This is a genomic window from Achromobacter xylosoxidans, assembly GCF_002192695.1.
Taxonomy (GTDB): Bacteria; Pseudomonadota; Gammaproteobacteria; order Burkholderiales; family Burkholderiaceae_B; genus Achromobacter; species Achromobacter xylosoxidans_C.
The window spans coordinates 1-54710 of sequence record NZ_MTLG01000088.1 but is presented as its reverse complement, the minus strand read 5'-3'; the positions used below and the strand labels follow the sequence as shown (position 1 = coordinate 54710).

The 54710-nt window shown below is 66.5% G+C and carries 56 protein-coding genes (1 of these 56 running past the window's edge); 22 read left to right on the top strand and 34 right to left on the bottom strand.

Features of this window, described 5'->3' with window-relative positions; all coding sequences use genetic code 11:
• The 4 genes in view from BRO63_RS23315 to BRO63_RS23300 are tightly spaced (at most 8 nt apart) and all read right to left on the bottom strand, a layout consistent with a single transcriptional unit that may run on beyond the window.
• Window positions 1-848 carry the 5' portion of an ABC transporter ATP-binding protein gene (locus BRO63_RS23315; protein ID WP_373557791.1) on the bottom strand. Its footprint begins 175 nt before the window's first position, so only the first 848 of its 1023 coding nucleotides appear in the window; it begins with the start codon at window positions 846-848; its stop codon lies beyond the left edge, outside the window.
• A complete protein-coding gene (locus BRO63_RS23310; protein WP_088142086.1) occupies window positions 845-1828 on the bottom strand; it encodes an ABC transporter ATP-binding protein in 984 nt (327 codons plus the stop codon). Before BRO63_RS23310 ends, BRO63_RS23315 begins: the two co-directional genes overlap by 4 nt.
• Before the next feature lie 8 nt (window positions 1829-1836).
• Window positions 1837-2736, bottom strand: a complete 900-nt coding sequence (locus tag BRO63_RS23305) for an ABC transporter permease (protein WP_088142085.1) — start codon at window positions 2734-2736, stop codon at window positions 1837-1839.
• Window positions 2733-3707 carry an ABC transporter permease gene (locus BRO63_RS23300; protein WP_059379556.1) on the bottom strand — a complete coding sequence of 325 codons (975 nt, stop codon included), beginning with the start codon at window positions 3705-3707 and terminating at the stop codon, window positions 2733-2735. The genes BRO63_RS23305 and BRO63_RS23300 overlap by 4 nt, the downstream gene beginning before the upstream one ends.
• A 248-nt stretch (window positions 3708-3955) precedes the next feature.
• Here BRO63_RS23300 and BRO63_RS23295 point away from each other — a divergent pair, with 248 nt between their 5' ends.
• A complete protein-coding gene (locus tag BRO63_RS23295; protein ID WP_088142084.1) occupies window positions 3956-4879 on the top strand; it encodes a LysR family transcriptional regulator in 924 nt (307 codons plus the stop codon).
• Window positions 4880-4977: 98 nt separating this feature from the next.
• Here the strand turns inward: BRO63_RS23295 and BRO63_RS23290 are convergent, their stop codons facing one another.
• On the bottom strand, window positions 4978-5202 hold the full coding sequence (locus BRO63_RS23290) for a YdcH family protein (protein ID WP_013395499.1): 225 nt from the start codon (window positions 5200-5202) through the stop codon (window positions 4978-4980).
• A 256-nt stretch (window positions 5203-5458) separates the two neighbouring features.
• Between BRO63_RS23290 and BRO63_RS23285 the strand changes: the two genes are divergently transcribed.
• Window positions 5459-6607, top strand: coding sequence for a sterol desaturase family protein (locus tag BRO63_RS23285; protein ID WP_088142083.1), 1149 nt, complete (start codon window positions 5459-5461; stop codon window positions 6605-6607).
• 79 nt (window positions 6608-6686) lie between these two features.
• Here BRO63_RS23285 and ycaC read toward each other — a convergent pair whose 3' ends face one another.
• The 3 genes from ycaC to BRO63_RS23270 form a co-directional block, all read right to left on the bottom strand.
• Window positions 6687-7313 (bottom strand): isochorismate family cysteine hydrolase YcaC, encoded by a 627-nt coding sequence (gene ycaC, locus BRO63_RS23280; protein WP_088142082.1) that lies wholly within the window; start codon window positions 7311-7313, stop codon window positions 6687-6689.
• Between the two features lie 63 nt (window positions 7314-7376).
• Window positions 7377-8054, bottom strand: coding sequence for a hydrolase (locus BRO63_RS23275; protein WP_088142081.1), 678 nt, complete (start codon window positions 8052-8054; stop codon window positions 7377-7379).
• Window positions 8055-8167: 113 nt separating this feature from the next.
• A complete protein-coding gene (locus BRO63_RS23270; protein ID WP_088142080.1) occupies window positions 8168-9115 on the bottom strand; it encodes a LysR substrate-binding domain-containing protein in 948 nt (315 codons plus the stop codon).
• Between the two features lie 108 nt (window positions 9116-9223).
• Here BRO63_RS23270 and BRO63_RS23265 point away from each other — a divergent pair, with 108 nt between their 5' ends.
• A complete protein-coding gene (locus BRO63_RS23265) occupies window positions 9224-10042 on the top strand; it encodes a 2-keto-4-pentenoate hydratase (RefSeq protein ID WP_088142079.1) in 819 nt (272 codons plus the stop codon).
• A gap of 40 nt (window positions 10043-10082) precedes the next feature.
• On the opposite strand, the gene BRO63_RS23260 is transcribed toward BRO63_RS23265, so the two are convergent.
• From BRO63_RS23260 to BRO63_RS23220, 9 genes are all read right to left on the bottom strand, one after another.
• Complete coding sequence (locus BRO63_RS23260; RefSeq protein WP_088142078.1) at window positions 10083-11171, bottom strand: LacI family DNA-binding transcriptional regulator; 1089 nt, start codon at window positions 11169-11171, stop codon at window positions 10083-10085.
• Between the two features lie 25 nt (window positions 11172-11196).
• Complete coding sequence (locus BRO63_RS23255; protein WP_088142077.1) at window positions 11197-12231, bottom strand: succinylglutamate desuccinylase/aspartoacylase domain-containing protein; 1035 nt, start codon at window positions 12229-12231, stop codon at window positions 11197-11199.
• A gap of 66 nt (window positions 12232-12297) precedes the next feature.
• Window positions 12298-12645: a RidA family protein gene (locus tag BRO63_RS23250; RefSeq protein ID WP_013395491.1), complete on the bottom strand. Its 348-nt coding sequence runs from the start codon at window positions 12643-12645 to the stop codon at window positions 12298-12300.
• 24 nt (window positions 12646-12669) lie between these two features.
• Window positions 12670-13455 carry a transporter substrate-binding domain-containing protein gene (locus BRO63_RS23245; RefSeq protein WP_088142076.1) on the bottom strand — a complete coding sequence of 262 codons (786 nt, stop codon included), beginning with the start codon at window positions 13453-13455 and terminating at the stop codon, window positions 12670-12672.
• 25 nt (window positions 13456-13480) lie between these two features.
• Entirely contained in the window at window positions 13481-14221 is a 741-nt protein-coding gene (locus tag BRO63_RS23240) for an amino acid ABC transporter ATP-binding protein (protein ID WP_088142075.1), read from the bottom strand.
• Window positions 14208-14858 carry an amino acid ABC transporter permease gene (locus BRO63_RS23235; RefSeq protein WP_088142074.1) on the bottom strand — a complete coding sequence of 217 codons (651 nt, stop codon included), beginning with the start codon at window positions 14856-14858 and terminating at the stop codon, window positions 14208-14210. Before BRO63_RS23235 ends, BRO63_RS23240 begins: the two co-directional genes overlap by 14 nt.
• A gap of 11 nt (window positions 14859-14869) precedes the next feature.
• A complete protein-coding gene (locus BRO63_RS23230) occupies window positions 14870-15538 on the bottom strand; it encodes an amino acid ABC transporter permease (RefSeq protein ID WP_088142073.1) in 669 nt (222 codons plus the stop codon).
• A gap of 3 nt (window positions 15539-15541) precedes the next feature.
• A complete protein-coding gene (locus BRO63_RS23225) occupies window positions 15542-16843 on the bottom strand; it encodes an alanine racemase (RefSeq protein ID WP_088142072.1) in 1302 nt (433 codons plus the stop codon).
• 118 nt (window positions 16844-16961) lie between these two features.
• A complete protein-coding gene (locus tag BRO63_RS23220) occupies window positions 16962-17924 on the bottom strand; it encodes an AraC family transcriptional regulator (protein ID WP_088142071.1) in 963 nt (320 codons plus the stop codon).
• Window positions 17925-18241: 317 nt separating this feature from the next.
• Between BRO63_RS23220 and BRO63_RS23215 the strand changes: the two genes are divergently transcribed.
• On the top strand, window positions 18242-19288 hold the full coding sequence (locus BRO63_RS23215) for an aldo/keto reductase (RefSeq protein WP_088142070.1): 1047 nt from the start codon (window positions 18242-18244) through the stop codon (window positions 19286-19288).
• A 134-nt stretch (window positions 19289-19422) separates the two neighbouring features.
• Window positions 19423-20082 carry a thiopurine S-methyltransferase gene (locus tag BRO63_RS23210; RefSeq protein ID WP_088142069.1) on the top strand — a complete coding sequence of 220 codons (660 nt, stop codon included), beginning with the start codon at window positions 19423-19425 and terminating at the stop codon, window positions 20080-20082.
• 45 nt (window positions 20083-20127) lie between these two features.
• On the opposite strand, the gene BRO63_RS23205 is transcribed toward BRO63_RS23210, so the two are convergent.
• The 6 genes from BRO63_RS23205 to BRO63_RS23180 all read right to left on the bottom strand — a co-directional run bounded on the left by BRO63_RS23205 (window position 20128) and on the right by BRO63_RS23180 (window position 26591).
• The gene (locus BRO63_RS23205; protein WP_088142068.1) at window positions 20128-20895 is read right to left on the bottom strand and encodes an SDR family oxidoreductase; all 768 of its coding nucleotides are present in this window, start codon (window positions 20893-20895) and stop codon (window positions 20128-20130) included.
• The gene (locus BRO63_RS23200; RefSeq protein ID WP_088142067.1) at window positions 20892-21887 is read right to left on the bottom strand and encodes an NAD(P)H-quinone oxidoreductase; all 996 of its coding nucleotides are present in this window, start codon (window positions 21885-21887) and stop codon (window positions 20892-20894) included. The genes BRO63_RS23205 and BRO63_RS23200 overlap by 4 nt, the downstream gene beginning before the upstream one ends.
• A gap of 18 nt (window positions 21888-21905) precedes the next feature.
• On the bottom strand, window positions 21906-22610 hold the full coding sequence (locus tag BRO63_RS23195) for an ABC transporter ATP-binding protein (protein WP_013395480.1): 705 nt from the start codon (window positions 22608-22610) through the stop codon (window positions 21906-21908).
• Complete coding sequence (locus tag BRO63_RS23190; RefSeq protein WP_088142066.1) at window positions 22603-24384, bottom strand: branched-chain amino acid ABC transporter ATP-binding protein/permease; 1782 nt, start codon at window positions 24382-24384, stop codon at window positions 22603-22605. Before BRO63_RS23190 ends, BRO63_RS23195 begins: the two co-directional genes overlap by 8 nt.
• 22 nt (window positions 24385-24406) lie before the next feature.
• The gene (locus tag BRO63_RS23185; RefSeq protein WP_013395478.1) at window positions 24407-25273 is read right to left on the bottom strand and encodes a branched-chain amino acid ABC transporter permease; all 867 of its coding nucleotides are present in this window, start codon (window positions 25271-25273) and stop codon (window positions 24407-24409) included.
• Window positions 25274-25391: 118 nt separating this feature from the next.
• Window positions 25392-26591: an ABC transporter substrate-binding protein gene (locus tag BRO63_RS23180; protein ID WP_088142065.1), complete on the bottom strand. Its 1200-nt coding sequence runs from the start codon at window positions 26589-26591 to the stop codon at window positions 25392-25394.
• A gap of 326 nt (window positions 26592-26917) precedes the next feature.
• Between BRO63_RS23180 and BRO63_RS23175 the strand changes: the two genes are divergently transcribed.
• From BRO63_RS23175 to BRO63_RS23165, 3 genes are read left to right on the top strand one after another with little or no spacing between them, the layout of a single operon-like run.
• Entirely contained in the window at window positions 26918-27700 is a 783-nt protein-coding gene (locus BRO63_RS23175; RefSeq protein WP_088142064.1) for an SDR family oxidoreductase, read from the top strand.
• A complete protein-coding gene (locus tag BRO63_RS23170; RefSeq protein WP_088142063.1) occupies window positions 27700-28656 on the top strand; it encodes a 3-hydroxyacyl-CoA dehydrogenase in 957 nt (318 codons plus the stop codon). The genes BRO63_RS23175 and BRO63_RS23170 overlap by 1 nt, the downstream gene beginning before the upstream one ends.
• Window positions 28649-29584, top strand: a complete 936-nt coding sequence (locus BRO63_RS23165; RefSeq protein ID WP_013395474.1) for a 3-keto-5-aminohexanoate cleavage protein — start codon at window positions 28649-28651, stop codon at window positions 29582-29584. Before BRO63_RS23170 ends, BRO63_RS23165 begins: the two co-directional genes overlap by 8 nt.
• A 35-nt stretch (window positions 29585-29619) precedes the next feature.
• Here BRO63_RS23165 and BRO63_RS23160 read toward each other — a convergent pair whose 3' ends face one another.
• Window positions 29620-30690: a glycerol dehydrogenase gene (locus BRO63_RS23160; protein ID WP_088142062.1), complete on the bottom strand. Its 1071-nt coding sequence runs from the start codon at window positions 30688-30690 to the stop codon at window positions 29620-29622.
• A 9-nt stretch (window positions 30691-30699) separates the two neighbouring features.
• Window positions 30700-31404, bottom strand: coding sequence for a GntR family transcriptional regulator (locus BRO63_RS23155; protein ID WP_013395472.1), 705 nt, complete (start codon window positions 31402-31404; stop codon window positions 30700-30702).
• A 128-nt stretch (window positions 31405-31532) separates the two neighbouring features.
• Here BRO63_RS23155 and BRO63_RS23150 point away from each other — a divergent pair, with 128 nt between their 5' ends.
• From BRO63_RS23150 to BRO63_RS23135, 4 genes are read left to right on the top strand one after another with little or no spacing between them, the layout of a single operon-like run.
• Complete coding sequence (locus BRO63_RS23150) at window positions 31533-32390, top strand: transketolase (protein ID WP_088142061.1); 858 nt, start codon at window positions 31533-31535, stop codon at window positions 32388-32390.
• Entirely contained in the window at window positions 32391-33377 is a 987-nt protein-coding gene (locus tag BRO63_RS23145) for a transketolase family protein (RefSeq protein WP_088142060.1), read from the top strand. It begins immediately after the preceding gene.
• Window positions 33378-33392: 15 nt separating this feature from the next.
• Window positions 33393-34214: a shikimate dehydrogenase family protein gene (locus BRO63_RS23140; RefSeq protein WP_088142059.1), complete on the top strand. Its 822-nt coding sequence runs from the start codon at window positions 33393-33395 to the stop codon at window positions 34212-34214.
• Window positions 34215-34219: 5 nt separating this feature from the next.
• Complete coding sequence (locus BRO63_RS23135) at window positions 34220-35818, top strand: GMC family oxidoreductase (protein ID WP_088142058.1); 1599 nt, start codon at window positions 34220-34222, stop codon at window positions 35816-35818.
• Between the two features lie 57 nt (window positions 35819-35875).
• On the opposite strand, the gene BRO63_RS23130 is transcribed toward BRO63_RS23135, so the two are convergent.
• The 5 genes from BRO63_RS23130 to BRO63_RS23110 are packed head-to-tail and all read right to left on the bottom strand — an operon-like array spanning window position 35876 to window position 40671.
• Window positions 35876-36889, bottom strand: a complete 1014-nt coding sequence (locus tag BRO63_RS23130; RefSeq protein WP_088142057.1) for a proline racemase family protein — start codon at window positions 36887-36889, stop codon at window positions 35876-35878.
• Between the two features lie 34 nt (window positions 36890-36923).
• Window positions 36924-37715, bottom strand: a complete 792-nt coding sequence (locus BRO63_RS23125; RefSeq protein WP_013395466.1) for an ABC transporter permease — start codon at window positions 37713-37715, stop codon at window positions 36924-36926.
• Window positions 37712-38560: an ABC transporter permease gene (locus BRO63_RS23120; RefSeq protein ID WP_088142056.1), complete on the bottom strand. Its 849-nt coding sequence runs from the start codon at window positions 38558-38560 to the stop codon at window positions 37712-37714. Before BRO63_RS23120 ends, BRO63_RS23125 begins: the two co-directional genes overlap by 4 nt.
• Entirely contained in the window at window positions 38557-39609 is a 1053-nt protein-coding gene (locus tag BRO63_RS23115) for an ABC transporter ATP-binding protein (protein ID WP_088142055.1), read from the bottom strand. Before BRO63_RS23115 ends, BRO63_RS23120 begins: the two co-directional genes overlap by 4 nt.
• Before the next feature lie 9 nt (window positions 39610-39618).
• Window positions 39619-40671 carry an ABC transporter substrate-binding protein gene (locus BRO63_RS23110; protein ID WP_013395463.1) on the bottom strand — a complete coding sequence of 351 codons (1053 nt, stop codon included), beginning with the start codon at window positions 40669-40671 and terminating at the stop codon, window positions 39619-39621.
• 139 nt (window positions 40672-40810) lie between these two features.
• Here BRO63_RS23110 and BRO63_RS23105 point away from each other — a divergent pair, with 139 nt between their 5' ends.
• The 6 genes from BRO63_RS23105 (at window position 40811) to BRO63_RS23080 (ending at window position 45590) form a co-directional block, all read left to right on the top strand.
• Window positions 40811-41878, top strand: a complete 1068-nt coding sequence (locus tag BRO63_RS23105) for a GlxA family transcriptional regulator (RefSeq protein WP_088142054.1) — start codon at window positions 40811-40813, stop codon at window positions 41876-41878.
• 62 nt (window positions 41879-41940) lie between these two features.
• Window positions 41941-42651, top strand: coding sequence for a glutathione S-transferase (locus BRO63_RS23100; RefSeq protein ID WP_088142053.1), 711 nt, complete (start codon window positions 41941-41943; stop codon window positions 42649-42651).
• A gap of 183 nt (window positions 42652-42834) precedes the next feature.
• Window positions 42835-44271: a methyl-accepting chemotaxis protein gene (locus BRO63_RS23095; RefSeq protein WP_088142052.1), complete on the top strand. Its 1437-nt coding sequence runs from the start codon at window positions 42835-42837 to the stop codon at window positions 44269-44271.
• Window positions 44272-44375: 104 nt separating this feature from the next.
• Window positions 44376-44600, top strand: a complete 225-nt coding sequence (locus tag BRO63_RS23090) for a DUF1653 domain-containing protein (RefSeq protein ID WP_013395459.1) — start codon at window positions 44376-44378, stop codon at window positions 44598-44600.
• A gap of 85 nt (window positions 44601-44685) precedes the next feature.
• The gene (locus tag BRO63_RS23085; protein WP_319946456.1) at window positions 44686-45228 is read left to right on the top strand and encodes a 3'-5' exonuclease; all 543 of its coding nucleotides are present in this window, start codon (window positions 44686-44688) and stop codon (window positions 45226-45228) included.
• Window positions 45229-45230: 2 nt separating this feature from the next.
• On the top strand, window positions 45231-45590 hold the full coding sequence (locus BRO63_RS23080; RefSeq protein ID WP_088142050.1) for a nucleotide pyrophosphohydrolase: 360 nt from the start codon (window positions 45231-45233) through the stop codon (window positions 45588-45590).
• A 30-nt stretch (window positions 45591-45620) separates the two neighbouring features.
• Here BRO63_RS23080 and BRO63_RS23075 read toward each other — a convergent pair whose 3' ends face one another.
• Window positions 45621-45911: an antibiotic biosynthesis monooxygenase family protein gene (locus BRO63_RS23075; protein ID WP_013395456.1), complete on the bottom strand. Its 291-nt coding sequence runs from the start codon at window positions 45909-45911 to the stop codon at window positions 45621-45623.
• Between the two features lie 454 nt (window positions 45912-46365).
• Here BRO63_RS23075 and BRO63_RS23070 point away from each other — a divergent pair, with 454 nt between their 5' ends.
• A complete protein-coding gene (locus tag BRO63_RS23070; protein WP_088142049.1) occupies window positions 46366-46830 on the top strand; it encodes a hypothetical protein in 465 nt (154 codons plus the stop codon).
• Between the two features lie 44 nt (window positions 46831-46874).
• The gene (locus BRO63_RS23065; RefSeq protein ID WP_088142048.1) at window positions 46875-47549 is read left to right on the top strand and encodes a hypothetical protein; all 675 of its coding nucleotides are present in this window, start codon (window positions 46875-46877) and stop codon (window positions 47547-47549) included.
• A gap of 49 nt (window positions 47550-47598) precedes the next feature.
• Here the strand turns inward: BRO63_RS23065 and BRO63_RS23060 are convergent, their stop codons facing one another.
• Both BRO63_RS23060 and BRO63_RS23055 read right to left on the bottom strand, forming a co-directional pair.
• Window positions 47599-50007 carry a DUF3772 domain-containing protein gene (locus BRO63_RS23060; RefSeq protein ID WP_088142047.1) on the bottom strand — a complete coding sequence of 803 codons (2409 nt, stop codon included), beginning with the start codon at window positions 50005-50007 and terminating at the stop codon, window positions 47599-47601.
• Between the two features lie 233 nt (window positions 50008-50240).
• Window positions 50241-51161: a LysR family transcriptional regulator gene (locus BRO63_RS23055; RefSeq protein WP_088142046.1), complete on the bottom strand. Its 921-nt coding sequence runs from the start codon at window positions 51159-51161 to the stop codon at window positions 50241-50243.
• A 240-nt stretch (window positions 51162-51401) separates the two neighbouring features.
• On the opposite strand from BRO63_RS23055, the gene BRO63_RS23050 reads away from it, so the two are divergent.
• Window positions 51402-52919, top strand: coding sequence for an acetyl-CoA hydrolase/transferase family protein (locus tag BRO63_RS23050; RefSeq protein ID WP_088142045.1), 1518 nt, complete (start codon window positions 51402-51404; stop codon window positions 52917-52919).
• Window positions 52920-53050: 131 nt separating this feature from the next.
• Here the strand turns inward: BRO63_RS23050 and BRO63_RS23045 are convergent, their stop codons facing one another.
• Window positions 53051-53995 (bottom strand): LysR substrate-binding domain-containing protein, encoded by a 945-nt coding sequence (locus tag BRO63_RS23045; protein ID WP_088142044.1) that lies wholly within the window; start codon window positions 53993-53995, stop codon window positions 53051-53053.
• Window positions 53996-54116: 121 nt separating this feature from the next.
• On the opposite strand from BRO63_RS23045, the gene BRO63_RS34555 reads away from it, so the two are divergent.
• On the top strand, window positions 54117-54425 hold the full coding sequence (locus BRO63_RS34555; RefSeq protein WP_256943394.1) for a hypothetical protein: 309 nt from the start codon (window positions 54117-54119) through the stop codon (window positions 54423-54425).
• The last annotated feature ends 285 nt before the right edge of the window (window positions 54426-54710 follow it).

Sequence of the window (54710 nt, the reverse complement as noted above, 5' to 3'; positions counted from 1 at the left end):
TTGATGGCGTGAAAGCGCCGCTTGCGGTTGCTCAGCCGCGGGACCTCTTCCAGCAGGGCCTGGGTGTAGGGATGCAGCGGCGTCTTGAAGATCTCGGCGGTGGGGCCGGATTCGACGACGCGGCCCAGGTACATGATGACGGTACGGCCGCTGATGCGCTGCACCACGCCCAGGTCATGGCTGATGAAGAGATAGGTCAGGCCCAGCGTCTCGCGCAGGTCCATGAAGAGATTCAGGATCTGCGCCTGGATCGAAACGTCGAGCGCGGCGATGGATTCGTCGCAGATGAGAAAGCGCGGCTTGACCGCCAGCGCGCGGCCGATGCCCACGCGCTGGCGTTGGCCGCCCGAAAACTGGTGCGGAAAGCGGTTGCGGAAATCCGGGTTCAGGCCCACTTGCCGCATGACCTCGACCACGTAGTCGTCGTAGTCGGCGCGCGCCACGATGCCATGGGCCAGCGGCGCCTCGCCGATGATGTCGCGCACGCGCTTGCGCGGATTGAGCGAGGACATCGGGTCCTGGAAGATCATCTGGGTGGACATGCGTTGGGCATGCGCGGCCTGTCCGGTCAGGGAAGACAGCTCGCCGGCCGGCGTCAGCAGGCTGCCGGAGGTGGGCGGCAGGATGCCGGCCAGCACACGGCCCAGCGTGGACTTGCCGCAGCCGGACTCGCCCACCAGGCCCACGACCTCGCCTTCATGGATAGACAGGTCCACGCGGTCCACCGCGTGGACCGTATGCGACGCCACGCGCGCGCCCAGCAGCCCGGCCAGCCTTTCGGCATAGTCGGGCCGCTTCACGAACAGGCGCGAAACCTGCTGGGCCTGCATCAGGATGGGCGTGTTCAAGAGAGGACTCCTGTCTGGGGATGGAAGCAGCGCAGCGTGCGCTCCTGCTCGGCCGCGATCTGCGGCTGCTCTTCGCGGCAACGCAGCGTGGCGTGCGCGCAGCGCGGGCTGAAGGCACAGCCCTGCGGCAGGGCGAGCGGCGACGGCGCCATGCCGGGAATCTGGTAGAGGCGCGCGCCGCCCTGGTCGTTGCTGGGCACCGAGCCGATGAGACCGACCGTGTAGGGATGGCGAGGGTGGTCGAGGATGTCTGCGGTGGGGCCGGATTCCACCACGCGGCCCGCATACATCACGCAGACGCGGTCGGCCAGGCCGGCGACCACGGCCAGGTCGTGGCTGACCCAGACCATGGCGGTGCCGGTATCGGCGCAGAGCTTCTGCATCTCGGCCAGGATCTGCGCCTGGATGGTGACGTCCAGCGCGGTGGTGGGCTCGTCGGCGATGATGAGGTCGGGCTTGTGCAGCATGGCGATGGCGATGGCCACGCGCTGGCGCATGCCGCCCGAGAGCTGGTGCGGGTAGGCCTGCAGGCGCTCTTCGGGCGCGGGGATGCCGACCGCCGCCAGCGTGTCGCGGGCGCGCGCCCAGGCGGCCTTGCGGCTGCAGCGCTCGTGCGCCCGCACCGTTTCCACCATCTGCGTTTCGATGCGGAACACCGGGTTCAGGGTCATCATCGGGTCCTGGAACACCATGGCGATGCGGTTGCCGCGCAGTTCGCGCAGTTCCTCGGCCGACAGGGCGGCGAGGTCGCGGCCTTTGAACAGGATCTGGCCGCCGTCGATGCGTCCGGGCGGGTCGATGAGGCCCAGCACGGAGAAGCCCGTGATGGACTTGCCCGAACCGGACTCGCCGACCAGGCCCAGGATCTCGCCCGGGTGGACGTCGAAGCTCACGTCGTCGACCGCGCGCACCACACCCGCTCGGGTGTGGAACCAGGTGCGCAGGTTCCTGACGGAAAGCGTGGGAATTGCCGGATTCATGGGACTTCCTATTTCTGCAGGCGGGGATTGAGCGCTTCGCGGATGCGGTCGCCCACGATGTTCATGGTGAAGACCACCGTCAGCAGCAGGACGCCCGGGTAGACGCTGATCCAGTACAGGCCGGCCAGCATTTGCTGGTAGCCGTTGGCGATCAGCAGGCCCAGCGAGGGCTCGGTGACGGGCAGGCCGATGCCCAGGAAGCTGAGCGTGGCTTCCGCCGCGATGGCGTTGGCCGTCTGGATCATGGCGATCACGATGACCGGCGGCACGCAGTTGGGCAGCAGTTGGCTGAAGAGCGCGCGCCGGTGGCTCAGGCCCAGGCAGAGCGCGGCTTCCATGTATTCCTTGCGCCGTTCGACCACGGCGGTGGCGCGCACCGCCCGCGCGAAGTACGCCCACTGCACCACGACCAGGGCGAGGATGACCTTGTCCAGGCCTTGCCCCAGGATGGCCAGCATCATGAGCGCGACCAGGATGGTGGGAAAGCCCAGCATCAGGTCGACCAGGCGCATGATCAGGGTGTCCACGCGGCCGCCGAAGTAGGCGGCGGCCAGTCCCAGCACCGTGCCCACCACCATGGCGAACAGGCCGCTGAGCACGCCCACGCCCAGGCTGGTGCGCAGTCCATACATCATGGCCGACAGCATGTCGCGCCCTTGCGCATCCGTGCCCAGCCAGTAGGTGTCGCCGTAGACCCCGACGCTGCCTGGCGGCAGGCGGCCGTCCAGGATGGTGATGGCCGCGAGGTCATAGGGATTCTGCGGCGCGATCCAGGTGGCGAACAGCGCGGCCAGCACCAGTACGCCGAGGATCGCGGCCGCGATGCTGGCTGCGCGGCTGTCGAGCACGCCGTACAGGGCCTGGCCCAGCGTCGTTTCGCGGTTGAGTTTCATGACGGCGGATTTCATTCGGCGGCTCCCACGCGGACACGGGGATCCAGGACGGAGTAGATGATGTCCACCAGCAGATTGAGCAGGATGAACATGGTCACCACGATGAGCAGATAGGCGACCACGACGGGGCGGTCCAGCTTCATGATGCTGTCGATGATGAGTTTGCCCACGCCAGGCCAGGCGAAGATGGTCTCGGTGACCGTGGCGAACGCGATCATCGAGCCGAACTCCATGCCGACCACGGTCACGATGGGGATCATGATGTTCTTGAGCACGTGCATGTAGATCACGCGCGATTCGCGCAGGCCCTTGGCGCGCGCGAACTTGACATAGTCCAGCGGCATGGTCTCGCGCACGCCGCTGCGCGTCAGGCGCACGATCAGGGCGATCTTGAACAGCGCCAGGTTCAGCGCCGGCAGGATCAGGTGGCGTATGCCGTCCCAGGACGCCAGGCTGGTCTGGATGCCCAGCAGTTCGCCGGTGGGGCCGCGTCCGGTCGACGGCAGCCAGCCCAGCGTCACCGAGAAGATCAGCACCAGCATGATGCCCTGCCAGAAATTGGGCAGGGAGAAACCCAGGATGGAGCCGGTCATGATGCCGCGGTCCAGCGCCGAATCGGGCTTCAGGCCCGCGACCAGGCCCAGCGGCAGGCCGATGGCGAGAGCCAGCAGCAGCGCGACGAAAGCCAGTTCCAGCGTGGCGGGCAGCCGCTGCAGGATCAGCTGGATGGCGGGCTGGTTGTAGACGAAGGACGTGCCCAGGTCTCCATGCAGCGCATTGCCGACGAATTTCAGGTACTGCTGATAGAGCGGCAGGTCCAGGCCCAGCGACGCCACGGCCTGGGCGATTTCTGCTTGCGAGGCGTCGGCCGGCACCAGGATCTCGATGGGGTCGCCGATGGCATAGACGCCGGCGAACACGATGAGCGAGGTCAGGGCGAGGATCACGACGCTCTGGCAGAGCCGGCGGATGATGAACGCGGTCATGGCGCGGCGCGGCGACAGGAGGGGCGTGGGACAACAGCGCGCATTTGGACTCCTTGCGATTCGGCGCTAATACGGATTGATTACGGAATCCTGTATGGGCAGAATCCGCGGTTGCCGGCATGTTCTAGCCAACGCGGGGGCTTGGCAACCGTATGCTGGGCCGGCATGCGTCTATGTGAATTCCGCCAAATTTGGTGCTAACCCTAGGTATTGGGCAAAGCGTCGCCGCCGGCGCGCCCGCGACAACAATGAATTTCAAGCAGCTAGAGGCCTTTGTGGCCTTCATGACCACCGGGTCGACCATCGAGGCCGCGCAGCGGCTGGGCGCGTCCCAGCCGGCGGTCAGCCGCCTGCTCAGCCAGTTCGAGTCCGATCTGGGCCTGCGATTGTTCCTGCGGCGCAAAGGCCGTCTGCATCCGAGCAGCGAGGCCGAAGCCCTGCTGCCGGACGTGCAGAACATGATTCTCGATGCCAAGTCGCTGCAGCGGCACGTCAATCAGCTGCGGCTGGGCGGGCTGCGGCGCACGCTCATGCGCGTGCAATTGCCCAGTTCGGTCGCCCAGACCGTCATGCCGGCCGTGGCGGAGTCCTTTCTTGACGATCATCCAGAGGTGGCGCTGGAGGTCTTGGTGGGCACCTATGAGACCAGCGAGGCCGCGGTGCTGGGCCGCGAGGCCGACCTGGCGCTGGTCCGTTCGCCCACGCTGAATTCCGGGCTGGAAACGGTGGCGCGCCTGAGCACGGACGCCGTGTGCATCGTGCCGTCCGGGCATGCGCTGCATGCCCTGCCCGAGGTCGGGCCGGCCGACCTCATCGGGGTCGACATGGTGCTGCTGGGACGCCAGCGCCTGCTGCGCCAGCAGATCGACCATGTGTTCCGGCAAGGCGGCATGGTGCCGCAGATCCGGGCAGAAGTGCATTCGGTGGAAATGGCCTGCCGGCTGGTGGCGCGGGGCATAGGCGTGTCGGTGGTCAACGGCCTGTTCGCGCGCCTGTGCCGGGAGGGCGGGGTGGTCTGCAAGCCCTTTGCGCCGCGCATCGGCTACAGCCTGGGCATGGTCATGATTGCGGGCGAACCGCGCAGCCCGTTGGTGCTGGAACTGTCGCGCCGCATCATCGACGAGATGTCGCGCATGGCGGGCAGCGATGCCTTCGCGCTCATCGATCCCTGAGGCGGGCGGCTTGCGCTGCGGCCTTGCGCCGACGGCTGCGGGAATTCAGGATAATCCGGGCGCCTGCACGGGCAGGCGCCATCCACGGTGCGGTACCTTCAGCTGCCGCCCTGGTCGGCAGCGCGCAGGATGCCGTACAGCTTGTCCTTCAGGTGCAGTTTTTCTTTCTTGAGCACTTCGACCTCGTTGCCCGACGCCGGCTGGATGCCGGCCTCCATGTTCTTGATTTCCTGGTCCAGGTCATTGTGACGCTGGAACAGCGCGGAGAAATGCGCGTTTTCGGATTTCAGTTGGGTAATGAGGTGGCGGTATTCAGGGAACATAGGGGCCTCTTTAAAGAACCGGTTGATGGGCACTGCGGGAAACCGGGGAACCTGATGATCCATAAAGCTTTCGATTCCATGACACGCCAACCCCGGGCCGTTGTCAACCATCCGGGTGCATGCCGTCCGTCCGAGAATTGATGTCGCGCAAAGCGGGGGCGAGGGCGTCATTCTGTCGCGCCTGATCACGTTTTATTACATGAAGATCCGTCCCCGGCGATACACTCGCTTCCCCGTGGTCTGCCATAAACATGAAATGAATCAGCGCGCGTCCATCCTTCGCCAGGTCTTACAGCTTTTCAAGCAGGACGGCAGGATCCGCCCGGGCACGGGCATGATCAGCGGCGTGATCGCGCTGTTCCTGGCCATCCTGTCGGTGCTGGGCGTGCTGGCGTTCCATTTCCCGGCCTACCTGACCACGCCGGAGCTGCGCAGCTTCTACAACGTGGACGCGATGCGCGCGCTGCTGTTCGGGGCGCTGCTGGTGTCCGGCACCATTGCCCTGACCAATACCGTGCTCGGCCGCCAGCGCTGGCTGAACATTGCGGCCTTCCTGCTGGTGTGCGGCGCGGTCGCGGCGGGTGGCAGCAACGTGGTGGTGACCACGTCCAATACGGGCAATCACCCCTATCTGGGCCTGGATTGGTTCATCCTGGACCTGCTGGCGTCCAGCACCGTGTTCATCATCTTCGAGAAACTGTTCCCCCTGTACCCGGGCCAACCGGTGTTCCGCGGCGAATGGCAGGTGGACATGAAGCACTTCCTGTTCAACCACCTGTCGGTGGGGGCGGTGCTGCTGTGCATCAACTTCTTCGTGCATCGGCTGTTTTCCTGGGCGGCCTACGAGCCCCTGCAACAGGCGATCGTGTCGCTGCCGTATCTGGTGGAATTGTTCCTGGCCGTGCTGGTGGCGGATCTGGTGCAGTATGCGGCGCACCGCGCCTACCACGAGGTGCCGTTCCTGTGGCGCATCCACGCGGTGCACCACAGCACCCGCACGCTGGACTGGCTGGCCGGTTCGCGCCTGCACATCGTCGAATTGCTGATCACCCGGGTCGCGGTGCTGGGCGTGCTGTTCGCGCTGGGTTTCTCCAAGCCGGTGCTGGACGCCTACATCATCATCGTCGGCTTCCAGGCGGTGCTGATCCATTCCAACGTGAAGGTGCCCTGGGGCTGGCTGCGCTACATCATCGTGACGCCGGACTCCCACCACTGGCACCACTCGTCGGATACCGAGGCCATCGACCGGAACTACGCCGCGCACTTTTCGTTCATCGACTACGCGTTCGGCACGGCGGTGCGCGGCGTGAGCAAGCGCCTGCCCGAGAATTACGGGATCCTGGACAACGACATGCCCAGCACCTTCCTGGCGCAGCAGGCCTACCCGTTCGCCCGCAAGAAATGAAACGGCGGCGCGCAAAGTGCGCGCCGCCGTGGCAGTCCAGGCCTGCCGGCTCAGCGTCTGGACGCGGCCGGCGGGGGCTTTACCGGCTGCCCTTGACGGTGGAGTAGGCCGCCATCAGGTTGCGGTAGTCGGGGATGTGGTTGGAGAACAGCGTCCCCAGGCCCTCGATGTCGTTGCGCCAGTCGCGGTGCAGCTCGCAAGCCACGCCAAACCAGCTCAGCAGTTGCGCGCCGGCCTGTTCCATGCGGCTCCAGGCGGCGTTGCGGGTCACTTCATTGAAGGTGCCGGACGCGTCGGTGACGACGAACACGTCAAAGCCTTCCTCCAGGGCCGACAGCGCCGGGAAGGCCACGCAGACTTCGGTGACGACGCCGGCGATGATCAACTGCTTCTTGCCGGTGGCCTTGACGGCCTTGACGAAGTCCTCGTTGTCCCAGGCGTTGATGTTGCCCGGGCGGGCGATGTAGGGCGCCTTGGGGAATTTGTCTTTCAGCTCCTGGACCAGCGGGCCGTTGGGGCCGTCCTCGAAGCTGGTGGTCAGGATGGTGGGCAGCTTGAAGTATTCGGCCAGGTCGGCCAGCGCCAGGACGTTGTTCTTGAACTGGTCGGGCTGGAAGTCCCGGACCAGGGACAGCAGGCCCACCTGGTGGTCGACCAGCAGCACTGCGGCCTGGGTCTTGTCGAGTTTCACATAGGGCTTGGACATTGCGTGCTCCATAAGGGGGAGGTTGCGCGCCTGGCGGCGCGCGGGGAAAAATCCGGCGCAGGCTCAGCGCTGGGAGTCGAGCGTTTCGCCCTTCTTGATGACTTCCTGAGCCCGGTTGTAGCTTTCGATCAGCAGTTGATAGGGCGGGAAGATCTTGGTGTAGACCTCGGCCCATTTGGCGGCGTCTTCGCGGTGCCAGGTCTTTTGCAGCTCGGCGGCCACGGCGCCCGTGTCCATGGGCACGGCGCCGGCCTGCACCACGCGCGCCAGGGTGATTTCCTGGGCCATCTTGCTGTAGGTGCCCGAGGCGTCGACCACCACGAAGACCTTGTAGCCCTCGGCCACCGCGCTGATGGCGGGGAACGCCATGCAGACGCTGGTGATGGTGCCGGCGATGATCAGGGTCTTGCGGCCTGTCGCCTTGACCGCGGCGACGAATTCAGGATTGTCCCAGGCATTGATTTCGCCCTTGCGCGCGACATATTTCGCGTGCGGGGCGTTCTCGTGGATTTCCGGAATCAAGGGGCCGTTGGGACCTTGCGGCACGGAAGCCGTGGTGATGACAGGCAGCTTCGCCAGGGTGGCCATGGAGGCGAGGGCGCCGGCAAGCGAGCGCAGCTCGGTCATCGGCATGTCCGCGACCGTCTGGAACAGGCCGCTCTGATGGTCGATCAGCAACATGACGGCATCGTTGGGATCGATGACGGGACGCTGGCCATTGAAGTTGGCGGGGACGCTCATGGTGTGCTCCTGATGACGTGGGGCTAATCATCCTAGGAGCAACTCGGGCGGCTGGGTAGGCAGGAAAAATGGGTTTCTGCGTCCCACTCGTCGAACGCTGCGCGAGCCTGCTGCTACTTCAAGGTGGGCAGCTTGTGGCGCACCTGGGTGTCGTGTTCGCGTTTGGCCACGTCCTGATACTCCGAGCTCAGGAAATCCAGCAGTTCCCGCACGCCGGGCAGCAGGCCGCGGCGGGACGGGAAGATGGCGTGCACGCTGCCCGCTTCCGGCTGCCAGGGAGCGCCGACGTCCACCAGGGTGCCTGCGTCCAGTTCTTCCCGAATCATGAGCAGGGGCAGGGCGACCACGCCCACGCCGCGCAAGGCGGCCTGCTTCAGGGCCAGCATGTCGTCGGTCACCAGGCGCGGCGTGAACGGCACCACGATGCGCGCGCCATCCGGCCCGTCCAGCCGCCAATGGGACTCGCGCTGTTCGGTGCCCAGCGCCAGCGTGGGCAGGTCGCTCAGGGCATGCGGATCCGCCGGCAGCCTGATGCCGCGGGCCAGCGCGGGACTGGCCACCAGACACTGGCAGCTCATGCCCAGCGGTTTCATGATGAGGTCGCTGCTCTCGATGGGGCCGAAGCGCACGCGCACGGCGATGTCGAAACCCTCGCGCAGTACGTCCACGGGGCGGCTGAAGCTCTTCAGGTAGACGTGGACCTTGGGGCAGCGGACCATGAAGCGGGCCACCAGGTCGCCCAGGAAGTAGTAGATCAGCGCGGGCGGCGCGCTGATGCGTATCGTGCCTTGCGGTTCGGCTCGGGTCCGGTCGATGACCTCCTGGGCGGCTTCGGCGCCCGCCAGCATCGACAGGCATTGTTCGTAATATTCCTGACCCAATTCGGTCACGGCGAAGCTGCGCGTGGAACGCTGGATGAGCCGCACGCCCAGCCGGTCTTCCAGCAGCGCGATGCGCCGGCTGAGGCGGGACTTGGGTATGTCCAAGGCCCGCCCGGCGGGCGCGAATCCGCCGTTCTTGACGACCTGGACGAAGTAAAAGAGGTCATTCAAGTCGTGCATGCTGCTTCCCCGCTGTTCTGATAATAGGACGTCAAGGGGAGCATATAACGGCGAGTGCACTGTGCGGGCATGTTTTCTTTTACATTTGGCATACTCCCAGGAGCCGCCATGCCAGCTTCCGATCCCGCCGCGCTCGCCCGCGAAATCAAGGCGGCGCAGGACCATGTGTCTTACCTCGCGCCGCTCACGGCCAAGCGCCCGCGCTTCGACCTGGACGCCGCCTACGACGTGGCCGCGCGTATCCATCAGGCGCGGCTGGCTGAGGGCGCGCTGCTCGTCGGCCGCAAGATCGGGTTCACCAATGCCGCGATGTGGGCTGCGCTGGGCGTGGATTTCCCGGTGTGGGGGCGCGTCTATGAACATAGCGCCGTCTACGACGATACCGGCGAAGTGCATTGCCGCCTGGCGCGCTATGTCGAGCCGCGCATCGAGCCGGAAATCGTGCTGCACTTCAATGCCGCGCCGCCGCAAACGCGGGACCCGGCAGCCATACTGGCGTGCGTGGACTGGATCGCCCACGGCTTTGAACTGGTGCAGTCGCACTATCCCGCCTGGCAGTTCCAGGCCGCCGACACCGTGGCGGACAACGCCTTGCATGGCGCGCTCTTCATCGGTCCGCTCACGGAACCGGCCGAACTCGGGCCGGGGCTGATCGAACAGCTGGCGGACTTCCGCGTGAACTTGTCCTGCAACGGCATCCACCGCGAAACCGGCTCTGGGTCCAATGTGCTGGGCAGTCCGCTGGCGGCGCTGGCCCATTTGCTGGCGGTGGTGGCGGAGCGTCCTGCCGACGAGGCGATCCAGGCGGGCGAGCTGGTCACGACCGGCACGCTGACCAAGGCTTATCCGGTGCATGCCGGGGAAACGTGGAGCACCACGCTGGAGGGCATCGGCTTGCCGGGCCTGCGCATCGTGTTCGACGAGTGAGATTCCGCGCCGGTCGCGGCCGGCGCGTGCAGGAGGCCCGCTAGGTGCTGGCGCGCTGGTTCAAGGTCAGCGGAAACACTTCCTGGCGCGCGATGGGCGCGCCGCCATTCAGGCGTTGCAGCAGTAGTTCCCCGGCGCGCGCGCCCAGCTTGCGGCTGTCCACGCCTATGGTGGTCAGGCCGGGCTCGATCTCGCTGGCGATGTCGGTATCGCCAAAACCCAGGATGGCGATGTCGCGCGGGATGGCGAGCTTGCGGTCGCGCGCCTCGAACAGCGCGCCCACCGCCAGCAGGTCGTTGGCGCAGAACACGGCGTCGAAGTCCTGGCCCATGGCGAGCAGGCGGGCCAGGGCGGCGCGGCCATCGGCGATGGTCTGCGCGTTGTCCACCGCCAGTTCGGCCACGACCTGCAGTCCGAGTTCGGCCGCGGCGGCGTTAAAGCCCTGGCGGCGCAGATCGCCGCGTCCGCCCTGGCGCGCGACGAAGGCGACGCGCCGGTAGCCGCGTTCGGCCAGATGGCGCGCGGCCATGACGCCGCCGTCGTAGTTGGAAAAACCCACCAGCATGTCGATGGGGTCGCGCGGATAGGCCCAGGTCTCCATGATGGGGATGCCCAGCTCGCGTAGCGACTGGCGGTTTTCCTCGAGTTCGATAACGCCGGTGAACAGCACCGCCGCGGGCCGCAGGGCGCGCAGCGAGGCGATCATGCTGGTTTCCTTGGCATAGGAATACGAGGTCTGTCCCACCATCAGTTGATAGCCCTGAGGCTCCAGCACTTCGGCGCAGCCCTGCACGGCCAGCGCGAACTGCTGGCTGAGGATGTTGGAGACGAATGCCGCCACCACGCTGGACTGTCCGGAGCGCAAGGCCCGCGCGTGCGGATTCGAGGCATAGCCGGTCTGCGCCACCACTTGCAGGATGCGGTCGCGTTTTTCTTGAGCCACTTTCTCGGGCTGGCGCAAGGCCCGCGACACCGTGATGGGCGATACCCCGGCCAGCCTGGCCACTTCCTCGATGCGCGGCGGTTTGGCGGGGGCGGCGGCGCGAGCGGGCGCGGCGGCGCCCTCGGGACGCACGCGCAGCACGTCGTCGTAGGTGGGAGCGGAAGGAGGCGCGGGCCGGTGGGTCATGCGATTTCTTTTGATTGTTCCGGGATCAGGCGGCAGCCGTCAGGATATCAGCCTGGCCGACGGGACGCGCAACCTGGATCAGGCTGTCGCCGGATTCGCAGTCCGTATGCAGGCGCCGCGAAATGACGATGCCTGGCTGCCGGAAGCGCAGGATTTCCTCTTCCGCGTCCAGCTGGTTGAGGTCGTGGTAGTAGCCCGCGACGTCGCCCGCTCGCACCGTCGCGCCGATGTCGACCGCCGGCTCGAACCAGCCGCGCCGGGTGGCGAAGATGTTCTGTTCGTGGCTGTCCAACTCCAACAGCTGCATGGCGGGCGCGCCGGGTTCGTGCGGACCCAGCAGGGGCGCGTCCGTCACGCCCAGCTTCTGCAGCAGATTGTCGATGGCGCGTTGGGTCGCGGCCAGCGTGGCCGGGGTCAGGGTGCCGCCACCGCCGAATTCGCCGCTGATGCCGATGGCGCCGGCGCGCGCGGCCGCCGCCATCGAGGTGGGGGCGTCGCGGCCATTGGCCGCGACGAAGGCGTGGCCCATGCCGAGCGAGCCCATCAGGTCCAGCGCGCGCGCCATGCGCTCGGGCGAGTCCTGGCGCTCGATCAGGGCGGTGGGCAGGTGCGCCATCGAGGTGCCGCCGGAATGGATGTCGAACACCACGTCGTGGCGCGGGAACAGCTCGTGTTCGAGGAAGTGCGCCAGGCGCTCGGTCGGGGTGCCGCCGGGCACGCCGGGAAAGGCGCGGTTGAGATTACCGTTGTCCAGCGGCGAGCGCCGCCGCGCCGCCATCACGGCGGGCAGGTTGGCCAGCGGCAGGATGGTGACCTCGCCGCGCATGCGGGCGGGGTCCAGGCGGCGGATCAGGCGGCCCAGGGCGACCTCGCCTTCGTATTCGTCGCCGTGGTTGCCCGCCATGAGCAGCACGCGCGGGCCGCTGCCGTTGCGGATGCGGCAGATGGGCGTCTTGATCTGGTAGTAGGGCGAACGATCCACCGAATAGGGGGTGCCCAGGAAGCTGAGCGCCTTGCCGTCGGCATCGAAATCTATCTCGTGAAACAGGCCGGTATGCATGGGGGGATACAACTGCGCCGCGCAAGGCGGCGCGAAAGGGGATCGGAAGGCTGCCGCAAAGCGCGCTTAGCGCAGCGCGGCGACCGCGGTCATCTCGACCCGCAGGTCGGGGTCGGCCAGGCGCGCCTCGACGCAGGCGCGGGCCGGCGGGTTGGCGGGATCGATCCAGGCGTCGTAGACGCGGTTCATGGCGTCGAAGTCGCCGATGGCGGGCAGGAACACGTCCACGGCCAGCAGGCGCGATTTGTCGCTGCCGGCCTCGGCCAGCAGCGCCTCGATCTTCGCCAGCACTTCGCGGGTCTGCGATTCGAGCGAACCCTGGCGGTTGTCGGCCACCTGGCCGGCGATGAACACGAAGCCGTTGTACGAGACGGCCTGGCTCATGCGCGAGCCGGATTTGTAGCGTTTGATCATGCGAGTCCTTGGTATGTCGGCCGATTACATCTGCGGCAGGGTCTGGGCTTCCTTGAACCACTTTTGCTGCAGGGCCGGCAGCTTGCCGTTCAGGCGGTTGGTGAAGAGGAAGGTATTGATCCAGTTCAGCAGGTTCTGCTGGCCTTGCTGCACGGCGGCGTGGGCCGGCGACTGGCGGATCAGGAACTTGAGCTGGGGGGCCTTGGCGGGATTGTCTTCAGCCACCTTGAGCGCGATGGCGCTGTTCTCGGCGAACGATTCCGACTGCCCCGCCAGATAGGCGGCCACGGCCGAGGGCGTGTCCTCGAAGCGCACCAGCTTGGCGCCCGGGGCGTTGTCGGTGAGCCATATGTCCAGGGTGGAACCCTTGGCGACCGCGATGCTGTGACCTTTCAGTTCGTCCACGGTCTTGGCTTGCGGCATGGCTTGCCCGCCGTAGACGCCCAGGTTCACCGCGGCGTAGGGTTGCGAGAACATGACCTGCTGGGCGCGTTCCGGGGTGGCGCCGGCGGCCGCGATCAGCACGTCGACCTTGCCGGCCAGCAGGCTGGGGATGCGGCTGGCGCCGGTGACCTGCACCAGCTCCAGCTTCACGCCCATGTCGGCGGCCATGAGTTTGGCCAGGTCGATGTCCAGGCCGGCGGCCTCGCCCTTGGCGTCCTTGAAGCCCCAGGGCGCGGCGTCCATCAGCACGCCCACGCGCAGCTTGCCCGCGCCCAGCACGTCCTGCAGTTTGTCGGCGGCCGAGGCGGGCGCGGCCAGGGAGAGACAGACGGCCGCGGCGGCGGCCAGCTTGGCGTACAGTTTCATGCAATGACTCCAGTGGCGGGATGCCTTAGTGAGTGGTGGGCGCGGCCGTGCCGATGAACTGGCGCAGCTCGGGGGTTTGGGGGTTGGCGAAAAGTTCGGCGGGCGGGCCCTGTTCCCAGACGCGGCCCTGGTGCATGAACACGACCTTGGATGCGACGTTGCGGGCGAAGGCCATTTCATGCGTCACCAGCACCATGGTCATGCCCTGGCGCGCCATGTCTTCCATGACCTTCAGCACTTCGCCCACCAGCTCCGGGTCCAGCGCCGAGGTGACCTCGTCGAACAGCATCAGTTGCGGCGCCATGGCCAGGCAGCGCGCGATCGCCACGCGCTGCTGCTGGCCGCCCGACAGCAGGGCCGGATAGGCATCGATCTTTTCGGCCAGGCCGACGCGGCGCAGCACGTCCAGCGCCAGCGCGCGGCCTTGCGACTTGGCGATCTTGCCGTTGAGCGTGGGCGCCAGCGTGATGTTGCGTTCCACGTTCAGGTGCGGAAACAGGTTGAACTGCTGGAACACGATGCCCACGCGCTGGCGGAACTGGCGCAGGCCCGGCATGCTGGCGTGGACCCGTTCGCCGCCGATGCGGATGTCGCCGTCGTCCACCGTTTCCAGCGCGTTCAGGCAGCGCAGCAGGGTGGACTTGCCCGAGCCGGAGCGGCCGATGATGGTGACGATCTCGCCTTCGTTGACTTCTAGCGAGACGCCGTTGAGCACCGCGTTGGCGCCGAAGCGTTTGTGGATGTTGGAGACTTCAACGAGCGCCATGGAAGCGGCCCTCCAGGTTACGGGCCCACATCGTCAGGGGCAGGCACGCCGCGAAGTAAAGCAACGCGACGCAGGAATAGACCAGCAGCGGCTGGAAGGTGGCGGCGCTGGCGATCTGCCCGGCGCGCGCCAGTTCGACAAAGCCCACCACGGAGGCCAGCGAGGTGCCCTTGATGAGCTGCACCAGGAAGCCCACCGTGGGCGGCAGCGACAGGCGGAACGCCTGCGGCGCGATCACGTGGCGGAACTGGTGCCATTTGGACAGGCCCAGGCAGGCGGCCGCTTCCCACTGCTCGTGCTTTACGGCCTGGATGCCGCCGTACCAGATCTGGCCCAGGAAGGCCGCCGTGTAGATGATGAAGGCCACGCTGACGGCCGTCAGCGCGGGCACCTCGATGCCCAGGAACACCGGCATGCCGAAGTAGAAGAACATCAGCAGGCCCAGGAGCGGCACGCCCTGGACCAGCTGTTGCAGGGCCGCGGCCAGCCAGCGCAGCGGCGCCGAACGATGACCGCGCAGCAGCGCCAGGCCCAGGCCCAGCGGCGCGCCGATGGCCAGCGCAATCAGCACCAGGGCCACGGTCCACTGCAGCGCGCTGAGCAGGGAGGCGAAATCGCTCAGGGTGAAGGTACGCATGCTTGCGGCTCCTAGCGGCGCACGGGCCAGGTGAAGGCCAGGCTGCCGGCCAGGGCCAGCAAGGCCTTGGTGATCAGCACCAGCGTGAAATAGATGCCGCAGATCACCGCATAGACCTCGAAGCTGCGATAGGTGCGGCTTTCGATGAAGCTGCCGGCATGGAACAGGTCCTCGGCCGACACCTGCGAGGCCAGCGAGGTGCCGAGCAGCAGGATGACCAGCTGCGTGCCCAGGGCCGGATAGACGTTGCGCAGGGCGGGCGCCAGCACGATGTAGCGGTACACCTGCCAGGTGCTCAGGCCCAGGCAGTGGCCGGCCTCGACCTGGCTGCGCGGAATGGAATCCAGGCCGGCGCGCAGGATCTCGATGGCATAGGCGCCGAAGTACAGGCTGAGCGCCAGCGCCGCGGCCACGAAGGGCGGCATGCGCAGGCCCAGCCCAGGCAGGACGAAGAACACCACGAACAGCTGGATCAGCGACGGCGTGTTGCGGAACACCTCGACATAGGCGCGCAGCGCCAGCTTGACCGACTTGGGGCCGTGGCGCGTCAGCACGGCGCCGGCCAGTCCGATGGCCAGCCCGGCGATCACGGCGATGACGGTCAGCTCCAGCGTTACCTGGATGCCGTCCCAGAGCTGTTCGCGGTAGCGCCAGATCTGTTGGAAGTTCAGCTGTTGCATGGCTTATCCGAAGAACGTGCGATAGGCCGACTGCACGCGGCCGTGGGCATCCAGGCCGAAGAACACGCGCCAGCGGTCCAGACAGGTGCAGGGATGTGAAATGCCGAACTCGATCACGTCGCCCGGCGCGAGTTCGCTGTCCGGGGCGATGGCGAGGAAGGCGTGCTGGTCGTTGAGCCGGGTGACGCGGGCTTGCGCATCCCAGCCGGGCAGGACCGCGCCGCCGCGGAAGGCGGCCAGCGGCGCGGGCAGGTCCTGGTCGTAGGACACGTCGCGCATGCCGAAGCCGCAGATCGCCAGGCCCGGCTCGGGGCGCGACAGGACTTCGCCCCACAGGCGCAGGGCCGGCTGGAAATCGGTGGCGGCATTGCGCGCCTGGCCGTCGATCTTGAAGCCCGCGCGGGCGTCCATGGCTTGCAGCGCGCGCTGGTAGGTGCCGTGGTCATGGAAGAAGATGGCGCCGCTGCGCAGCACCAGTTGGGCGTTGCCGTCCGTGGCCAGCCAGGGCTGGGCTGCCTGCGTGACCTGGTCGAAAAAGGCCGAGCCGCCCGCGGTGAACACCAGCGGCGCCTGCGGCGCCAGGACGCGCACCTGCTGGAACGCGCGGGCGGCGCGCTCCATCAGCGCGGCGATGTTGCTTGCGGTGAGCGCTGCGTCCGACGAGGCGACCGCGCCCTCGTATGTCGCCACGCCGGCCAGCGCGAGCTTGCCGCCTTGTTCGCGGATCGCGTCCAGGATGGCCGCGACGGCGGCATCGTCGCGCGCGCCTGCGCGGCCGCCGCCGACTTCCACCAGCACTTCCACGGGGCGGCCGGCTTGCTCTGCCGCAGCCGCCAGCGAACGCACCGTGGCGGCGGAATCCGCGAAGGCCAGCAGGCGCGCGGCGGGGTAGGCCGCCAGCAGCTTGCCCAGGCGGGCGCCGCTGGCCGCGCCGCCGATCTCATTGCCCAGCATCAGGCGGGAAACCCCGGCGCGCAGCAGCACGGCGGCCTGCTGCAGGTTGGCGACGGTGGCGCCCCAGGCGCCGGCGTCCAGCAGGCGCTGCACGATCTGCGGCGACATCGGCGTCTTGGCATGCGGCGCCAGCGCGGCGCCGTGGCTGCGGGCGTACTGGAAGATCTGCTCGACGTTGTGGGCGAAGGCGGCCTCGTCCAGCGTCAGGACGGGCAGGGCCATGTCGCCGTTCCTGGGCTGCCAGCGCCGGGCTGCCACCGCGCGCAAGGGGAACGCGGGCTCGCCCGGAGGAATGCCCCGGTAGGTGTCGTCCAGGGGAGTATCGAGCAGGGTTTCCAGGAAGGGATTCATGCGGCCGCCGAAGAAGGATCCAGGGTTATGACAACGTTATCATTTGATGGCGGCAGTCTAATGGTAACGTTGTCAAAATAGGATTAGGGCAATCCCCTAGAGCCGCGGCGCCGGCGTTTCAGGCAGCCGCCAGGGCGGTTTCGTCTTTCCAGCGCTGTTTGTCGCGCAAGGGCGGGGAGCCGAACAGGCGGCTGTACTCGCGGCTGAACTGCGACGAGCTTTCGTAGCCCACGGAATGGGCTGCCAGCGCCACGCCCGCATCGTCGGTCAGCATCAGGCGCCGCGCTTCCTGCAGCCGCAGGTGCTTCTGGTATTGAAGCGGGCTCATGGCGGTGGCCTGCTTGAAATGATGGTGCAGCGAAGACACGCTCATGTGCACGTCGCGCGCGATCTCTTCCACGCGCAGGGGCTGGGCATAGTTGTCGCGCAGGATGCGGATGGCCTTGGCTACGCGGTTGAGCTGGCTGTCCTGCAGCACCGACTGGCGTAGCACCGCGCCCTGGCCGTTCATCAGCAGGCGGTACAGCAGCTCGCGCTTGACCAGGGGCGCCAGGATGGGAATGTCGCGCGGCGTGTCCAGCAGGCGCAACAGGCGCAGCACCGCGTCCAGCAGCGTGCCGCCCAGGGGGTTGACGTAAAGGGCGCGCGCGGCTTCGGTGAGCGGCTGCGGCGGCAGGTTCTCGTCGCTGATCAGCGCGGTGATTTCCTCCACGTTCAGCTCCAGCCGCAGGCCCAGGTAGGGCAGGGTCGAGCTGGCGACGGATACCTTGGCCACGACCGGCAGGTCCACTGAGGAAATCAGGTAGTGGAAGGGGTCGTATTCGTAGGCCTCGTCGCCGATCAGCACGCGCTTGGAACCCTGGGCGATCACGCCCAGCGCGGCCTTCTGCAGGCCGGGCTTGGCGCCGGTGGGCTGCGAGATGCGGTGCAGGAACAGGCCCTCGATGGGCGTGTCCAGCGATCCCTCCAGGTCTCCGGTCATGCGTTCCAGCGTGCAGAGCAGCTCACGCCGGGCAGGCTCGTAGGCGGCGTCCAGGGCCGGGGCCGCGCGGTCGGCGACATGTGCTGTGGTCATGGTCATGGGGGCTCCCGTGGCGCGCCGTGCCTGGGGCGGGCGGCGGCGGAAAATTGGAGGATCAGGCGGCTTTCAGTGTATGCCCTGGCTGGCCTTTCGCCTGGCGGTTGCGCTGTTCATGGAGAAATGGGCAGAAAGTCCGGAGGAATGAGCGCGCCCGCTCCGGGCACCGGCCAGAGCCGGAGAATCGGGCAAAAAAAGGGCACGATCGAGCAACGCCCGAGCCCGGCCGCGGACGCATACTGCTTCCATCCCGGCAGGCGGGCCGCGGCCATTCCATCCCGGAGCGCCGGCTCCCGCCTTGCCCTTGAAGGAGCGCAACCATGCGGTACAAGAAATTCGGAAGCACCGGCCTGTTCGTGTCGGAACTCTGCCTGGGCACCATGACCTTCGGCGGCGAAGGCGAATTGTGGAGCAAGATCGGCAGCCTGCAGCAGGAAGAGGCCAACCGGCTGGTGGGCCGCGCGCTGGATGCCGGCGTCAATTTCATCGACACCGCCGACGTCTACTCCGAAGGCCGTTCCGAGGTCATCACCGGCCAGGCGCTGCGCGACCTGAAGGTGGCGCGCGAGGACGTCGTCATCGCGACCAAGGTGTTCGGCCAGACCGGCGCCGGCGTCAATGCGCGCGGCAACTCGCGCTCGCACATCATGGACGGCGTCAAAAAGAGCCTGTCGCGCCTGCAAGTCGACCATATCGATCTCTATCAGATCCACGGCTTCGATCCCGCCACCCCGGTGGAGGAAACGGTCAGGGCGCTGGACAACCTGGTGCAGCACGGCCACGTGCGCTACGTCGGCGTGTCCAACTGGGCCGCCTGGCAGATCATGAAGGCGCTGGGCATCGCCGAGCGCCTGGGCCTGGCGCGCTTCGAGTCGCTGCAGGCCTACTACACGATCGCCGGCCGCGACCTGGAACGCGAGATCGTGCCCATGCTGCAAAGCGAAGGCGTGGGGCTGATGGTGTGGAGCCCGCTGGCCGGCGGCCTGCTCAGCGGCAAGTACAGCCGCGACGGCCAGGCCGAGGCCGGCAGCCGCAGGGCCTTGTTCGACTTTCCTCCGGTGGATCACGAGCGGGCCTACGACAGCATCGACGTGCTCAAGCGCGTCGCCAGCGCGCGCAACGCATCCGTGGCGCAGGTGGCCCTGGCCTGGCTGCTGCATCAGCAAACCGTGACCAGCGTCATCATCGGCGCCAAGCGCGTGGATCAGCTGGACGACAACCTGGCGGCCACGGGCATTCGGCTGACGGCGGAGGAACTGGCCGAGCTGGATCAGGTCAGCGCCCTGCCGCCGGAGTATCCGGGCTGGATGCACGTGCGCCAGGGCGAGTACCGCCGCAAGCAGCTGAGCGAATCGGGCGCGGCTTGAGCGACAGGCGCGGCGCAGCCGTTCATCGCGGGCGGCCTGCGCCACTGCCTGTTGCGCGCCTGGCCGGCCCGTGCGCCCACGGCGGTGGGCGAACTACAATGCCTGGCAACGATTGCACAGGAGGCAGACTAGGCATGGACGCGGAATTCTGGCTGGAGCGCTGGCGCGAAGGGCGCACGCATTTTCATCAATCGCGGATCACGCCGCTGCTGCAGAAGTACTGGCCGACGCTGGGCGTGCCCAAGGACGGCCGGGTACTGGTGCCGCTTTGCGGCAAGTCGCTGGACATGGTGTGGATCGCGGCGCAGGGACACTCGGTGCTGGGCGTCGAGCTGTCGCAGCTCGCGGTCGAACAGTTCTTCGAAGAAAACGAACTCAAGCCGCTCACGCACGTGTCCGTCTATGGCAAGCACTATGTGGCGGGCAGCATCGAGATCATCTGCGGCGACATCTTCAAGCTGGATGCGCAGCTGCTGTCGCATTGCGTCGGCGCCTATGACCGCGCCGCGCTGGTGGCGCTGCCCGACACCATGCGCGCGGACTACGTGCGCCACGTCTACGGCAATCTGTCGCCCGCCTATCAGGGACTGCTGATCACGCTGGACTACCCGCAGGAAGAAATGCCGGGACCGCCGTTCTCCGTCGTGGACGGTGAGGTGCAGCAACTCTTTGCGGGCGTGTCGCCCGCAAAGATCATTGATCGCCGCGACATCCTGGAAAAAGAGCCGAAGTTCCTGGCGGCCGGCGTCAGCCGGCTGGACACGGTGGTTTACCACCTGGGCGCGCAGGAATGAAGCGGGCGCCCGCCTGAACCCGGGCGGGCGCGGCAAGCGATTCCCTCAGCTCATCAGCCAGCCGCCGGCCACGTCCAGCACCTGGCCGGTGACGAAGCGGGCCTGGTCCGACGCGAAGAACAGGCAGGCATCCGCCACTTCCTCTGGCGTGCCCAGGCGGCGCAGCGCGGTCACCTGCGCCACCGCGTCGTTGATCTCCTTGGGCACGGTCTTGAGCAAGGGCGTGCTGATGCGGCCCGGCGCCAGGGCGTTGACCGTGACCTGGTGCTCGCCCAGTTCGGCGGCCCAGTGGCGCGTCAGGCCGATCAGGCCGGCCTTGGTGGCCGCGTAGTGCGCCGCCACGATGTCGCAATAGGCGCGGCCGGCCACCGACGACATGTTGATCACGCGGCCCTGGCGCTCGCGCACCATGTGCGGCGTGGCCAGATGCGTCATGTAGAACACGCTGTTCAGGTTGACGGCGACCACGTTCTCCCATTCCCGGGGCGGCATCTCCCAGACCTTCAGCGCGCGTCCATCGGTCTTCGGCGAGATCCCGACGTTGTTCACCAGGATGGTGGCCGCGCCCAGCTCGCTGTTGATGCGTTCGTAGGCCGCCTGGCATTCCTCGAAGCGCGCCACGTCCGCGTGCACGAAGCAGACCTCGTGGCCGCGCTTGCGCAGCTCCTTCTCGTAGGCCTGGCCGCCCTGTGAATTGAAATCGATCAGCCCCACGCGGCCGCCCTCGGCAAGAAAGCCTTCGACGATGGCCGAGCCTATGCCGCCGACCGCGCCGGTCACGATGGCGACCTGGTCCTTGAAGCGCGCGCTCATGCGGCCACCTTCAGCATGATCTTGCCGATATGCTTGCTGCTTTCCATCAGGGCGTGGGCTTGCGCGGCCTCGGCCAGCGCAAACACCTGGTGGATGCGCGGCAGGCACTGTCCCTGCTCCATCAGCGGCAACACCCTTTCCGCCAGTGCGCGGGCGATCGCGCCCTTGTCCTCGTCGGAACGGGGGCGCAAGGTGGAACCGGTGAACTGCAGGCGCTTGAGCATGATGGGCATGGCGTCGATCTCGGCCTTGCTGCCTTCCAGGAAGGCGATCTGCACCAGCCGGCCGTTGACCGCCAGCAGCCGCAGGTTCTTGTTGATGTAGGCGCCGCCCACCATGTCCAGGATCACGTCCACGCCCGGACCGCCGCTGCCCTGGCGCACCTCGGCCTCGAAGTCGGCCTCACGGTACAGCACGGCGTGATGCGCGCCGGCGGCCAGGCAGGCCTCGGCCTTTTCCTGGTTGCCCACGGTGGTCCAGACCTCGGCGCCGAAGGCGCGGGCCAGCTGGATCGCGGTCAGGCCGATGCCGCTGGATCCGCCGTGCACCAGGAAGCGCTCGCCGGCCGCCAGGCGGGCGCGGTCGAACACATTGGTCCACACCGTGAAGTAGTTTTCGGGGATGGCGGCGGCCGTCAGCAGGTCCAGGCCACGCGGCACCGGCAGGCAATGGCGCTCGTCAGCCAGGCAATACTGGGCATAGCCTCCGCCCGGCGTCAGCGCGCAGACCTGGTCGCCAACCTTCCAGAGGCTGGCCTCGGGGCCGGTGGCGATGACGGTGCCGGATACCTCCAGCCCCAGATGGGGCGAGGCGCCCGGCGGCGGCGGGTAGGAGCCGGAGCGTTGCAACACGTCGGGGCGATTGACCCCGGCGTAGGCGACTTCGATCAGCACCTGCCGACCGGCGGGCGCTTCCATGTCGCGTTCGGCCAGGCGCATGCAATCGGGCGCGCCGCCCTGGCCGTGGTCGATGTATGTGCAGCGTAAAGACATAAAAGAGAATCCTTGGTATCAGTGGCCCAGATAGGCCTTCTTCACATGCGGGTCGCTCAGCAGTTCCGCGCCGGTGCCGGTGCGCACGATGGCGCCGTTCTCCAGCACGTAGCCGCGGTCCGCCAGCCGCAGCGTGCGGAACACATTCTGCTCCACCAGCAGCACGGTCACGCCGTGGGCGGTGACGCCGCGGATGATGTCGAACATCTGCTGCACCAGCAGCGGCGACAGGCCCAGCGAGGGCTCGTCGAACACCAGCAGCTTGGGATCGGCCATCATGCCGCGCGCGATCGCCACCATCTGCTGTTCGCCGCCGGAGAGCGAGCCGGCGTACTGGTTCAGCCTTTCTTTCACCCGCGGAAAAATGCCCAGCACTTCGTCCAGCTTGCGCTGCACGATGGGGCGGGCGGCGCGCTTGTATGAACCCATCAGCAGGTTGTCGCGCACCGTGAAGTGCGGGAACAGCTGGCGGCCTTCGGGGATCATGGTGATGCCGGCGTCCACGATGTCGTAGGGCTTGCGGTTGGTCAGGTCCACGCCTTCGAATTCGACCTTGCCTTCCATCGCGCCGATGACGCCGCAAAGCGTCTTCAAGGTGGTGGTCTTGCCCGCGCCGTTGGCGCCGATCAGCGTGACGATCTCGCCGGCTTGGACCTCGAAGTTCAGGCCGTTCAGGACCTGGCTCTTGCCGTAGCCCGAGGACAGATTCGAAACCTTAAGCATCCTGGTACTCCTTGCCCAAATAGGCTTCGATGACGGCCGGGTTCTCGACCACGTCCTTGGGCGCGCCGCTGACCAGCACCGCGCCTTCGTTCAGCACGATGATGCGGTCGGACAGCGCCATGGTGGCCTGCATCATGTGTTCGATCAGCAGCACCGAAACGCCCGAATCGCGGATGCGCCGGATCATCTGGATCGACTTCTCGATGTCGGTCGGATTCAGGCCCGCCATCACCTCGTCCAGCAGCAGGATGCGCGGCTTGATCGCCAACGCGCGGGCGACCTCCAGGCGCTTCATGCCGCCCACGGTCAGGTTGCGCGCCTCGATGTCCAGGGACTTCACCAGGTCGGTCTGCTCGGCCACCTTCATGGCGATCTGCTCGGCCTCGTCGCGGTTCGAGGTCCGGATGAAGGCGCCCAGCATGATGTTCTCGAGTACGGTCAGGCCGGTGAAGGGCTTGGCGATCTGGAAGGTGCGGCCCAGTCCCTGGTGCGCGAACTCGTCGGGCGTCTTGCAGGTGACCCACTTGCCGTGCGCGTCCAGCATGCTGATGCCGCCTTTGTCTGGCGACAGGAAGCCCGACAGCAGGTTGAACACCGTGGTCTTGCCCGCGCCGTTCGGGCCTATCATGCCCAGGATCTCGTTCTGGTTCAGCGTCAGCGACACGTCGTTGGTGGCGCGCAGGCCGCCGAAACTCTTGAACAGTTTTTCGGCCTTCAGCACCGGTTGATCGGTGCGTTCGGCGCTGCGCAGGCGCAGTTCATCGGCCAGCTTGAGCTTGGCGCGCGGCGTGCCCAGATAGGGCAGGCGCGACAGCCAGCGCTCGATGATCGGACCGAAGGCGCCGGCCAGGCCGCGCGGAATGGTCAGCACCACCGCCACCAGGATCAGACCGTAGATCAGCCCGTGCATGCCGTTGCCCACGCTGCTGAGCCAGCCGCGCGCCAGTTCGGCGATGGGCAGCACCAGGAAGGTGCCGGCGATTGGGCCGGCCACCGTGCCCAGGCCACCGATCAGGGCGAACATGGCCACCTGGATCGACAGTTCCAGCGAAAACGCCGAGCTGGGATCGACGAAGGTCAGGTAGGTGATGTGGAAGGTGCCGATGATGCTGGTCAGCATGGCGGACACGACCGCGGCGATGATCTTCATGCGCACGGTATGGATGCCCACCGCCAGCGCCGCGTCCTCGCGTTCGCGGATCGCGATCAGGTAGTGGCCGATGCGCGATTTGCGGATGTACCAGGATGCCCAGGTCACCAGCAGGAACAGGCCGAAGGCGATGATCACGTAATTGACCTTCTCGCGGAACACGATCCAGGTCCAGCCTATGTTCAACGGCAGGCTGATGCCGCTGGAGCCGCCCGTCCAGCTTTCTTCGTGGATGACCAGGAGGCGCACCACTTCCAGGATCGCGATGGTGGCCAGCGCGAAGAACGGGCCCCGCAGCCGCAGGGTGGGGTAGCTGATCAGGATGGCCACCGCGCCCGAGATGACCGCGCCCGCCAGCATGCCGAACCACGGTGAAATGCCGAAGTTCTGCGTCAGCAGCGTGGCGGTATAGCCGCCGATGCCGTAGAACACGGCGTGGCCCAGGGACAGTTGGCCGGCGTAGCCGCCGACGATGTTCCAGGCCACCGACAGGGCCGAGAACACGAACAGCAGCACGAACAGATTGGTCCAGAAAGGCGTGCCCATGATCACGGGCACCAGGAACATCGCGATCAGCAGGATCAGGCTGACGTAGGTCTTGGGGTGTCGAATATCGGGAAACACATCTCGCTCCTTGTTGCTCTGATCACTCTGTGCCGACGCCGAACAGGCCATTCGGACGCAGCACCAGGATCAAGAGGAAGATCCCGAAATACACGACCTCTTTCAGGTCGGGGGCGATGTAGAAGCCGGCCAGCGTGTCGACGATGCCGATGATCATGGAGCCGGCCACGGCGCCGTACAGGCTGCCCAGACCGCCCAGCACCACGATCACGAACGCCGTCAGCACGAAGTACGTGCCCACCGTGGGAAACACCGGATACTGCGGCGCCAGCAGGCCGGCGGCGATGCCGACGAAGGCCGTGCCCAGGCCGAAGGCGATGGCGTAGACGTTGTTGACGTTCACGCCCATCAGGGTGGCGGCGTAGCGGTGTTGCGCCACCGCCCGCAGCGCGCGGCCCAGATAGGTGCGGTGCATGAACAGGTGCAGCAGCACCGCCAGGCTCAGGCCGATCACGAAGGTAATCAGCTGTCCGGTCACCATCGAATAGGGGCCGATGTCGATGGCGTTGGTGCCCAGCTCCACCGGCGCGCGGTAGACGTTGGCGCCGAAGATCACCAGGGCCAGGTTCAGGAGAATGGTGGATACGCCCACCGTGGCGAAGATCTGGATGTGCTGGTCGGCGTTGAGCAGCGGCTGGATGATGCCCTTCTGCGTCAGCGCGCCCAGCGCGAACAGGATGACTGCCACCGGCACCAGGCCGGCATAGGGATGCACGCCGAATTGCGCCGCGATCAGATAGACCATGTACATGCCTATCATCAGAAATTCGCCATGCGCGAAGTTCACCACGCGCACCACGCCGAAGATCAGCGTCAGCCCCAGGCTGATGATGGTATACGCGCCGCCCAGCAACAGGCCGTTGATGACCAGTTGAATGAATAGTTCCATGTTGCAACCTCTTAGAGCGGGTAGCGGCCTTGGTTCGGCCGAGCTGTCGGCCGAACCAGGGCGCGCGGACCCCGGGATACGTCAGGCGCCCCCGAGCGCCTGAGCACTGGCGTGGCGCTTATTTCTTGAAGACCGGCTTGCCGAGTGCGAGGTTGCTGGGCGCGATGGTGACGAGCTTGCCGTCCTGCCACTGCATCACGTAGAACGTGGATGCATTGTTCTGGCCGTCTTCGCCGAAGTCGAAGGCCCAGCCGTTGGCGGTCTGGCCGGCCGGCTTCTTGTAGGCCAGGACCGCGGCGCGGATCTTGTCCTTATCCGTGGACTTGGCGTTGCCAATGGCTTCGAAGAAAGCCTTGGCGCCGACATAGTTGGTCAGGCTGTGGCCGGATTGCGGATCGCTCTTGTAGGTGGCCTTGTAGGCTTCCAGGAACTTGTCCAGGCCGGGCGCGCCCGCCGGATTGATGGACGACTGCGGGAAGTCCAGGTCGAACACGCCGTTCATGTCGGCGCCCACGGCCTTGGCCGTGTCGGCCAGCGAATAGCCGCCGCCCGCGCCGATCACGACCTTGGGCTTGAAGCCCGCGGCGCGCGCCTGGCTGAAGAACAGGATGGCGTCGTTCTGGTAGGCCGTTTGCAGCACCACGTCGACCTTGGCGCCCTTCAGGCGCAGGATGAGCGAGGACAGGTCGACGGTCTTGGCAGAGTACGGTAGCACTTCCGCCACGGTGTAGCCCAGCTCCTGCGCGCGCTTTTTCTCGGTGGCGGCCACGTCGGTGCCGTAGGGGCCGTCCTCGTGGATGATGCCGATCTTGATGTCCTTGGGATTCAGCCCCATGCCCGGCGCGATGGAGTCGTGCAGCGCATTGACCACCGACACGCCGTACAGCGCGGTGTTGGGGTTGCTGCGGAACAGGTACTTGTAGCCGCGCGTGGTGATCTTGTGCGCGGTGGCGCCCAGCTCGAAGTAAGGCACGCCGGCCAGTTCCGTCACGGGCGAAGCCGCGTAGGAAATGCCGGAAGCGTAGCTGCCGAACACGCCGACCACGTTGGAGGAAATCAGGCGCTTGGTTTCCGACACGGCCTGGGTCGGGTCGACGGCGTCGGCCTTGATGATTTCGATCTTTTCGCCGTTGACCCCGCCGGCGGCGTTGATCTCATTGACGGCCAGTTCCAGGCCGCGATAGCTCTCTTGTCCCAGGAGCGCGAGCGCGCCGCTGAACGGGAAGAGGGCGCCTACCTTCATGTCGGCCGCTGCGGTGCCGCTTGCCAGCGCGCCGCACACGCCCAGCGCCAAAGCAATTTTGTTGAACTTGAACACTGTCTACGCTCCTTTGTCGGTATGGGATGCGGACTTTCTTGTTTGGTCCGTTTTTTTGAATATATGATATATCGGCCGGGCGGGTAGCAAACCCCGCCTTGGATTCTAGTGGGGGCCGTAACCCGCCGAATCGGGGAATTCCCTAAAGCCGCATGAATAAAGACTTAGCGGGCTGATCCAGCGCAAATACGGGTTTTCATCCTCCTTTGGGATGACTCTTTTTGGCTGAGGCACCGGTTGCCAAAAACATCAGGCCACAGTTGTTTTTTTCATATATCGTATATCATCAATTGCCTGCTTTTTATAAGAATCTAGGAGACAGAGGCATGTTCGAGGAAGTGGATTTCGCCGGGAAAAGGGTGCTGATCACCGCCGGCGCGGACGGGCTGGGCCTGGAAATGGCGAAGGTGTTCCGCCATGCCGGCGCCTCCGTATTCGTATGCGACGTGAACCAGGAGCGCCTGGCCGCGCTGCCGGCCGAATTGCCTGGGGTGCATGCGGCCCTGGCCGACGTTTCGGACGAAGACAGCGTCAGCGCGCTGTTCGATCAGGTCCGCGCCCAGTTGGGCGGCCTGGACATCCTGGTCAACAACGCGGGCGTGGCCGGTCCCACCGGCTATGTCGAAACCCTGTCCAAGGCCGACTGGGACCGCACGCTGGCCGTGAACATCACCGGACAGTTCCTGTGCGCGCGCCAGGCCATCCCCTTGCTCAAGGAATCCAAGGCCGGCGTCATGATCAACCTGTCGTCCGCGGCCGGGCATCTGGGTTTTGCCGGACGTTCGGTCTATTCGGCGTCGAAGTGGGCGGTGATAGGCTTCACCAAGTCCCTGGCCATCGAGCTGGGGCCGCATGGCATCCGCGTCAATGCGATCCTGCCGGGCGCGGTCGAAGGGCCGCGCATCCGCGCCGTCATCGCGGCCAAGGCGGATACGCTGGGCCGGCCGGTGGAGGAGATCGCCGCGCAGTACGAGAACCAGGCGGCGCTGGGCCGCATGGTCACCGCTCGCGATATCGCCAACATGGTGCTGTTCAATGCCAGCGAGGCGGCCCGCAGCGTCTCGGGGCAGGCCATCGTGGTGGACGGCTTCACGCAGAAGCTCTACTGATGGGCGCCGCGTCCAATGCGCAGCGCGCCGCCATCGTCGGCACCGGATTGATAGGCCAGGGCTGGGCCATCGTGTTTGCCCGCATGGGTTGGGAAGTGCGCCTGTATGACGTCAACGCCGCCATGCTGGCCGAGGCGCGAGGCCTGATCCTGCAGCAGCTGCGGGAACTTGAAACCCAGGGTTTGCTCAAGGACGCCGAGGCCATCGGTGGCCGCGTCCATGTGGCAAACAGCCTGGCGGATGCCTTGAAGGGCGCCCGCTACATCCAGGAAAACTCGCCGGAAAACGTCGAGATCAAGCGGGCGTTGTTCACGCAACTGGACGCCGCGGCCGAACCCGACGCCATCATCGGCAGTTCCACGTCCAGCATCCCCGCCAGCGAATTCACCGGACACCTGCCCGGACGGCATCGCTGCCTGGTGGCGCATCCCGTGAATCCGCCCTACCTGATCCCGGTGGTGGAACTGTGTCCCGCACCCTGGACCAGCCCCGAGGCCGTGGCTGCTGCCCGCGCCATCATGACGGGCATCGGCCAGAAGCCCGTGCTGGTGCGGCGCGAAATCGAAGGCTTCATTCTCAACCGCCTGCAGGGCGCGCTGCTGCACGAGGCGTTCCGCCTGGCCAGCGCGGGCATCGCCAGCGCCGAGGATATCGACACCACGGTGAAGGACGGCCTGGGCTTGCGCTGGTCGTTCATGGGGCCGTTCGAAACCATAGACCTCAACGCGCCCGGCGGCATTGCCGACTATTGCGCACGCTACGGCGGGCTGTACCAGTCCATCGGCGCGACCCAGGGCGAACCCGTCGCCTGGGACGGCGCGCTGGTCGATGCCTTGTCGGACGAGCGCCGCGGTTTGCTGCCGCGGGAAGATCTTGCCAAGCGCCGCTTCTGGCGCGACGAAAAACTGATGCGCCTCATGCGCCACAAACAGGACAACGGAGACAACAATGGCTAAGCCCAAGCAGAAAGTCATCATCACTTGCGCCGTGACGGGCGCCATCCACACCCCCAGCATGTCGCCGCACCTGCCGGTCACGGCCGACGAGATCGCGGAAGCGGCCATCGGCGCGGCCAAGGCTGGCGCGGCGGTGCTGCACCTGCATGCGCGCGATCCGCAGACCGGCAAGCCCTCGCAGGATCCGGCCTTGTTCAAGCCCTTCCTGGAGCGGATCAAACGCGAAACGGACGCCATCATCAACATCACCACCGGCGGCAGCCCGCATATGACGGTGGAAGAGCGCATGCGTCCGGCCACCACCTTCAAGCCGGAGCTGGCGTCCCTGAACATGGGGTCCATGAACTTCGGCCTGTACCCCATGCTGGGCCGCTTCAAGGAGTTCAAGCACGACTGGGAGCGCGAACATCTGGAGAACAGCCGCTCGCTGGTGTTCCGCAATACCTACCAGGACATCGAATCCATCCTGGCGCTGGGCAACGCCAACGGCACCCGCTTCGAGTTCGAGTGCTACGACATCAGCCATCTGTACAACCTGGCGCATTTCGTCGACCGCGGCCTGGTCAAGTCGCCGCCCTTCATCCAGTCGGTGTTCGGCATCCTGGGCGGCATCGGCCCGCACCCCGAAGACCTGATGCACATGAAGCGCACGGCCGACCGGCTGTTCGGCAACGACTATGAATGGTCGATCCTGGGCGCCGGCCGCGGCCAGATACCGCTGGCGACCATAGGCGCGGCCATGGGGTCGAACGTGCGGGTGGGGCTGGAGGATTCGTTGTGGATCGGGCCGGGCGAGATGGCGCAGTCCAATCAGGTCCAGGTGGAGCGCATCCGCACCATCCTGGAAGCATTGAACCTGGAAATCGCCACGCCCGAAGAAGCGCGCGCCAAGCTGGATCTGAAGGGCAAGGACAACGTCGCGTTCTGATGCGGTGGGGCGCCGGCGGGGCCGGCGCCTGCCTGTCAGGCGTAACGGCGCAGCGCGGCGGCCAAGGTATCGGTGTCGAGCGCGCGGTCGAAGTTGGCGGCGTGGCGGGCCTTCAGGCTCAGCTCCGCGGCCAGCATCAATTCCGCGTCGGATGGCTCGGCGGCCGCGCCCAGTTCGCGCAAGGTCGTGGGCAAGCCCACTTGTTCATACCAGCGGGTCAGTTCGGCCAGCATGCTGTCCGTCCGGTTTTCCAGGTCCAGCTGCACCAGCAGGCCGACGGCCACCTGCAGGCCGTGCGGCGCGCTCGCCACGCCGCTGATCTTGGGCAGCCCGCGCGTCAGCGCGTGGGCGATGGACAGGCCGCCGCTTTCGAAACCGAGGCCGCTCATGAGGATCATCGCTTCCACCACGCGTTCGAAGGCCGGCGTGGGCTGGCCGCTGCCGGCAACCGCCACGGCCTGCGCGCCGTCGGCCAGCAGGGTGCGCAGGCAGCCGTCGGCGATGAACTGGGCGGTGAGGGGCGGCGCGCCGTCATACATGTTCTTGCCGCCGTTGCGGGCGCACTGCTCGGCCTCGAACTTCTTCGAGACCGCATCGCCCAGGCCGGCGCGGAAGAAGTGCGCCGGCGCGGTGGCGATGACGGCCGTGTCCACCAGCACGAGGGTGGGGTTGAACAGCATGTGCTCCACCGCCAGGAGATTGTGATGGGCGTCGTACAGGACGTAGTTCTTGCTGGTTGGCGCGTCGTTGGAGGCAACGGTGGGCACGGTGATGAGATGGCAGTGCGAGGACTTGGCCACCGCCTTGCCCGCGTCCAGCGACTTGCCGCCGCCCACCGCGATCACCATGTCTATGCCGGCCGGCGCGGCCTGCGCGCGCAACTGCGTGATCACGGCCGGCGTCAGGTCGCCTTCGACGATCAGCGGTATCAGCGACACGTTTTGCGCCGCGCACAATGCTTCGATTCTTGGCCCCAGCACGCCATGCACGTAGCTGTCTATGACCAGGGCGGCCCGGCGGCCGAACAGGGCGGCGTACTGGCCCAGGGTGTCCAGGGCGCCGGCGCCCTGGATGTAGCGGCAGGGCGCGCCAAAAATCTTCAGCATGGGTTGTTCCTATTTGCGGGCAGCGGGAGGGCGGTAGTCCAGTTCCTTTTCGCGCTCGACCAGCCAGTCGATCATGATCTTGCCGCCCCAGACCAGGTCGGCCTGGATGGCTTGCCTGGCGGCTTCGGAGTCGCGCGCTTCCAGGGCTTCCAGCACGGCCTCGTGGCGGTGCTCGTTCTGCGAGTAATCCAACCCCGAGGTCTTGACGTGGAACACCTTGAGGATGGGGCCGGTGATCACCCAGAACGATTCCACCGTGGCGCGCAGGATGGGCTTGTTGCTGGCTTCCAGGATGGCGAAGTGGAACTTGCGGTTCAGGTAGCTGGCGCGCTTGGGATCGCTGGAAGTGCAGGAGATGAAATCCCGTTGCAGCGCGATCAGGTTGTCCAGCTGCTTGCGCGTGATGTTCTGGGCGGCCTCGGCCGCGCCCATGCCTTCCAGGTGGAAACGGATTTGCTGGATTTCGCGCAGTTTTTCCGAATTGACGTAAGGCACGTAGACCGCGGTGGCCGCCTGCATTTCCAGGCCCTGCTCGCTGATCAGCCGGAAGATCGCTTCGCGCACGGGCGTGATGGAGACGCCCATTTCCTGGGCCAGTTCGCCAATGATCAGGCGTTCGCCGGGTTCGTACTGCCCATTGATCAGGGCATTGCGGATTTCGTTGTAGACCCTGACGGAGAGGTTCTCTTTCTTTACCGGTTTGAGGCTGGACATGACAGGGCTCAGGCTTGCTGTATTGATGGGGGCGGGTGGATTCGGGATGAATTCTATCCCGCCATGGCAAATTCGAGCGCGATGGGTATATTATATATCATATATCCTAACAGCGAAAAGGAAGCGCCATGAGCAGTGACAGGGAGGCCCCTACCGAAGGGGAGGTCGGGATGCTGCGGGAAAAGGCCCGCCACATCCGGCTGGAGACCATCAGGCTGATCGAAATCGCCAAGGTCGGGCATTACAGCTCGGTGTTCTCGTGCGCGGAAATCTTCGCCGCGCTGTACTACGACGTGATGCGCATGCGGCCGGGCGAACCGCAGTGGCCCGACCGCGACCGCTTCCTGATGGGCAAGGGCCATGCCGCCGTGGGCCTCTTTCCGGTGCTGGCCGACCACGGCTTCATAGACCGCGAATTGCTGGACGGCTACACCCGCCTGGGCAGTCCGCTGGGCGACCATCCCGACATGAGCAAGGTGCCGGGCGTGGATTTCAGCTCGGGTTCCATCGGCCACGCGCTGTCCAATGGCGTGGGCATGGCGGTGGGCGGACGCATGAGCGGACGCGACTTCAACGTGTTCGTGCTGCTGGGCGATGGTGAAATGCAGGAAGGCCAGGTCTGGGAGGCCGCGCTGTTCGCCGCGCACAACCGTCTGTCGCGTCTGGTCGCCATCGTCGACCGCAACGGCTACCAGCTGGACGGCAAGGTCGATGAGGTCATGGGCGTGGAGTCGTTGAAGGAAAAATGGCAGGCCTTCGGCTGGGAAGTGCATGAAGTGGACGGCCACAACCTGGCGGAGCTGACCGCCTTGCTGCGCCGCCTGCGCGCGGACGAGGCGCGCGCCAAGCCGGCCTGCGTGATCGCCAAGACCATCAAGGGCAAAGGCGTGTCCTATATGGAAACCGAGCCGGGCTGGCACCTGGGCTACCTGGCGCCGCAAGACGCGCAAAGCGCCGTCGACGAAATCCTTTCCCGCGAGATCTGAATGGCACAGGCACAAGTCCTCTCTCCCGACTCCTGGCAGTACCGCGCCCTGAACGCGGTGAATCCCGGGCTGTCGTATCTTTCCGACGCGCTGATTGAATTGGCGCAGGCGGGACATCCCGTGGTGGCAGGCTCGGCCGACCTGCAGTATTCCAACGGCCTGAACCGCTTTGCGCAGGCCTATCCCGACCGCTACATCCAGTTCGGCATTTCCGAGCAGAACATGGTGTCGGCCGCCGCTGGGCTGGCGACCACGGGCATGATGCCTTTCGTCGCGACCTTCGCGTCCTTCCTGGGCCTCTTGTGCTGCGAACAGATCCGTATGGACGTGGCCTATACCAAACTGCCGGTGCGCCTGATCGGCCACCATACCGGCATCAGCCTGGGCTTTTACGGCACCTCGCACCACGCCACGGAAGACATTTCGACGATGCGCGCTCTGGCCGGCCTGACGGTGGTCTCGCCCGCCGACGGTCCGCAGCTGGCGTCCGCCATCAAGGCTTCGGCGGATTGGCCCGAACCGGTCTACTTCCGCATCGGCCGCGGCCGCGACCCACAGGTCTATGAAGACGGCACGCCTTTCGAATTCGGCCGCGCCATCGTCCATTCCAGCGGTTCGGACCTGAACATCATCGCCTGCGGCATCACCTTGCACGCGGCCCTGGCCGCGGCCGAGCAACTGCGCGGCGAGGGCCTGTCGGTGGGCGTGATCGACATGCCCACCATCAAGCCCCTGGACCGCGACGCCGTGCTGGCCGCCGCGGGCAAATCCCGCCAGCTGATGACGGTGGAAGAGCACAACGTGCTGGGCGGACTGGGTTCGGCCGTGGCCGAGGTCCTGGCGGACGCGGGCACGGGCACGCGCCTGCGCCGCCACGGCATCTACGATGAATACAGCCTGATCGCGCCGCCCACCACCCTGTATGCGCACTACAAGCTGGACGCCGCCGGCATCGCCGAGGTCGCGCGCGCCACGCTCCAGCCCTGAAACACGGAGACAAGCATGAAGGAAATCACCGGAACCACGCGCCTGTTCGGCATCCTGGCCGATCCCATCCACCACGTGAAGACGCCGCAGCGCATGAACGAGCATTTCGCCGCCATCGGTTTCGACGGCGTGTGCGTGCCGTTCCATGCCCGGCCGGACAACCTGGCGGAAGTGGTGGCAGGCCTGCGGCGCCTGGAGAACCTGGGCGGCGTCATCGTTACCGTTCCGCACAAGACCGCCATCCTGGACCTGGTGGACGACGCCACTCCCGTGGCGCGCAAGATCGGCGCGGCCAACGTGGTGCGGCGCGAGGCCGACGGCAGGCTGGTGGCGCACATGCTGGACGGCGAAGGCTTCGTGCGCGGCCTGCGGAGCGCGGGCGTGTCGCCGGAGGGCAAGAGCGCCTACTTGGCGGGCGCGGGCGGCGCGGCCAATGCCATAGGCTTCGCGCTGGTGCAGGCCGGCGTGTCGCGGCTGACCATCGCCAACCGCACGACGGCCAAGGCCGAAGACCTCAAGGCGCGCATCCTGTCGCTGCATCCCGGCGCCCGGATCGACGTGGGCACGGCTGACCCCTCGGGGCATGATCTGGTGGTCAACGGCACCTCGCTGGGCATGAAGCCGGACGACGCGCTGCCGCTGGACGCCAGCCGCCTGACGCCCGATCAGCTGGTCTGCGAAGTCATCATGCAGCCCAAGGACACCGCCTTGCTGCTGGCGGCGCAGGCCCGCGGCTGCAAGGTGCATTACGGCGCGCCGATGCTGGCCTGCCAGATCGAGCTGATGGCGCAGATGCTGGGCGTGGCAGCGGACCAGCCGGCCGGCACAGGACGCTGACCCGCATGAGCGACTACGACTTCATCATCGCCGGGGGCGGCACGGCGGGCTGCATCCTGGCCAACCGCCTGAGCGCCGACGGCAAGCATCGCGTGCTGATGCTGGAGGCCGGCCACGAAGCCCGCAGCATGTGGATCTCCATTCCGGCGGGTTTTTCCAAGCTGCTGGTGAATCCGGAATACAACTGGCGATTCGCCACCGAGCCGGAAGACAACGTCCATGGCCGCACCATCGCCGTGCCGCGCGGCAAGGGCCTGGGCGGCTCGACCTTGATAAACGGCATGATCTACGTCCGCGGCCAGCCGCAGGATTACGACGGCTGGGAGGCGGCCGGCGCCACCGGCTGGGGCTACAACCAGGCCGAGCGCGTCTTCCGCAAGATCGAATGCTATGAACCCGGCGATGGCAGCCGCGGCAAGAACGGCCCCATGCATCTGGAAGAGGTGGCCGAACGCTTTCCCATCGCAGATGCCTTCTTGCGGGCGGCGCAGGAAGACGGGCAGCCCTTGAACCCCGATTACAACGGTGGCAGCCAGGAAGGCGTGGGCTACTACCAGGTGCTGCAGCACCGGGGCAGGCGCTGGAGCGTAGTGGAAGGCTACCTGAAACCGGCCGCCGGCCGCAAGAATCTCAGCGTGGAATGCGGCGCGCACGTGACGCGGCTGGTGTTCGAGGGCAAGCGCTGCGTGGGCGTGGCCTACCGCAAGAACGGGCAGGAACACATCGTGCGCGCGCGGCGCGAGACGCTGCTGTGCATGGGCGCGGTGCAGTCGCCGCAGTTGCTGGAGTTGTCCGGCATCGGCAACCCGGCCTTGCTGCAATCGTTCGGCATTGCGCCGGTGCTGGCGCAGCCGCAGGTGGGGGAGAACTACATCGACCACTTTGCCACGCGCATGAACTGGCGGGTGAAGGACACGGTGACGTTGAACGAGATGTCGCGCGGCTGGCGCCTGGCGCAGCAGGTGGCGCGCTACTACGCCAGCCACAAGGGCATCCTGACCCTGGGCACGGGGCTGGTGCACGGCTTCGTGAAAAGCGCGCCGGACCTGCCCGCGCCCGACATGCAGTACTTCTTCGTGCACGCCAGCTACGCCAACGCGGCCGAACGCATCCTGGACCGGCATCCGGGCATGACGATAGGCGTGGCGCAGCTGCGGCCCGAATCGGTCGGATCCATCCACATCAAGTCGGCGGACCCGCAGGCCGGGCCCGCGATCCGCCCCAACTTTCTGTCCGCCCAGGTGGACCGCGACAGCCTGGTGGGCGGCATGCAAGTGGCCCGGCGCATCGTCGGCCAGCCGGCCATGCGGCGTTACGTGGAATCCGAGATCAGCCCAGGCGCGGCGGTGGACAGCTACGACGAATGGCTGGACTTCGCGCGGCGCAATGGGCAGACCATCTACCACCCGATAGGCACTTGCCGCATGGGTTCGGACCCCGCCGCCGTCACCGACGTGCGGCTGCGCGTGAACGGCTTGTCAGGCCTGCGCGTGGTGGATGCCTCGGTGATGCCGAAGATGGTCTCCGGCAACACCCAGGCCGCCGTCATGATGGTGGCCGAGCGCGGCGCGGAGATGATCCTGGAGGATGCGGCGCGAGCGTAGCCGCGCCTGGCTTGGACAAAGGCGCACGGAGCCAATTGGTCCGTGCGCCTTTGCCCCTCAGCGGATGAGGAATCCGGCGCCAACGGGGTCGTTCTTGTCGATCACCCAGCGCGCCGTGCCCAGGATGCTGGCCGTGCCCTTGACCGTTGGGCGCACGGCGCGGGTGCCGTTCAGATCGACTTCACCCAGCAGGCAGCCCTCGAACACGCCGCTGCCCAGCAGGCCTTCCGACTTGATCGGCTGGTTCAGGCCCATCTTGCCGCGCGCCTCGAACATGGCCATCATCGCGCTGGTGCCGGTGCCGCCGGGCGAACGGTCCAGCTGGCCGGCGCTGAACACGTGCACGTTCTTGTAGAACGCGCCCTCGATGGTCGGCTGGTGCCAGAAGGTGATGAAGTTCAGGTTGTTGATGTGGGCCTCGGTCGGATGCTGGATGCGTTGGCGGGCGTTGAGCTGGTCGCGCACGAGCAGGCCCATGCGCGACAGCTCCGTGCCGTTGTCCGGCGAAATGCGCAGGTCGCAGCCGGACAGGTCGACGATGCCGAAGTAGTTGCCGCCCCAGACGATGTCGGCGGACAGCTTGCCGTAGCCCGGAAGCTCCACCGGGATGTCCTGCGCGGCCACGTAGGCGGGCACGTTCTCGAAGCGGGTCCACAGCACGTTGTCGCCTTCGGACGCCACTTCCGACACCACCAGGCCGGCGGTGGTCTCAAAGCGGATCTTGGTGATGCCGTCCTTGCCGCGCGGCACCAGGCCGTGGGCCACCATGGCCATGCTGACCGCGATGGTGCCGTGGCCGCACATGTGCGAATACTCGGTGCCGTCGATGTAGATCAGACCGGCGTCGAACTCCGGGCTGGACGGCGGGGTCAGGAACACGCCGAACATGTCCTTGTGGCCGCGCGGCTCGCGCATCAGCGCCTTGCGCAGCCAGTCGTAGTTCTGTTCAAGGAAGGCGCGCTTCTCCAGGATGGTGGAGCCGGCGGGGTAGGGGATGCCGCTATGCACGATGCACAGGGGCTCGCCTTCGGTATGGGTATAGATGACATCGAACGCGTCTTGCTTGCGCATGACTGTGGCTCCAGACAAGTAAGGTAGGGAAAAGTTATTTGCCGCGTTCGGACAGCATGTCCAGCCCGACGGTCAAATCCAGGATGACGATGGCGATCACCGCAACCACGATCGTGGCGCCCGATACGGCTGCGATGGTCGGATCTATCGTGTATTGCACGTAGTTGAAGAGCTTCACGGGGATGGTGTTGAGGTCCGCCGTGGTGTTGAAAATGGATAGCTCCACGTTGATCCACGAAGAGATGAAGGCGAAGATCGAACCGGTGACGATGCCCGGCCGGATCTGCGGCAGCACCACCAGGAAGAAGGTCGTCCAGGGATTCGCGCCCAGGTCCGCCGAAGCTTCCTCCAGCGCGCGCTGCTCCGGCGTCAGCAAGGTCAGCGTGGAACGCAGCACGAAGGGCGCAATGATGACGATGTGCCCGATCAGCAGCGACAGGAAGCTGCGCGTCAGGCCGAAGTACGCGCCGTACTGCAACAGCGCCGCGCCCAGCACGATGTGGGGCAGCACCAGCGGCGACATCAGCACCGAGGTCAGCGCGGCCTTGCCCGGGAACTCGTAGCGCGCCACAGCCAGCGCAGCCGGCACCGTCAGCAGCACGGCCGCGGCCGTGGCGGCCAGGGCCAGCACCGTGCTGGTCGTGAACGCCGCGACATAGCCGGCTTCGATCAGCAGGGTGCGGTACCAGTCCAGCGTGAAGCCCTTGGGCGGAAACGCCAGGTAAGGCGTGGCCGTGAACGAGGAACCCAGGATCACCACCAGCGGCAGGGCCAGGTAGGCCAGCACGCCCAGGGCGATCAGGCGGATCAGGTTGCGGGCGATCATCGCGCGGCTCCCGGCAGGACGGCGGCGCGGTTGGCCAGCGCCACCAATATCAAGGTGAACACCAGCAGCACCATGCTCAGCGCGCCGCCGTAGTGGAAGTCGAACACCGTGCTGTACTGCTGGAAGATCAGCATGGACAGCACTGACACGCGCCCGCCGGATAGCAGGGCCGGCGTCACGTAGGCGCTGACCGCCAGCGTGAAGACCATGATGGCGCCCGACACCACGCCAGGCAGCGTCAGCGGCCAGGTGATGTGGAAGAAGGTGGCTGCGGGGCTGGCGCCCAGGTCGGCCGAGGCCTGCTCGCAGGCCGGATCGACCCGCGCCAGCGCATTGCCCACCGCCAGCACCACGAAGGGCAGCAGCACGTAGACCATGCCGATCAGGATGCCCAGCTCGGTGCCGATGAAGCGCACCGGGCGATCGGCGGCGCCCACGCCCACCAGCGCCTGGTTGACCAGGCCGTTGCGGCCCAGCAGCACCATCCAGCCGAAGGCGCGCACGATGTTGCTGGTGAACAGCGGCACCACCAGCAGGATGACGCAGAAGCGCCGCCAGGCCTGCCAGCGCACCACCCGCACCAGATACCAGGCCAGCGGATAGCCCAGGAGCACGCAGGCGACGGTAGTGAAGAACGCCAGCCGGAAGGTCACCAGGATCACGTCCCAGTGGTACTGGTCGCCCAGCACGCGCAAGTATTGCTGCGGGGTGAGGCTCAGGCCGTCAGGCCCGCCGGTGATGCTGGCCAGCGCCACCACCGCCAGCGGCGCCAGGAAGAAGGCCGCGAAGAACAGCACGGGAGCCGCCAGCAGCAGGCAGGGCGAACGCCAGGCGCGCATGCTCATGGCTGTTCACCGATCAGGTGCAGGTGTTCCGGCGCGAATGCCAGGCGCGCCGTGGCGCCCGGGCCCAGGCCGGACGGCGCGATGCCGCCGTGGCGCGCCACCAGGACCTGTCCGCCGATGTCCACGTGGATCATGCAATGGCTGCCCACGTTGATGACGTCGGTGACCGTGCCGCTCAGGGCCGTGGCCGCCGCTGCATCGGCCAGGCGCAGGTCCTCGGGCCGTAGTACCGCGACGCCGCGCGCGGGCACGGTCTTGCCGGGGAGCGGCACGCGCAGCCCCTGGGCATCCATCAGCACCGCATCGCCGTCGATGGCCGTGAACGGCATGAGGTTGGCATCGCCGATGAACTCCGCCACGAAGCGCGTGGCGGGATGCCGGTAGATGTCGGTCCCGCCGCCCACCTGTTCGATCTTGCCCGCATGCATGACGACCACCCGGTCGGCCATGGTCATGGCTTCTTCCTGGTCGTGCGTGACGAAGATGAAGGCGATGCCCAGCTTGGCCTGCAGGTGCTTGAGCTCCAGCTGCATGCGCTTGCGCAGCTTCAGGTCCAAGGCCGACAGCGGTTCGTCCAGCAACAGCAGCTTGGGCTGGTTCACGATGGCGCGCGCCAACGCCACGCGCTGCTGCTGGCCGCCGGACATTTCGCGCGGATAGCGCGGGCCGAAGTCCGCCAGGCCCACCATGTCCAGCGCGGCGCGCGCCCGTCCGGCCGCTTCCTGCTTCGACGCGCCCTGGCGCCGCGGACCGTAGGCCACGTTTTCCAGCACGCTCATGTGGGGAAACAGCGCGTAGTTCTGGAACACGGTATTCAGCGGCCGCTGGTGCGCGGCCAGGCGGCTGATGTCCTGGCCTTCGATCAGGATGCGGCCGGATTCGGGCCTGAGGAATCCGGCGATCGAGCGCAACAGGGTGGTCTTGCCGCAACCGCTGGGACCGAGCAGGGCCACGAACTCTCCCTGCTGGATCTCCAGGTCGATGCGGTCCAGCGCCTGGTAGGCGCCAAAGCGCATCGACACGCCTTCGATGGTGAGCAAAGCGGACATGTTCTATCCCTAGCGCTTGCGGGCAACCTGGCGGTTCCAGGCGTCCGTGACCTCGGCGCGGCGGCTGTTGATGAGGTTCCAGTCGAACAGGCTCAGGTTCTTGACCGAGCCGTCCGCGCCCCAGGGCAGTTTGCGGGCCACGTCTTTGGACACCTGCACGTCCTTGACGGCGGGCCCCAGGTACAGGCGCGTGGCCAGGCAGGCGGCGGCATCCGGCGTGAGCGCGGTGTCGATGAACTTCTGCGCGGCGGCCTTGTTCGGCGCGTTCTTCACCAGATGCAGGCGCGCATCCGTGGCCCAGGCGCCTTCCTTGGGCACGGCGAAGCCGATGGGCAGGCCCTTGTCGATCAAGTCCCAGGCGCCCACGTTGAAGTGCGCGCCGATGATGGCCTCGCCGCTCTGGTAGGCGTTGGTGGCGGCGCCCGAACTGTCGAAGAACAGTGCGGTGTCCAGCGACGCCAGCTTGGCGTACAGCGGCGCCAGATTGGACGGGTCGACGGAGAACACCCGCGCCAGGAAGAAGATGAACGGCACGCCCGACGAGTTCGCCGGCGAGGGAATGGCGACGGCGCCCGCGTACTCGGGCTTCCACAGGTCCTTCCAGCTGGTGGGCGGTTGCGGCACTTCCTTGGTGTTGTAGGCGATGCCCAGCGAGTAGTAGCCGGTGCTGACGGCGTAGGCGCCAGCGCCGTTGCGGTACACGCCCTGGTCGATGACGTTCTTCAGGTTGGGGATGCCGGCGGGATCCAGCGCGTCCAGCACGCCCGCTTCGGCGGCCAGTTCGCTGATGCCGCCGTCCATCCAGGCCACGTCTATGGTGGGCGCGCCCTTCTGCTGTTGCAGCTTGGCCAGCGTGGTGGTGGACGTGCCGACTTCCGGCACCACGGCCACGCCAGTCGCCTTGGTGTAGGGCTCGGCCACGCAGGCGCGGAACGCGTCGCCCCAGTTGCCGCCGTACCAGGCGACCGTGATCTTCTGCTGCTGGGCCAGCGCCTGGCCTGCGAGCAGCAGGCCGGTTCCCAGCAAGGCGGCGCGGATCGCGCTGCGGGTAGGTGTTGCCATGTCGGATTCCCCTTGTCGATTTATCGGCCCGTTGCGACTGCGCCGGCGGGCGCGGCAGCACGGTGCCATAGATGCATCTTGGGCGATCCCCGGGAAAACCAGCTTGAAGGCCTGGGACAAAAACTTGAATAATTGCGACATGGAAACCGCTACACCCGCCGCGGCGCCGTCTTTCTCCTATGACGACGAGTTCAGCGGCCTGCCCCAGGGGAAACCCGCACTGACCGTAGGCATCGTGCTGCTGGACCAGTTCACGCTGGCCGCCTTTGCCGGATTGGTGGACGTGTTGCGGCTGGCGGGCGACCACGGCGGACGCAGCCGCCAGATCCATACCGCCTGGCGCGTCATGAGCTGGGACGGCAAACCGCGCTGCTGCAGCGCGGGCCTGACCATAGATGTGGCCGACGGCCTGCCCGAGGACCCGAGCCAGTTCGACTATGTGGCGGTTTGCGGCGGCAACGACTACTTCAACGGCCGCCTGCCCGAACCTTTGCGCGACTGGCTGCGGCTGGCGGCGGCGCAGCGCGTGCGGCTGCTGGGCATATGCACTGGCACCTTCGCGCTGGCGCAGGCGGACGTCATCGGGCCGCGCACGGTCTGCGTGCACTGGAACGTCCTGGACACCTTCCGCGAGCGCTTTCCGCAAGCCCGCGCGGTGGTGGACCGACTGTTCGTGGACGAAGGCGACCTGATTTCCTGCGCCGGCTCCACGGCTGCAATCGACCTGGCGCTGTACCTGGTGGCCCGCCATTGCGGGCGCGACAAGGCGCAGCAGGCGATGCGGCACATGATGCTGCAAGGCGTGCGCCCGGGGCGCGTGCCGCAAGCGCACTTCCACACGGATCTGTCGGGCATCCAGGACCTGCGCGTGCGCCAAGCTGCGCACTTCATCGAGCAGCGCATTGACAACCCGCCGCCGCTGGACGCGATTGCGCGCTACGTCGGCGTGGGGCGCAGGCAGCTGGAACGCGCATTTCGCCTGGCGACGGGCATGTCGCCCATGGCGTTCCAGCGGCAGTTGCGGCTGGAATACGGCAGTTGGCTGCTCTTGAACAATCCCAGCAGCATCACGCAGATCGCGCTGGATTGCGGCTTTGCCGACGGCGCGCATTTCTCGCGCGACTTCCGCGCGCATTTCGGCCAGTCGCCGCGCCAGTATCAGCAGGCCGCGGATCGCGACAGCGGCGTCAGCGTGTTTCCCGCCTAGGGCCTGAGCACGGCTCGTTCCGGAGCAGGCAGGTCGCAGGCGTATCAACGGAAGGAGACGACATGACCTATGACCTTTGGTACTGGGACGGCATACCCGGGCGCGGCGAGTTCGTGCGCCTGGCCCTGGAGGCTGGCGGCATCCCCTATCGCGAATGCGCGCGCCAGCCGGGCGCGGATGAAGGCACGCTGGTCGCGGACCTGAGCGCGGAGCGCAAGCATCCGCCGTTCGCGCCGCCCTATCTGGTGGCGGGCAAGATGACGCTGGCGCAGACCGCCAACATCCTGCTGTTCCTGGGCGAAAAGCATGGCTTGGCGCCGGACTCGCTGGAAGGGCGGCTGTGGGTGAACCAACTGCAACTCACCATCGCCGACATGGTGGCCGAAGCGCACGACACGCATCATCCAATATCCGCCAGCGAGTACTACGAAGACCAGAAGGTCGAGGCCGCGCGCCGCGCGCGCTGCTTCCGCGTAGAGCGCATGCCCAAGTTCCTGGGCTACTTCGAACGCGTGCTGGACGGGCCGCAGGCTTGGCTGGCGGGCGGCAAGCGCTGGACCTATGTGGACCTGTCCATGTTCCACCTGGTTGACGGCTTGCTGTATGCCTTTCCGAAACGCATGGCGACGCTGGCGGTGCGCTATCCCAAGGTCATGGCGCTGCATGCGCGCGTGGCGGCGTTGGCGGAATTGCAGCCGTATTTTGAAAGCGGCAGGCGCCTGCCTTTCGGGGAGGGAATATTTCGCCAATATCGCGAATTGGATGCGGCTTGAGTCCGGATAAACCCTGGTGTTGCTGAATGCCGATTTTCTTGATGGGTCTCTTGAAAATCTTGAGACCCGCTCATTTTTAAGATTAAATATTTGCAAATTGTTTAATAAATATTTCCATTTGTCTCGCGGCAGATAGGTCGAACGGCATCAGGCCACCCGGGGGTCCGGGTAGGAGACGTCACGATGAAATGGATTTCCTTAAGCCAACTGCTGCGCGTGGAGCGCGGCATGCAGAAGGCCGACATGCTTGGGCAGATCGCAGCGATCCATAACGCCCAGGCCGTCATCGAGTTCGACCTGGACGGCCACGTCCTGGCGGCGAACCCGAACTTCCTGACCACCATGGGCTACGCGCTGGACGAGATCGCGGGGCGGCACCACCGCATGTTCGTCGATCCGGCAGAGCGCGCGTCCGCCGCCTACGCGGAATTCTGGAGCCGCTTGCGGCAGGGCGGGCGCGATGCGGGGCGTTACCGCCGCATCCGCAAGGACGGCGGCGACGTCTGGCTGCAAGCCTCCTACAACCCGATCTACGACCGCCATGATCGCTTGATCAAAGTGGTCAAGTACGCCGTGGACATCACCGCGCAGCAGCAGCGGCAGGCGGACGTGGAAGGCCAGCTTGCGGCGATCTCCAAGGTCCAGGCCATCATCGAGTTCGAACTCGACGGCACCATCATCCGTGCCAACGATCTGTTCCTGGGCGCGGTGGGTTACCGCGCGGACGAGATCCTGGGGCGGCACCACAGCATGTTCGTCCCGCCGGAAGAGGCGCGCGGCGCGGCGTACCAGGAGTTCTGGCGCAGGCTGCGCAACGGCGAGCATGACACCGGCCAATACCTGCGCATCGGCAAGGGCGGCCGCCAAGTCTGGATCGAAGCCAGCTACAACCCGATCTTCGATGCCGAAGGCCGGCCGGTCAAGGTCGTCAAGTACGCCACCGACATCACGCGGCGCTTTACCGCCGCCCAGACGCTGCGCGTCGCGGTCCAGGGCCTGACCGAAAACGCCGAGCGCGCGGGCCAGGCCAATACGTTGGCGCTGGACGCCTGTCGCGTGGCGGAACAGGGCGGCCATACCGTGCAGGAAGTGGTGCAGACCATGGGCGGCATCACCCAGAGTTCGCGCCGCATCTCCGAAATCATCGGGGTCATGGACGGCATTGCTTTCCAGACCAACATCCTGGCGCTGAACGCCGCGGTCGAGGCTGCGCGCGCTGGCGCTCACGGCAAGGGGTTCGCGGTGGTCGCGGCCGAGGTGCGCAGCCTGGCGCAGAACAGCGCCGCGGCGGCCAAGGAAATCAAGAACCTGATTACTTCCTCGGTGCAGCAGGTCGAGAGCGGCGCGCGCCAGGTGCAGTCGGCCGGCACGACCATGGACGACATCGTGGCCTCGTCGCGCCGCGTGACTGAAATCATGGCGGAAGTGGTGGAGGTGTCGCTGGCCCAATCCGCCAGGCTCGGCGAGGTCACCGAGGACATCACGCAGCGGGCCGGCGAGCCCGCGCGCGCCGCGTCGCCCACCGCCCCGGTCAGGCCCGTGGCGCCAGCCCTGCGGGCCAGGCCGGCCGCCAATGGACCCTTGCAGCCGCAGGCCGAACGGCAATACGTGCGCTACTGAGCCGGCGCCGCCGGCCCGATGCGCTATAAAGACGGTATTGATCTGAACCCGCAGGCCCGGGCAGGAACCATCCGCCCGGGCCGCGCCATTTGCAGCCACCGTCCATGACCGAATCCGAAGCACTGGCTCTCGCCTCGCACCGCCATTACAAGGGCGGCCTCTACCTCTATGTGGGCACCGCCCGCCACTCCGAAACCGAGGAGTCCCTGGTCGTCTACGAACACCTGTGGCCGCACGAGCGCGGCCTGTGGGTGCGTCCGGCGGACATGTTCTTCGGCCAGTTGCCCGATGGCGCGCCGCGCTTTGCGCCCTTGCGGCCGGCGGAGTAAGGCTGTGACGTACTTCTATCGCCGGCCGCGCGCGAGCGGTGCCTCTCCCGTCCGGGCGGCGGGCGGCAAGGCGGGCGCGGAGGCCCTGGCCGCGGCGCTGCAGGCATTGCGCGGCCCGTTCATCGTGGCCGACCTGGAAACCACCGGCCTGTCCACCGCGACCTGCGAGATCCTGGAGTTCGCGGCGGTGCGCGTGGGCGAGGCGGGGGCGCTGGAGCGCGAGTACACGCAAGTCGTGCGTACCCGCGGTCCGGTGCCGTCCTTCATCAGCCGGCTTACCGGCATCACGCAGGCGGAAGTCGACCGCGATGGCGTGCCGGTGGTGCAGGCGTTTTCCTCCTTCCTGGATTTCGTGGAAGACCTGCCTGTGTTTTTCCACAATGCGTCGTTCGACCGGCGCTTCCTGGGTGCGGCGGCGGACCAGACCGGCCTGCCATTCGCCAATTCCACCCATTGCACCCTGGCGCTGGCGCGGCGCGCCTGGCCGGAGCTGCCCTCGCACAAGCTGGAGATCCTGGCGCGCCATGTGGGCGCTTCCGATCCCACCCACCGCGCGCTGGCCGACGTGCGCACGACCGTGGCGGTGGCGCTGGCCGCCAGTTCCCGCCTGGCCGCGGGCCAGGAGTAGCCATGTCCGACCTGGAACAGATCCGGCTGGCCGTGCGCCGCTTTACTGAAGAGCGGGAGTGGCAGCCGTTTCATACGCCCAAGAACCTGGCGATGGCGCTGGCCGGAGAGGCGGGCGAACTCGTGTCCCTGTTCCAATGGCTGAGCGAGGCCGAGTCGCGCCAGATGCCGCCGGAAAAGCTGGCCGAGGTCGCGGACGAAATCGCCGATGTGCAGATGTACCTGGTGGCCCTGGCCGACCAGCTCGGCATCGATATCGCCGACGCGGTCGCGGGCAAGATGGTCAAGAATGCGCGGAAGTATCCGGCGGACCGTTTTCGCGGCAGCGCGCGCAAGTATGACGATCCGCCCGAGCAGGCCTGACTCGCGCGCGCCGCGGCCAGGCCGGCCGCGTCAGATCACCTTTTGTTCGTGATGCACTTGGGGCGGTTCGACGAAAAAGCCCGCCACCAGCTTGCGCCATTCCTGGAAATCGCCGGATTCGCGGAAATCGACCATGTGGTTCTCGACGGTTTCCCAGTCCACCACCAGCGTATAGCGCTGCGGCTGCTCGATGCTGCGGTACAGCTCCATGCCGTGGCAGCCGCGGGCCCGCAAGAACAGCGGTTTCGCCTGCGCGACGCCCGCCTCGAACAGCGCTTCCTGTCCTTCGCGGACATGGATGCTGGCAATCTCCTGGATCATGGTCTGGTCTCCAAACAGATGAGGCCGGGTAGCGCCCGGCCGGCCGCCGTAGTATCGCTGAAAATTCCGGACGCGGCGCGTACCGGCCGCTACCGCTTCGGTTGTGCGCGCTAGGGAACTTGCCTGAGCCGACCGCCCGGCTTCCCATCCATAAAGTTGAATCCGGGCGCGCGTGTCGCGGATCCAGCGCGTTTCTCCTCGTCCATACGCACGGGCGTCGCGCAAGATTGCCGCAAATCTGGCCGATTGTTTTACAGCTGGGGATCGTCCATCGGGACCCGGTCGCCCGTTTAGCCGATATCGACTTACCTAGGACGGCGCAATCATTCCGTACCAATACGAAAGTCCCACGCCTTTCGTCATTGTCCAGGCGTGGCGCTGAGCGGTAACGGTCCGCGCCGGTCGGTCGCCGGTAATCGTGAATCCGTGCATGCACGGAGCAGGAGGAGCTGAAATGAAAAAGCTCATGGCAGTCGCCGCGTTGTCCTTGTTCGCTGTCTCGGCCTATGCGGACCCCGGTGGATCAATTACCGGCCACGCCGGCGCAATCAATGGCACCGCATCATCCATCTCCACGGGCAGTTCCGTGGCCGCTACCCAGATCAACGGCTATGGCTCTTCCACCCAGGTGTCGTTCGGCATGACGGGCGGCGTTGCGGAAGTGGGTGGGAGCTTCAGCCGCGATGGCACGCAAGTCGTCACCAGCACGCGCCAGTACGCCAACAGCGATTCGTACGGCCATGTTTCGGGCAATGCGCCCATCATGGTGGGCGACAGCATCGCCAACGGCGGCGCCACCTTCGCCAAGACGGATACCAGCGCTTCGGCGACGGGTTCGTTCCATGCGGTGAATGTGGGGGCGTTCGGGTCGATACACGGCATCGGCCCGGTGGGCCATGTCGGCGGTTTCAATCACTGACCCAGTTATCCGGACGGCTTCGGCCGTCCGGGCGAGGGGACATCATGAAGACCATAGTGCTTGCCATTTCCCTGTCGCTGGCGGCGGTGTCCGCCAGCGCCCAGACCAGCAGTTCCAGCGCGACGACATCGGCGTCCTCGGGATCGACCAACGCCGGCAACAATCAGGGCATTACGCTCAACTCCAACAACAGCGGGTCCAGCACGCTGCGTAGCGTGCCGCCGCTGGGCGGACAAAGTTTCTACGGTTCTTTCTCGTCCGACAGCTGCATGGTTTCGGCGGGCGGGGGGGGCGCCGTGGTCGGCTTCGGCATGAACATCGCGATCCCGATCGAGGACCAGAAGTGCAGTCTGCGGCGCAATTTCGAACGCACCATGCAGGCGGCCGCCTCGACCAGGGACGCGGATCGCTCGCGCCGCCTGGAAACCGCGGCCATCGATATCCTGTGCCAGACCGACGACCGCACCAAGGCGGCGCTGGTGGCGCAGGGACTGTGCACCAATCCTGCGCTGACGACGGCGGATCACCGCTTCGACAGCAATGCGGTGGCGCAGGTGGCGCCGCCTGCCGGCGGCCCGGTCCTGGCCGACCGGCCTGCGCCGCCTGCGCCTCCCGCGCCCGAGGCGCAAGCCTATCCGGTGCGCAGTGTGCAGAGCGCCGCGCTGGCGTCGCCGCCGCTGCGCAACCGGACCTATACCGATCTGTACACGCCGGGCTGAGGCTGGGGCCCGCTCGTCCCGGCGGGGCGGGACGAGGGAGGGACGAGATTCAGGATTGGGCGGGCGGTGGGACGGCGAGGGGAGCCGCCGCCGGCTGCGGGGCCGAAGCCAGCAGCATGGTGGGAGGCGACGATACCTCCAGGCCGGCGTCGTGCAGGCGCTTGAGCAGGGTGAACAGCAGGGCGCTCCGCACGCCGTAGGCCGCGCGGGGCGAGGACACGTAGCCCTTGGCATTGAAGATCAGATGGCCGCCGTCGATGCCATCCAGGAACACATTGGGGGCGGGCGTGTCCAGCACGTCCTCATGATCCGAGAAGGCCTGCAGGATCAATTCGCGCACCTGCTCAGCATCGGTGGACAGGGGCAAGGGCAGCTTGATCTGCACCAGCCCCAACGGATTCGAACGGGTCACGTTGCGCACGGTCTTGGTGACGAACTCCGAATTCGGCACGATCACCGTGGAGCGGTCGCCCATCTGGATTTCCGTGGCGCGCACGTTGATGCGCAGGATGTCGCCTTCGACGCCGCCCAGCGACACCCAGTCGCCCACCTTGACGGGGCGTTCCGCCAGCAGGATCAGGCCGGACACGAAGTTCTGCACCACCGCCTGCAAGCCAAAACCGATACCCACCGACAGCGCGCTTGCGATCCACGCCACGCGTTCCAGGCCTATGCCCGCGGCCGACAGCGACAGCGCCACCGCGATCACGAAACCGGCATAGCCGAACAGCGTGGCGGCCGACAGCTGCATGCCCGGATCCAGCTCGGTCGTGGGCAGATAGCGGTTGGACAACCAGCGCTTGAGCATCTTCACGGCCAGCAGCGACAGCCCCAGCACCATCAGCGCCTGCAGCACCGCGCCTGGGCGGATCTGGGCTTCGCCGATGGCGAGTCCCTTGCGCAATTGGTCAAAGCGCTGCAGCAGGTCCATCGGCGCCTCGCCGAAGGGCGCCGCCAAGAGAATCACGGCCAGCAGGCCGACCGCCACGCGGCCCACGCCCGACAGCAGCACGGCCGCCTGGTCGCGCATGCTGGGCGCTTCGTGCTCGCCGCCGTCGCGGTGCGAGGTGCCCAGCAGCGTGCTGAAGCCATCCTCGATCAGCGTCGACAACAGGTATGCCGAGGCCAGCACGATCAGCACCCACAGCACCTGCTTGACCATGAAGCTGCCGAACGCCACATAGCCCGCCAGCAGGCTGGCCAGGCTGAGGATCAACACGGTCCACACCGCGCCCAGCAGCAGCGACACCCAGAACGGGATCGGCGTCTCGCTTTCCTGCATGGCCTGGCGCCGCAGCCGGCGGCTGATGGCCAGCACCGCGCCCAGCGTCGCCATGGTCAGGACCGCGACGATGCCGGTCAGCGTGATGGTGGTGGTCAGGCTGGCGTTCAACAGCACCGGCAGGCGTTCGGCCAGCCAGATCATCACCACCAGCACGCCCAGCACGCCAGGCAACCAGCGCAGCCGCGTCGCCACAATGTCGCTGACGGGGGGCAGGCGCCACGACGGCCGGTTGGCGGACAGGAGCGCATAGCCCAGGCCGGACACGTAGCCGCCGAAGCAGACCGTCCCCACCAGGTTCGCGAGCAGCGACGAGGTGTTGTCGCTCAGCTGCGAATTCCAGTCCAGTCCCATGTGGATCAACAGCGCGACCACGCCCGGCGTGGCGACGGCCAGGACCACATGCGTGACCGCCAGAAACGAGCGGCGCAGGCGTCCCGGCGGCACGCGAGTGGCGGTTATCCGCAGCAGCACCCGGCCGATGGCGACGCGCAAGGCGATCGTCAGCGCGATCGCCGCGCCCAATAGCAACCAGCCCCATTTCGGCGTCTGTCCGACCGCGGTCGCGAGGTCGTCGCGCAGCGCCTCCAGGCGTTCCAGGTCGCGCGGGAACTCCTCGCGGAACTCGGTCCAGAACTGGTCGGACAGGAAGGAATCGCGCCGCTCGCCCAGGCGCGCCTGGAATTGCTTGCGCCGCTGCGCCGATATCTGCTCGGCCGTTTGCCCTGCATCCACGGACAGCAGCCTGGCCAGTTTGATCTGCGCATCCAGCGCCCGGCTGGTCTTGTCGAGCTGCATGCGTTGAGCGGCGACGTCGGACGCTTCCTTGACGCCTTCGGGCGGCGTGCCCAGTTCGCTCAACCGGGCCGTCACGCTGGCCAGCTGAGGCGTCAGGGCCTCGGCGGCGGCATCGGCCTTGGACTGGATGTCCAGCGCATCGCCGCGCTGTTTTACCAAGGTGGCGTCATCGGTCTCGTCGGCGACCCGCTTGCGGATGTCGTCGATCTGCTTGCGCGCGGTCGCCAGCGCCGCTTCGGTGTCGGCGGGCGTGGGCGGCGCCGCCGCGTGGGCGGGCAACAGGAAAAGTACCAGCAGCAGCGCCGCGATCAGCGCCACGAAAACGGGCGCGCGCGAGGGCCGGGGCCGCGCGGGCAGGGCAATGGAAGTCTGTGTCATATTCTGGGGCGAGTCGCTCGCATTCGAGGCGGGAGCATAGCGCGCCGGCGCCCTGGCTGTTGCAACAAAAACGAGCGCCATGGCCCTATTTTTTTTGATCGGGCCAATCGCCGGAGCGGCAGCGCGGGCCAGGGGTAGAAATAGGGCCGGATAGGCGATGCGCCGCCTCTGGCGGGTCGATGCGTGACAGGCGTCCGCAAACCCTGTTTACGTGGTCAACGTTTGGATTCAACTCAGACAGGGCGGGCGCCGCGTGCGGCGCGCTGCTTCGGCTTGCCGAGCACGGCATCGCACACCTCCAGCCAGGCGCGGGCGGCATAGGACAGATAACCGGACTGCTGCCAGATATGGCCGACTTCCCACTGCAGGCCGGACTTGGCCAGCTTCGCGGTGCTCAGGCCGCGAGTCTTCATGCGCAGCATCAGCGGTTCGGGCAGCAAGGCCACGCCCAGGCCCGCCGAGGCCATCGCCACCAGGAAATCCCAATGCGCGCTCTGGGCCGCGATGCCGGGCTGCAAGCCGGCCTCGGCAAAAGCCTGCCGCAGGCGGCGGGTCATGGCGAAGTCGTCCGTGGGTATCAAGAGGCGCGCATCGCGCAGGGCGGACAGCGGCAGCGAGGTCTTGCCGGCCCAGGGCGCGTCGGGCGGGCCTATCACCCAGATCGGGTAGCTGCCGAAGCGCTGGGCCGCCAGGCCGCCGTCCGGCGCGATCGGCAGTATGGTCGCGCCCACTTCCAGCTCGCCGCTCGCGACCAGTCCTTCCACGGCTTGGCCGGTGCCTTCGCGCAGGGTCAGGTGGATGCCGGGATGCAGTTCGCGGAAGCGCTTGACCACCGGCGTGAACAGCAGATTGATCATGGGCGGGATGCCGACTTCCAGCGCGCCCCGGCGCAGGTCCGCGGTCTGGCGCAGTTCTTCCGACAGCTGGCGCATCGTTTCCAGCACCTGCAAGCCGCGCTGGTACATGATCCGGCCGGTATCGGTGGGGCGGGCCGTGTGGCCGTCGCGGATCAAGAGCGGCGTGCCGGCTTCTTCCTCGAGCTGGCGAATCATCTTGCTTACCGTCGACTGCGTCACGAACAGCACCTTGGCCGCCTGCGTGAAGCTGGCATGCCTGACGGTTTCGACGAAGTACCGCAGTGCGCGCACGTCCATGGACCGGGATTCCCCTGCGCGTTGCGCGCAAAACGTTCAAACGATGAAAAAAGCGACTGATTTGGATGATTTTAAGTCATTACGAGATTTGAGCCGGCCTTCCTATACTGCCGAAAATTCGTTCCCGGGCCGTCTCGAGTCGGCCCGGGAACCTTGGGAAACGCCGCGTCAGACGGCGCCTGGGCGCACGGCGGCAACGCCGCGCCCCGCCGCACGTAGGCCCTTGAATCTGGAGACACCATGCATCTCGACCGTATCCGCCACCCTGGGCTGCGCGCCAAGATCACTTCCGCCGATCAGGCGGCTTTGCTGGTAAAGGACGGCATGACCGTCGGAATGAGCGGCTTCACCCGCGCGGGCGACTGTAAGTCGGTGCCGGCGGCGTTGGCGGCCCGCGCCGAGCGCGAACCGCTCTCCATCACCTTGATCACCGGCGCGTCGCTGGGCCATGACACGGACAAGATGCTGGCGCAAGCCAATGCGCTCGCGCGCCGCATGCCGTTCCAGGTCGACACCACCCTGCGCCGCAAGATCAACCAGGGCGAAATCGCCTTCATCGACCAGCACCTGTCCGAAACCGTCGAGCAACTGCGCGCGGGCCATATCGGCCCCATCAACGTGGCCATCATCGAGGCCGCCGCCATCACCGAGACCGGCGCCATCGTGCCGACCATGTCGGTGGGCAACTCTGCCTCCTTTGCGCAGCAGGCGGAAGTCATCATCATCGAACTGAACATGGGCGTGCCCGCCGCCATCGAGGGCCTGCACGATATCTACGTGCCCGAAGCCCGCCCGGCGCGCCAGCCCATCGGCCTGGTTTCCCCCGACCAGCGCATCGGCCAGTCCTGCATAGCGGTGGATCCGGCCAAGATCGTCGCCATCGTCATCACGCAGGAGCCGGACAGCCCGTCCAACGCCTTGCCGCCCGACGAGGAAACCAATGCCATCGCCGGCCACATCAATGACTTCCTGCGCCGCGAGGTCGACGCCGGCCGCCTGACCAATGAGTTGCTGCCCTTGCAGGCCGGCATCGGCACCATCGCCAACGCGGTGCTGCACGGCTTCGAGTCATCCAGCTTCGAAAACCTGACGATGTACTCCGAAGTGCTGCAGGACAGCGCCATCGAACTGCTGGACCAGGGTAAGCTCGCGTTCGCATCGGCCTCTTCGATCACGGTATCCAAGCCGGTGTACGAAAAGATCCTGGCCAACATGGAGCACTACCGCGAACGCATCGTGCTGCGCCCGCAAGAGATCAGCAATGCGCCCGAGATCGTGCGCCGCCTGGGAATCATCGCCATCAATACGGCGCTGGAGTTCGACATCTACGGCAACGTCAATTCCACGCACGTGGGCGGCACGCACATGATGAACGGCATCGGCGGCTCGGGCGATTTCGCGCGCAATGCGCACCTGGCGATCTTCGTGTCCAAGTCCATGGCCAAGAATGGCGACATCTCCAGCGTGGTGCCCATGGTGTCCCATGTCGACCACACCGAGCACGACGTGGACGTGCTGGTCACGGAATGCGGTTTGGCGGACCTGCGCGGCCTGGCGCCGCGCGAACGCGCGCGCGCGGTCATCCAGAATTGTGTGCACCCGTCCTACTGCGACGCTCTGCAGGACTATTTCGACCGGGCCTGCGAGCGCGGCGGCCACACGCCGCATCTGCTCGAAGAAGCATTCTCCTGGCACCAGCGTTTCAACGAAACCGATACGATGCGGCTGGCCAACCCGGCGGCGCGCAAGGTGGCCTGAGATTCGCCAGAACGTGTGACTGCCGCCGCCGCGGCGCCTGCCGGCTCTTGCGTGCGTAGCGCGTTCCGGCTTGCGGATCATGGTTTCCGCTGGCGCCGCGATTGGGTAGAGGTAAGGCAGCAGACGCTGCTTTACCTTTTTTTTGCCTGGCCTTTCTTGGCGGGACCGGACTTGGGTGCGCTCAGGTTTTCGCGCGACATCTCGAGCTCGTCCCGCAACCACTGCTTCAATTCCACCAGCGGCGCCCAGTCGCGCAGGCTGGGCCGGTACACCAGGTGATAGGTCTGCGCCTGCTCGTACTCGATGCTGATGGGGGATATCTGCACCAGCCGGCCCGAACACAGCGCGTCGGCGGCCAGCAATTGGCGGCCCAGGGTGATGCCCAATCCCTGCTCGGCGGCCTGCATCATCATGCCGGCATCGTTGAAGGAAGCCACGGGCGTGATGGGCGTGTTCAGGCCGGCGGCGTTGAACCAGGTTTGCCAGAGTTCGCGCTCGCCCAGCAAAGGTTGGCGCGCGAGCGTCTGCGGCGAATGATCGGGGAGCGCCGCCGCGGTTTCCGGCGACGCCAGGACGATCAGGGGCAGGGGCGTATCGAACAAGGTCTCCGATTCCACGCCCGGCCAGGGGCCGCGCCCAAAACGCAGCGCGGCGTGAAAGCCGTCGCGCAACAGATCCACCACTTGCTGCGAGGTCTCGATTTCCAGCGTCAGGCCTGGATTGCGCTCGCGCCACCGCGCCATGCGCGGCAACAACCAGCGTTGCGCGAAAGAGGGCAGTACCGACACGCGCAAACGCTGCTCGCTGCCGGAGGCCGCGGCCGATGCGGCCATCGTGCCTTCATCCAGTAGCGCCATGGCGCCCTGCACACTGCACAAGAGCGCTGCGCCCGCCGAATTCAGGACAATGCCCCGGCCGCTGCGCTCAAACAGGGGAAAGCCCAGCTGGGTTTCCAGCACCTTGATTTGTTGGCTGACGGCGCTGTGGGTCAGGTGCAGCCGTTCGGCCGCCGCGCGCAGATTCTGCAGTTCGGCCACGGCGCGGAAGGCGGGGAGGGTACTGAGTGGCAGGCGCATGGCTCGGACCAGAGGTGAAGATTGGTCATCATAGCTTACCGATAACCCCAAAACAATTCGATTTTCAGCGGGACATTGGGCGACTACGCTTACCAAAGTGCATCAATACCTGGAGCCCATCATGTCTGCACAGCTTTGTACCCCGTCTTCGCCGGCCTTGGTCGCCACGTCCAGGGATCGTCAGCAACCTGCAGCCACGCTTGGCGCCGCGCCTGGCGCCGAGCAGGCAGCGCCGCCGCTGCCTGGATTTTTCGCCATGCTTGCGGCAGCCTATCGCAAGCGCCGCAATGAAGCGCGGCAGCGCCATCTGGCCGCAGACCTGGACGAGCACATGCTGCAGGACCTGGGCGCACCCGGATGGCTGATGAATGAAGCCGCGGTCAAGCGCGATCTGGCGCGGCTGCGCGATGTGGACTACCTGCGCTGGTAGGTGGATCCTGCGACCGCTGACTGGCGGCCTGGCATTGCGTCTCTTTCTTGCGGCCCCGCTTCGTATCTATATATAGGTATAGAGGCGGGGCCGCGCGTTCATCGCCGCGCAGCCCGGTCCTCCGCCTATATATGGTGCTGCATCGCACGGAAGAAGAGCGCGGGCGGCTGAAATGTGGAAGGTCCGGCGCGAGGTACGAACAAATAGTTGGCTGCGCCCCAAGACAGGCGGAAAACTTGTGCTATAGTCTCGCTCCTTCGCAGTTCAGACAGTTTTGAACCGCGA

What these genes read in the sequence shown, in the direction of transcription:
- BRO63_RS23215 (WP_088142070.1), top strand. Translation starts at nt 18,242, where the DNA reads ATGCGGTACAAGAAATTCGGAAGCACCGGCCTGTTCGTGTCGGAACTC.
- BRO63_RS23130 (WP_088142057.1), bottom strand. Translation starts at nt 36,889, where the DNA reads ATGCGCAAGCAAGACGCGTTCGATGTCATCTATACCCATACCGAAGGC.
- BRO63_RS23200 (WP_088142067.1), bottom strand. Translation starts at nt 21,887, where the DNA reads ATGTCTTTACGCTGCACATACATCGACCACGGCCAGGGCGGCGCGCCC.
- BRO63_RS23045 (WP_088142044.1), bottom strand. Translation starts at nt 53,995, where the DNA reads ATGCGCCTGCCACTCAGTACCCTCCCCGCCTTCCGCGCCGTGGCCGAA.
- BRO63_RS23175 (WP_088142064.1), top strand. Translation starts at nt 26,918, where the DNA reads ATGTTCGAGGAAGTGGATTTCGCCGGGAAAAGGGTGCTGATCACCGCC.
- BRO63_RS23165 (WP_013395474.1), top strand. Translation starts at nt 28,649, where the DNA reads ATGGCTAAGCCCAAGCAGAAAGTCATCATCACTTGCGCCGTGACGGGC.
- BRO63_RS23110 (WP_013395463.1), bottom strand. Translation starts at nt 40,671, where the DNA reads ATGGCAACACCTACCCGCAGCGCGATCCGCGCCGCCTTGCTGGGAACC.
- ycaC (WP_088142082.1), bottom strand. Translation starts at nt 7,313, where the DNA reads ATGTCCAAGCCCTATGTGAAACTCGACAAGACCCAGGCCGCAGTGCTG.
- BRO63_RS23135 (WP_088142058.1), top strand. Translation starts at nt 34,220, where the DNA reads ATGAGCGACTACGACTTCATCATCGCCGGGGGCGGCACGGCGGGCTGC.
- BRO63_RS23100 (WP_088142053.1), top strand. Translation starts at nt 41,941, where the DNA reads ATGACCTATGACCTTTGGTACTGGGACGGCATACCCGGGCGCGGCGAG.
- BRO63_RS23080 (WP_088142050.1), top strand. Translation starts at nt 45,231, where the DNA reads ATGTCCGACCTGGAACAGATCCGGCTGGCCGTGCGCCGCTTTACTGAA.
- BRO63_RS23065 (WP_088142048.1), top strand. Translation starts at nt 46,875, where the DNA reads ATGAAGACCATAGTGCTTGCCATTTCCCTGTCGCTGGCGGCGGTGTCC.
- BRO63_RS23070 (WP_088142049.1), top strand. Translation starts at nt 46,366, where the DNA reads ATGAAAAAGCTCATGGCAGTCGCCGCGTTGTCCTTGTTCGCTGTCTCG.
- BRO63_RS23150 (WP_088142061.1), top strand. Translation starts at nt 31,533, where the DNA reads ATGAGCAGTGACAGGGAGGCCCCTACCGAAGGGGAGGTCGGGATGCTG.
- BRO63_RS23105 (WP_088142054.1), top strand. Translation starts at nt 40,811, where the DNA reads ATGGAAACCGCTACACCCGCCGCGGCGCCGTCTTTCTCCTATGACGAC.
- BRO63_RS23095 (WP_088142052.1), top strand. Translation starts at nt 42,835, where the DNA reads ATGAAATGGATTTCCTTAAGCCAACTGCTGCGCGTGGAGCGCGGCATG.
- BRO63_RS23060 (WP_088142047.1), bottom strand. Translation starts at nt 50,007, where the DNA reads ATGACACAGACTTCCATTGCCCTGCCCGCGCGGCCCCGGCCCTCGCGC.
- BRO63_RS23310 (WP_088142086.1), bottom strand. Translation starts at nt 1,828, where the DNA reads ATGAATCCGGCAATTCCCACGCTTTCCGTCAGGAACCTGCGCACCTGG.
- BRO63_RS23140 (WP_088142059.1), top strand. Translation starts at nt 33,393, where the DNA reads ATGAAGGAAATCACCGGAACCACGCGCCTGTTCGGCATCCTGGCCGAT.
- BRO63_RS23270 (WP_088142080.1), bottom strand. Translation starts at nt 9,115, where the DNA reads ATGCACGACTTGAATGACCTCTTTTACTTCGTCCAGGTCGTCAAGAAC.
- BRO63_RS23255 (WP_088142077.1), bottom strand. Translation starts at nt 12,231, where the DNA reads ATGCATACCGGCCTGTTTCACGAGATAGATTTCGATGCCGACGGCAAG.
- BRO63_RS23230 (WP_088142073.1), bottom strand. Translation starts at nt 15,538, where the DNA reads ATGCAACAGCTGAACTTCCAACAGATCTGGCGCTACCGCGAACAGCTC.
- BRO63_RS23075 (WP_013395456.1), bottom strand. Translation starts at nt 45,911, where the DNA reads ATGATCCAGGAGATTGCCAGCATCCATGTCCGCGAAGGACAGGAAGCG.
- BRO63_RS23125 (WP_013395466.1), bottom strand. Translation starts at nt 37,715, where the DNA reads ATGATCGCCCGCAACCTGATCCGCCTGATCGCCCTGGGCGTGCTGGCC.
- BRO63_RS23170 (WP_088142063.1), top strand. Translation starts at nt 27,700, where the DNA reads ATGGGCGCCGCGTCCAATGCGCAGCGCGCCGCCATCGTCGGCACCGGA.
- BRO63_RS23220 (WP_088142071.1), bottom strand. Translation starts at nt 17,924, where the DNA reads ATGACCATGACCACAGCACATGTCGCCGACCGCGCGGCCCCGGCCCTG.
- BRO63_RS23300 (WP_059379556.1), bottom strand. Translation starts at nt 3,707, where the DNA reads ATGACCGCGTTCATCATCCGCCGGCTCTGCCAGAGCGTCGTGATCCTC.
- BRO63_RS23210 (WP_088142069.1), top strand. Translation starts at nt 19,423, where the DNA reads ATGGACGCGGAATTCTGGCTGGAGCGCTGGCGCGAAGGGCGCACGCAT.
- BRO63_RS34555 (WP_256943394.1), top strand. Translation starts at nt 54,117, where the DNA reads ATGTCTGCACAGCTTTGTACCCCGTCTTCGCCGGCCTTGGTCGCCACG.
- BRO63_RS23205 (WP_088142068.1), bottom strand. Translation starts at nt 20,895, where the DNA reads ATGAGCGCGCGCTTCAAGGACCAGGTCGCCATCGTGACCGGCGCGGTC.
- BRO63_RS23285 (WP_088142083.1), top strand. Translation starts at nt 5,459, where the DNA reads ATGAATCAGCGCGCGTCCATCCTTCGCCAGGTCTTACAGCTTTTCAAG.
- BRO63_RS23235 (WP_088142074.1), bottom strand. Translation starts at nt 14,858, where the DNA reads ATGCGTACCTTCACCCTGAGCGATTTCGCCTCCCTGCTCAGCGCGCTG.
- BRO63_RS23195 (WP_013395480.1), bottom strand. Translation starts at nt 22,610, where the DNA reads ATGCTTAAGGTTTCGAATCTGTCCTCGGGCTACGGCAAGAGCCAGGTC.
- BRO63_RS23185 (WP_013395478.1), bottom strand. Translation starts at nt 25,273, where the DNA reads ATGGAACTATTCATTCAACTGGTCATCAACGGCCTGTTGCTGGGCGGC.
- BRO63_RS23145 (WP_088142060.1), top strand. Translation starts at nt 32,391, where the DNA reads ATGGCACAGGCACAAGTCCTCTCTCCCGACTCCTGGCAGTACCGCGCC.
- BRO63_RS23305 (WP_088142085.1), bottom strand. Translation starts at nt 2,736, where the DNA reads ATGAAATCCGCCGTCATGAAACTCAACCGCGAAACGACGCTGGGCCAG.
- BRO63_RS23155 (WP_013395472.1), bottom strand. Translation starts at nt 31,404, where the DNA reads ATGTCCAGCCTCAAACCGGTAAAGAAAGAGAACCTCTCCGTCAGGGTC.
- BRO63_RS23055 (WP_088142046.1), bottom strand. Translation starts at nt 51,161, where the DNA reads ATGGACGTGCGCGCACTGCGGTACTTCGTCGAAACCGTCAGGCATGCC.
- BRO63_RS23265 (WP_088142079.1), top strand. Translation starts at nt 9,224, where the DNA reads ATGCCAGCTTCCGATCCCGCCGCGCTCGCCCGCGAAATCAAGGCGGCG.
- BRO63_RS23090 (WP_013395459.1), top strand. Translation starts at nt 44,376, where the DNA reads ATGACCGAATCCGAAGCACTGGCTCTCGCCTCGCACCGCCATTACAAG.
- BRO63_RS23240 (WP_088142075.1), bottom strand. Translation starts at nt 14,221, where the DNA reads ATGGCGCTCGTTGAAGTCTCCAACATCCACAAACGCTTCGGCGCCAAC.
- BRO63_RS23120 (WP_088142056.1), bottom strand. Translation starts at nt 38,560, where the DNA reads ATGAGCATGCGCGCCTGGCGTTCGCCCTGCCTGCTGCTGGCGGCTCCC.
- BRO63_RS23250 (WP_013395491.1), bottom strand. Translation starts at nt 12,645, where the DNA reads ATGATCAAACGCTACAAATCCGGCTCGCGCATGAGCCAGGCCGTCTCG.
- BRO63_RS23050 (WP_088142045.1), top strand. Translation starts at nt 51,402, where the DNA reads ATGCATCTCGACCGTATCCGCCACCCTGGGCTGCGCGCCAAGATCACT.
- BRO63_RS23160 (WP_088142062.1), bottom strand. Translation starts at nt 30,690, where the DNA reads ATGCTGAAGATTTTTGGCGCGCCCTGCCGCTACATCCAGGGCGCCGGC.
- BRO63_RS23295 (WP_088142084.1), top strand. Translation starts at nt 3,956, where the DNA reads ATGAATTTCAAGCAGCTAGAGGCCTTTGTGGCCTTCATGACCACCGGG.
- BRO63_RS23290 (WP_013395499.1), bottom strand. Translation starts at nt 5,202, where the DNA reads ATGTTCCCTGAATACCGCCACCTCATTACCCAACTGAAATCCGAAAAC.
- BRO63_RS23225 (WP_088142072.1), bottom strand. Translation starts at nt 16,843, where the DNA reads ATGAATCCCTTCCTGGAAACCCTGCTCGATACTCCCCTGGACGACACC.
- BRO63_RS23245 (WP_088142076.1), bottom strand. Translation starts at nt 13,455, where the DNA reads ATGAAACTGTACGCCAAGCTGGCCGCCGCCGCGGCCGTCTGTCTCTCC.
- BRO63_RS23115 (WP_088142055.1), bottom strand. Translation starts at nt 39,609, where the DNA reads ATGTCCGCTTTGCTCACCATCGAAGGCGTGTCGATGCGCTTTGGCGCC.
- BRO63_RS23275 (WP_088142081.1), bottom strand. Translation starts at nt 8,054, where the DNA reads ATGAGCGTCCCCGCCAACTTCAATGGCCAGCGTCCCGTCATCGATCCC.
- BRO63_RS23260 (WP_088142078.1), bottom strand. Translation starts at nt 11,171, where the DNA reads ATGACCCACCGGCCCGCGCCTCCTTCCGCTCCCACCTACGACGACGTG.